Annotated in this window: 47 protein-coding genes (2 of these 47 running past the window's edge); 31 read left to right on the top strand and 16 right to left on the bottom strand. The window is 39.9% G+C overall.

Annotated elements, in window-relative coordinates; translation table 11 throughout:
• A protein-coding gene (locus BM291_RS12515) for a deoxynucleoside kinase (RefSeq protein ID WP_092897893.1) crosses the window boundary here: on the top strand, positions 1 to 10 show its final stretch. It extends 608 nt beyond the left edge of the window; the window shows 10 of its 618 coding nt (coding positions 609–618); the start codon falls outside the window, past its left edge; its stop codon occupies positions 8 to 10.
• Between the two features lie 428 nt (positions 11 to 438).
• On the opposite strand, the gene BM291_RS12510 is transcribed toward BM291_RS12515, so the two are convergent.
• Positions 439 to 1,086, bottom strand: a complete 648-nt coding sequence (locus BM291_RS12510; RefSeq protein ID WP_092897891.1) for a DUF7255 family protein — start codon at positions 1,084 to 1,086, stop codon at positions 439 to 441.
• A gap of 410 nt (positions 1,087 to 1,496) precedes the next feature.
• Between BM291_RS12510 and BM291_RS12505 the strand changes: the two genes are divergently transcribed.
• Complete coding sequence (locus BM291_RS12505; RefSeq protein WP_092897889.1) at positions 1,497 to 1,832, top strand: Hpt domain-containing protein; 336 nt, start codon at positions 1,497 to 1,499, stop codon at positions 1,830 to 1,832.
• Between the two features lie 27 nt (positions 1,833 to 1,859).
• Positions 1,860 to 4,226 (top strand): S9 family peptidase, encoded by a 2,367-nt coding sequence (locus BM291_RS12500; protein WP_092897887.1) that lies wholly within the window; start codon positions 1,860 to 1,862, stop codon positions 4,224 to 4,226.
• Between the two features lie 147 nt (positions 4,227 to 4,373).
• On the opposite strand, the gene BM291_RS12495 is transcribed toward BM291_RS12500, so the two are convergent.
• The 7 genes from BM291_RS12495 to BM291_RS12465 form a co-directional block, all read right to left on the bottom strand.
• Positions 4,374 to 5,057 carry an SCO family protein gene (locus BM291_RS12495; RefSeq protein WP_092897885.1) on the bottom strand — a complete coding sequence of 228 codons (684 nt, stop codon included), beginning with the start codon at positions 5,055 to 5,057 and terminating at the stop codon, positions 4,374 to 4,376.
• Entirely contained in the window at positions 5,050 to 5,598 is a 549-nt protein-coding gene (locus BM291_RS12490; RefSeq protein ID WP_217647315.1) for a toxin-antitoxin system YwqK family antitoxin, read from the bottom strand. Before BM291_RS12490 ends, BM291_RS12495 begins: the two co-directional genes overlap by 8 nt.
• A gap of 40 nt (positions 5,599 to 5,638) precedes the next feature.
• Entirely contained in the window at positions 5,639 to 6,451 is an 813-nt protein-coding gene (locus tag BM291_RS12485) for a YHYH protein (protein WP_092897883.1), read from the bottom strand.
• Positions 6,452 to 6,490: 39 nt separating this feature from the next.
• On the bottom strand, positions 6,491 to 6,961 hold the full coding sequence (locus tag BM291_RS12480; RefSeq protein WP_139229091.1) for a hypothetical protein: 471 nt from the start codon (positions 6,959 to 6,961) through the stop codon (positions 6,491 to 6,493).
• Positions 6,954 to 7,232: a hypothetical protein gene (locus BM291_RS12475; protein ID WP_092897879.1), complete on the bottom strand. Its 279-nt coding sequence runs from the start codon at positions 7,230 to 7,232 to the stop codon at positions 6,954 to 6,956. The genes BM291_RS12480 and BM291_RS12475 overlap by 8 nt, the downstream gene beginning before the upstream one ends.
• A 2-nt stretch (positions 7,233 to 7,234) precedes the next feature.
• Positions 7,235 to 7,840 carry an RNA polymerase sigma factor gene (locus BM291_RS12470; RefSeq protein ID WP_092897877.1) on the bottom strand — a complete coding sequence of 202 codons (606 nt, stop codon included), beginning with the start codon at positions 7,838 to 7,840 and terminating at the stop codon, positions 7,235 to 7,237.
• Between the two features lie 206 nt (positions 7,841 to 8,046).
• Positions 8,047 to 10,596 (bottom strand): DUF3857 domain-containing protein, encoded by a 2,550-nt coding sequence (locus BM291_RS12465; protein WP_092897875.1) that lies wholly within the window; start codon positions 10,594 to 10,596, stop codon positions 8,047 to 8,049.
• A gap of 382 nt (positions 10,597 to 10,978) precedes the next feature.
• Between BM291_RS12465 and pnuC the strand changes: the two genes are divergently transcribed.
• The 13 genes from pnuC to BM291_RS12400 all read left to right on the top strand — a co-directional run bounded on the left by pnuC (position 10,979) and on the right by BM291_RS12400 (position 26,522).
• Positions 10,979 to 11,605, top strand: a complete 627-nt coding sequence (gene pnuC, locus BM291_RS12460) for a nicotinamide riboside transporter PnuC (protein WP_092897873.1) — start codon at positions 10,979 to 10,981, stop codon at positions 11,603 to 11,605.
• A complete protein-coding gene (locus tag BM291_RS12455) occupies positions 11,583 to 12,656 on the top strand; it encodes an acyl-CoA dehydrogenase family protein (protein ID WP_092897871.1) in 1,074 nt (357 codons plus the stop codon). The genes pnuC and BM291_RS12455 overlap by 23 nt, the downstream gene beginning before the upstream one ends.
• A gap of 142 nt (positions 12,657 to 12,798) precedes the next feature.
• The gene (locus tag BM291_RS12450) at positions 12,799 to 14,301 is read left to right on the top strand and encodes a rhamnogalacturonan acetylesterase (protein ID WP_092897869.1); all 1,503 of its coding nucleotides are present in this window, start codon (positions 12,799 to 12,801) and stop codon (positions 14,299 to 14,301) included.
• A gap of 60 nt (positions 14,302 to 14,361) precedes the next feature.
• Complete coding sequence (gene rhaM / locus BM291_RS12445; protein ID WP_092897867.1) at positions 14,362 to 14,679, top strand: L-rhamnose mutarotase; 318 nt, start codon at positions 14,362 to 14,364, stop codon at positions 14,677 to 14,679.
• A gap of 11 nt (positions 14,680 to 14,690) precedes the next feature.
• On the top strand, positions 14,691 to 17,471 hold the full coding sequence (locus tag BM291_RS12440; protein WP_092897865.1) for a glycosyl hydrolase: 2,781 nt from the start codon (positions 14,691 to 14,693) through the stop codon (positions 17,469 to 17,471).
• A 404-nt stretch (positions 17,472 to 17,875) separates the two neighbouring features.
• Positions 17,876 to 19,300: a purine-cytosine permease family protein gene (locus BM291_RS12435; protein WP_092897863.1), complete on the top strand. Its 1,425-nt coding sequence runs from the start codon at positions 17,876 to 17,878 to the stop codon at positions 19,298 to 19,300.
• Positions 19,301 to 19,302: 2 nt separating this feature from the next.
• The gene (locus BM291_RS12430; protein WP_092897861.1) at positions 19,303 to 19,494 is read left to right on the top strand and encodes a hypothetical protein; all 192 of its coding nucleotides are present in this window, start codon (positions 19,303 to 19,305) and stop codon (positions 19,492 to 19,494) included.
• Between the two features lie 242 nt (positions 19,495 to 19,736).
• A complete protein-coding gene (locus BM291_RS12425) occupies positions 19,737 to 21,014 on the top strand; it encodes a sugar isomerase (RefSeq protein WP_092897859.1) in 1,278 nt (425 codons plus the stop codon).
• 283 nt (positions 21,015 to 21,297) lie between these two features.
• The gene (locus tag BM291_RS12420) at positions 21,298 to 21,528 is read left to right on the top strand and encodes an acyl carrier protein (RefSeq protein WP_092897857.1); all 231 of its coding nucleotides are present in this window, start codon (positions 21,298 to 21,300) and stop codon (positions 21,526 to 21,528) included.
• Positions 21,529 to 21,627: 99 nt separating this feature from the next.
• Positions 21,628 to 22,839, top strand: coding sequence for a hypothetical protein (locus BM291_RS12415; protein WP_092897855.1), 1,212 nt, complete (start codon positions 21,628 to 21,630; stop codon positions 22,837 to 22,839).
• Between the two features lie 106 nt (positions 22,840 to 22,945).
• Complete coding sequence (locus BM291_RS12410; RefSeq protein ID WP_092897853.1) at positions 22,946 to 23,665, top strand: RNA polymerase sigma-70 factor; 720 nt, start codon at positions 22,946 to 22,948, stop codon at positions 23,663 to 23,665.
• A gap of 3 nt (positions 23,666 to 23,668) precedes the next feature.
• Positions 23,669 to 24,652 carry a FecR family protein gene (locus tag BM291_RS12405; RefSeq protein WP_092897851.1) on the top strand — a complete coding sequence of 328 codons (984 nt, stop codon included), beginning with the start codon at positions 23,669 to 23,671 and terminating at the stop codon, positions 24,650 to 24,652.
• A 100-nt stretch (positions 24,653 to 24,752) separates the two neighbouring features.
• Positions 24,753 to 26,522 (top strand): peptidase associated/transthyretin-like domain-containing protein, encoded by a 1,770-nt coding sequence (locus tag BM291_RS12400; protein WP_092897849.1) that lies wholly within the window; start codon positions 24,753 to 24,755, stop codon positions 26,520 to 26,522.
• 388 nt (positions 26,523 to 26,910) lie between these two features.
• Here the strand turns inward: BM291_RS12400 and BM291_RS12395 are convergent, their stop codons facing one another.
• Positions 26,911 to 27,855: a DUF4097 family beta strand repeat-containing protein gene (locus tag BM291_RS12395; protein ID WP_092897847.1), complete on the bottom strand. Its 945-nt coding sequence runs from the start codon at positions 27,853 to 27,855 to the stop codon at positions 26,911 to 26,913.
• Between the two features lie 311 nt (positions 27,856 to 28,166).
• Here BM291_RS12395 and BM291_RS12390 point away from each other — a divergent pair, with 311 nt between their 5' ends.
• The 11 genes from BM291_RS12390 (at position 28,167) to BM291_RS12340 (ending at position 43,689) form a co-directional block, all read left to right on the top strand.
• Complete coding sequence (locus BM291_RS12390) at positions 28,167 to 28,484, top strand: antibiotic biosynthesis monooxygenase family protein (RefSeq protein ID WP_092897845.1); 318 nt, start codon at positions 28,167 to 28,169, stop codon at positions 28,482 to 28,484.
• A 155-nt stretch (positions 28,485 to 28,639) separates the two neighbouring features.
• A complete protein-coding gene (locus tag BM291_RS12385; protein WP_092897843.1) occupies positions 28,640 to 29,203 on the top strand; it encodes a helix-turn-helix domain-containing protein in 564 nt (187 codons plus the stop codon).
• 162 nt (positions 29,204 to 29,365) lie between these two features.
• The gene (locus BM291_RS12380; RefSeq protein ID WP_175499698.1) at positions 29,366 to 29,959 is read left to right on the top strand and encodes an RNA polymerase sigma factor; all 594 of its coding nucleotides are present in this window, start codon (positions 29,366 to 29,368) and stop codon (positions 29,957 to 29,959) included.
• 150 nt (positions 29,960 to 30,109) lie between these two features.
• Positions 30,110 to 31,192 (top strand): FecR family protein, encoded by a 1,083-nt coding sequence (locus BM291_RS12375; RefSeq protein ID WP_092897839.1) that lies wholly within the window; start codon positions 30,110 to 30,112, stop codon positions 31,190 to 31,192.
• A gap of 157 nt (positions 31,193 to 31,349) precedes the next feature.
• A complete protein-coding gene (locus tag BM291_RS12370) occupies positions 31,350 to 34,634 on the top strand; it encodes a SusC/RagA family TonB-linked outer membrane protein (protein ID WP_245786856.1) in 3,285 nt (1,094 codons plus the stop codon).
• 13 nt (positions 34,635 to 34,647) lie between these two features.
• Positions 34,648 to 36,267 carry a RagB/SusD family nutrient uptake outer membrane protein gene (locus BM291_RS12365; RefSeq protein ID WP_092897835.1) on the top strand — a complete coding sequence of 540 codons (1,620 nt, stop codon included), beginning with the start codon at positions 34,648 to 34,650 and terminating at the stop codon, positions 36,265 to 36,267.
• Between the two features lie 123 nt (positions 36,268 to 36,390).
• Entirely contained in the window at positions 36,391 to 38,178 is a 1,788-nt protein-coding gene (locus BM291_RS12360) for a 3-keto-disaccharide hydrolase (RefSeq protein ID WP_092897833.1), read from the top strand.
• An 18-nt stretch (positions 38,179 to 38,196) separates the two neighbouring features.
• Complete coding sequence (locus BM291_RS12355) at positions 38,197 to 40,122, top strand: c-type cytochrome (RefSeq protein WP_092897831.1); 1,926 nt, start codon at positions 38,197 to 38,199, stop codon at positions 40,120 to 40,122.
• A gap of 348 nt (positions 40,123 to 40,470) precedes the next feature.
• A complete protein-coding gene (locus BM291_RS12350; protein ID WP_175499697.1) occupies positions 40,471 to 41,604 on the top strand; it encodes an MBL fold metallo-hydrolase in 1,134 nt (377 codons plus the stop codon).
• A 148-nt stretch (positions 41,605 to 41,752) separates the two neighbouring features.
• Entirely contained in the window at positions 41,753 to 42,901 is a 1,149-nt protein-coding gene (locus tag BM291_RS12345) for a Gfo/Idh/MocA family protein (protein ID WP_092897829.1), read from the top strand.
• Positions 42,902 to 43,182: 281 nt separating this feature from the next.
• On the top strand, positions 43,183 to 43,689 hold the full coding sequence (locus BM291_RS12340) for a DUF2911 domain-containing protein (protein WP_092897827.1): 507 nt from the start codon (positions 43,183 to 43,185) through the stop codon (positions 43,687 to 43,689).
• A 197-nt stretch (positions 43,690 to 43,886) separates the two neighbouring features.
• On the opposite strand, the gene BM291_RS12335 is transcribed toward BM291_RS12340, so the two are convergent.
• Positions 43,887 to 46,394, bottom strand: coding sequence for a cation-translocating P-type ATPase (locus BM291_RS12335; protein WP_092897825.1), 2,508 nt, complete (start codon positions 46,392 to 46,394; stop codon positions 43,887 to 43,889).
• 233 nt (positions 46,395 to 46,627) lie between these two features.
• Positions 46,628 to 48,244 carry a M28 family metallopeptidase gene (locus BM291_RS12330; RefSeq protein ID WP_092897823.1) on the bottom strand — a complete coding sequence of 539 codons (1,617 nt, stop codon included), beginning with the start codon at positions 48,242 to 48,244 and terminating at the stop codon, positions 46,628 to 46,630.
• Between the two features lie 451 nt (positions 48,245 to 48,695).
• On the opposite strand from BM291_RS12330, the gene BM291_RS12325 reads away from it, so the two are divergent.
• From BM291_RS12325 to BM291_RS12315, 3 genes are read left to right on the top strand one after another with little or no spacing between them, the layout of a single operon-like run.
• Positions 48,696 to 49,529: a beta-keto acid cleavage family enzyme gene (locus BM291_RS12325; RefSeq protein WP_092897821.1), complete on the top strand. Its 834-nt coding sequence runs from the start codon at positions 48,696 to 48,698 to the stop codon at positions 49,527 to 49,529.
• The gene (locus tag BM291_RS12320; protein ID WP_092897819.1) at positions 49,526 to 50,173 is read left to right on the top strand and encodes an acetyltransferase; all 648 of its coding nucleotides are present in this window, start codon (positions 49,526 to 49,528) and stop codon (positions 50,171 to 50,173) included. Before BM291_RS12325 ends, BM291_RS12320 begins: the two co-directional genes overlap by 4 nt.
• The gene (locus BM291_RS12315) at positions 50,170 to 51,015 is read left to right on the top strand and encodes a glycosyltransferase family 2 protein (protein ID WP_092897817.1); all 846 of its coding nucleotides are present in this window, start codon (positions 50,170 to 50,172) and stop codon (positions 51,013 to 51,015) included. The genes BM291_RS12320 and BM291_RS12315 overlap by 4 nt, the downstream gene beginning before the upstream one ends.
• A gap of 11 nt (positions 51,016 to 51,026) precedes the next feature.
• Here BM291_RS12315 and BM291_RS12310 read toward each other — a convergent pair whose 3' ends face one another.
• The 3 genes from BM291_RS12310 to BM291_RS12300 all read right to left on the bottom strand — a co-directional run bounded on the left by BM291_RS12310 (position 51,027) and on the right by BM291_RS12300 (position 54,157).
• Positions 51,027 to 51,989, bottom strand: a complete 963-nt coding sequence (locus BM291_RS12310; protein ID WP_175499696.1) for a glycosyltransferase family 2 protein — start codon at positions 51,987 to 51,989, stop codon at positions 51,027 to 51,029.
• A 6-nt stretch (positions 51,990 to 51,995) separates the two neighbouring features.
• Complete coding sequence (locus tag BM291_RS12305; protein WP_175499695.1) at positions 51,996 to 53,225, bottom strand: FAD-dependent oxidoreductase; 1,230 nt, start codon at positions 53,223 to 53,225, stop codon at positions 51,996 to 51,998.
• Positions 53,226 to 53,530: 305 nt separating this feature from the next.
• A complete protein-coding gene (locus BM291_RS12300; RefSeq protein WP_092897811.1) occupies positions 53,531 to 54,157 on the bottom strand; it encodes an ion transporter in 627 nt (208 codons plus the stop codon).
• A gap of 323 nt (positions 54,158 to 54,480) precedes the next feature.
• Here BM291_RS12300 and hrpB point away from each other — a divergent pair, with 323 nt between their 5' ends.
• Positions 54,481 to 56,967 carry an ATP-dependent helicase HrpB gene (hrpB, locus tag BM291_RS12295; protein WP_092897808.1) on the top strand — a complete coding sequence of 829 codons (2,487 nt, stop codon included), beginning with the start codon at positions 54,481 to 54,483 and terminating at the stop codon, positions 56,965 to 56,967.
• On the opposite strand, the gene BM291_RS12290 is transcribed toward hrpB, so the two are convergent.
• Together BM291_RS12290 and BM291_RS12285 are read right to left on the bottom strand one after the other, a co-directional pair.
• Positions 56,964 to 57,596, bottom strand: a complete 633-nt coding sequence (locus BM291_RS12290; RefSeq protein WP_092897806.1) for a hypothetical protein — start codon at positions 57,594 to 57,596, stop codon at positions 56,964 to 56,966. The two genes, hrpB and BM291_RS12290, sit on opposite strands and share 4 nt — an antisense overlap.
• A 52-nt stretch (positions 57,597 to 57,648) precedes the next feature.
• Positions 57,649 to 57,671, bottom strand: partial view of a HEAT repeat domain-containing protein gene (locus tag BM291_RS12285; protein WP_092897804.1) — the end only. Its footprint extends 505 nt past the window's final position; 23 of the gene's 528 nt are visible here — the last part of the coding sequence; the start codon falls outside the window, past its right edge; the stop codon is at positions 57,649 to 57,651.

Raw genomic sequence — 57,671 nt, 5'->3', positions numbered from 1 at the left:
GTTTTCTTAAGCTAGGTTAAGGGTTTTTAACCTCAAAGAACAAAAGGCATAAATCTTTTGAAGCTAGACCATTGACCTATGACGTAAGATTATTGGGTATGTTTTCTATGTGACTATGTGGTAAAATAAAATGGACCACATAGCATCATAGATATTCATAGCTTAGAAAATGGCAAAGTATCACCTAGAGCAGATCCCGTAACTTTGTTTTCTTTGTGACTTTTGTTGTAGAATTTTTTGAACCACAAAAGTCACAAAGGCCATAAAGTTTTCATAGTCTTAATAATGGCATATGATCTACATGTAAGTTGCCTACCTATTTTGTTCTCTTTATGTCTTTTATGGCAGAGGTTTTTTTCACCGCAAAAGTTACGAAGGGCATAAAGCTTTCAGGTTTTACAGCGCATTAACTGTTCTACGTCGTCAACTGCAAAAGTTTTACCCTTGGTATTTTCGATTAAACCAATTTAACAGCATAGCTCGCTGTTCCTCTTTTGGATTGATAAGCAATTGATCTAGTCGCTTCAAGGAACCACCAGTCATAAGCGTTTCGAATGGTGTGATTCGGAAAAGTTTATATCCATGAATCCTGGTCTGGAGATCAAATTGAGCATCATTGTATGCAGTAAGTTTCCATCCACTTGCACCATTTCCTGAGAAATCTCCTGGCTCGCTTGCCTCTCCAAAACAATGCTTCGCGATAGGTACTCCATTCCAAATTCTTTGTTGCAAACCAACCTTCAGACATTCCTTCTCATAACTTCTAGACAAACGCTTTTGAGTTTCTGAAAATGGAAAATTTAATTCAGAGTAAAGACTTGATCTAAAAGTAATTAAACGGTACCTATTAAAGTGTAATTCTTCGTCATAGACGAATAAATTTCGGCCGATTTTGAAGTCAAATTTAAGCTTTTCCAACAATGGGAATTCACCAATTCCACCTAAATTATCGTAGATTTCAGAAAGCCAATTCTGACCTTTTTTATCCAAATACTTAGGTTCTAATTCTAATTCAAAATCTCGCTCAAAATCCACTTCTCCCTCACGTAAAATAAGGTCAAGTTGGCGAGTCATTAAGTTATCCATTGAGTTGGTTTTAGCTCAGTAAGGCTACCGAGAAAGTGTAATCCATTAGGTGTACAAGAGTTGGCGAAGGCTACTTTTCACCTTTCTCCAATTCATCTCCTATTCGCTGTTCCAGATTTCCCTTGGAACCCGGGAAGGTAGTTCTCCGTGAAATGTCATATCCGATCCAGCACATGATCAGCATAAATATCACGAACAGAATCAAAAATATCTTTTTATTCCTTGGCATTTTGTAATTGACTTTAGACTAGATACAGTGCAAAATTAGCCAATCATGGGTTATTTAGGATAAATGTTGAGGAATTATTGAAAGACATTAGTTTTAAATTATACTTTTTCAAAAATGTGTCTAATTTTATGAAGAAGGATTAAATCATTTTTTTACAGCTTAGACCCTTTATCCCCCAGTTATGTATCAACTTATAAGTGAACAATCGATTTATCATTATTTTGGCGAAGACGAGCCAGAGATGATTAGAGAGATGGTTCAGATTATTCTAGAAACGAACATCCAAGATTTAAAGGAACTGAATGATTTTTATGAACAAAAGGATTTTAATACTATCAAAAAACGCTGCCATAAAGCGAAGCCTACTATGATCTATATAGGAGCTCAAAAAACCCGTAAAATTTTGGAAGAAATTGAGAAAAGCCTAGATGATTATCAGGAACTAAACGAAAATCTTCAAGCGCAACTTATCCAAATTGAAACTGAGCTACATCAGTTCCTTGAAGCAATTAATTGATTACAGAATAAACAAACCCATACGAATATGCAGCGAAAACTACTGTTTCTGCCTTTGCTATGCATTGCCTTTTTGCAAGCTCAGGCACAGTCAACTTTAAGTGTTGATTACATCATGCGAGATCCAGTCTGGATGGGAACTTTCCCTTCCAATGCATCCTGGAGCGATGATTCCCAAACCATTTACTTCAGATATAACCAAGATAAAGACCCTGCTGATTCCTTATACAAATTGGGTTTGTCAAGCAAAGGAGAATTCTCTAAAGTGAGCTGGAAAGAAATGAAAGCCAATGAGCGTGATGGGCAGGAATTCAATACTGATAGATCTTTACGAGTGTATCAGATGGATAAAAAACTGATGCTTGAGAATATGTCTTCACGCACTTCAGAAATGCTGATTGAATGGCCAGAGAACTTTAATAACCCTAAGTTCATGGCAAATGAGCAAGAAATTGCATTCACTTCTAAAGGCAATATTTATATCTGGAATAGAGCAAATAAGTCTGTAAGAAAGGCAACCAATATCTCCACTGAGTCAAAACCTAAAGATAAATCTAAAGGTGATGATAAAGTAGAATGGTTAGAATCAGAGAATCTAGAGCTTCTTGCTGTGGTTCGTGAGCGTAAGGAAAACGCTAAGATGCGTAAAGATTACAGAGAGGCTTTCAATCAGTCTGAAAAAGAAGAATTCGTCTATTATACAGAGGGAAAATCGCCAGGTAGTCTACAACTGTCTCCAGATGGTAAATTTGCCTCCTTTTCTATCTTCACCTCAGCTTCCAATAAAAACACCAAAGTACCAGACTATGTAGATGCTTCTGGTTACACAGTAGATCTCAATACACGCTCGAAAGTAGGAAACGCTCCTACCAAGGTAGAAATTGGAATTTATGACTTGCAACGGGACACCGTCTATTTCCTAAATGCAGCAGACCTACCTGGTATCAAGGATTTGCCTGATTACGTCACCGATTATCCTGATAAAACCTGGGAAGAGAAAGACCGAGACGTAATGTTTTCAGGTCTTTACTTTTCTCCTGATGGAAAAAGTGCGATTGTCAATATTGGCTCAGCAGATAACAAAGACCGTTGGATAGCATCCGTAGATTTGCAGACAGGTAAATTGACGACTCTTGATCGTCAAAGAGACGAAGCATGGATCTCAGGCCCAGGAATTGGCAGATCTTTCTATGCTGGAACTTTAGGCTGGCTTCCTGATAACAAACACATTTACTTCCAATCTGAAGAATCAGGTTATTCGCATCTCTATTTGCTAGATGTGACTACTGGTAAAAAGAAAGCACTTACTTCAGGTGAGTATGAGGTATTTGATCCATTCCTTTCTAAGGATAAAAAATCATGGTACTTAACTACTTCTGAAGTAGATCCAGGGGAGCGCCACTTCTATAAGATGCCTGTACTAGGTGGAAAAATGGATAAGCTTACTACCATGACAGGAAACAATGAAGTTTCCCTTTCTCCTGATGAGAAAAAGCTGGCAATCATTTACTCTTATAGTAATGTCCCTGCCGAACTTTACATACAAGACAATAAGGTTGGTGCAAAAGCTGAAAAACTGACTTCTGGTCAGAGCGACGAGTTTAAAGCTTACAACTGGAGAGATCCTCAACTCGTACGTTTTACTGCAGAAGATGGAGCTCAAGTTCCTGCTAGATTATATAAACCAGATCCAGCGAAAAGCAATGGTGCAGCAGTAGTTTTCGTACATGGAGCAGGTTACCTACAAAACGTCCACAAATGGTGGAGTAGCTACTTTAGGGAATACATGTTCCACAATCTATTGACGGATTTGGGATACACCGTATTAGATATTGACTACCGTGGTTCTGCTGGATACGGTCGTGACTGGAGAACAGGAATTTATCGTCATATGGGCGGAAAAGATCTTTCTGATCAAGTAGATGGAGTAAATTTCCTAGTTGCTAATCATGGAGTAGATCCTAAGCGAGTTGGTTTGTATGGTGGTAGTTACGGTGGATTCATCACGCTGATGGCGCTATTCAATGCTCCTGATACGTTCAAATCCGGTGCTGCTCTTCGCTCAGTTACGGATTGGGCACATTATAATCACGGATACACTGCCAACATTTTGAACACTCCTGAAGAAGATCCGATTGCATACCGTCGTTCCTCTCCTATTTACTTTGCCGAAGGTCTGAAAGGAAACTTGCTCATGGCACATGGTATGGTCGATGTGAATGTACACTTCCAGGATGTAGTAAGACTTTCACAGCGTTTTATCGAACTAGGAAAAGACAATTGGGAAATGGCGATCTATCCTGTAGAAGATCACGGATTCGTAGAGCCTAGTTCTTGGACAGATGAGTACAAGAGAATTCTCAAACTCTTCAACGAAACACTAATTGAGGATTAGATATCAATTTCAATAATACAAAATGGCTGGTCATACGATCAGCCATTTTTTTTTGGTAGCAAGAATTTTAATAATTCTATTTATGTCAGGTTTAAAATTGGTCAAGGTAAACCACAGCCAATGGTGTGGGCTTTGAAGATCTCCATTTCAAATCGAACTCTCCAGGGTCTTAATATCTGCAATCAACTGACTTACAGAAGTCTTATTTAGTCCATTGTAGATTCCTCGGATATGGCGATTCGTATCGATCAGGATGAAATTCTCTGTATGCAGAAATTCGTCAGGTTTCTTTAGCAAGCCTAGATCCTCCTCTACGAAATATTGATTTCTGGCCATTTCATAGATCTGATCTCTATCGCCTGTGAGCAGATGCCATTTTCCAGCTTCCACTCCATGTTCCTTAGCATATTCATTTAGTACCGAAACATCATCAAAATCCGGAGTCACCGAATGCGAGAGCAACTGAACTTGATTGTCGTCTTTAAATGCCTCCTGAACAAGAGACATATTTCCCGTCATTTTTGGACAGATCCCTGGACAAGTCGTAAAGAAGAAATCGACTACATAAATCTTCCCTTCCATGTCCTTATCGGAGATCGTTTCTCCCTGTTGGTTTTGAAAGCTAAACTCAGGAATCCGATGATAATTTTCTGGCAAATCTGCCGCACTTGAATACCATTCAGGGGTGAACGTAGCTTCTTGATAATACGGGAGTTGATCTTTATCAATGCTGGTTTCAGCTGTTGATTCGGAAACAGAACTGGTGTTAACAGATTTTTCCGAACAAGTGATTGTAAGTAGCACTAAGAATATATAAGTAAGTCTAGTCATTTCTAATCACTGTTTCATCATCTAATTCGAAGCATAAGTTTGATCGTTTCAGACCATAAATTCGTCCATTTTTGGCTTCGTAATTCACATATATTTTACCGTTTTCTCTCCAGGCACGCTGCATTCCCTCCTCTTTTCCATCGGATATATTCATTTCTTTAAACTTCGCGCCAGAACTGTACCACTGCTGCTGAAGCCCATCAGATCTTCCATTTAGAAAATTACCTGAGGAGCGAATGTTGCCATTGCTCCACCAGGATTTAACCGGACCATTTAATTTGTTGCTGCTATAATTTGCTTCGAAAGCAATACTTCCATCTTCAAACCATTTCTGAAATTTTCCATTCTTTTTTCCAGCCTGATACTCTGTTCTTTCTGCAAGTTGACCAGTAGCATAATAGCTCAGACTAGCTCCAGTAAATGGAGACACTCCTCGGTACATCATCCCCACGTCGGGATGAAGAGTAAGACTTTTCTCGTTGATCTCCACTGGTGACAGCGCACCGACTCCGTGATCCAAAGAATTGCCATTACTCTCCATTTCCCTGGGAGGGATAAGCAACAATAAGAATAGATATAGATTAATGAATGGCATTTGGAGAACCTTGATAATTGCCTGGGAACAAGATGTAATACTTGCTTAAGTACAGTTCATTTTGGATATGGTAGTGATACTCTTCTTTTTCCGTATTGTATTTTGTAGTAGAAGTATGGCCACCAGAAACATCCAAATCCACAGGATATGCGCCTAAGGAGGTACATTTTCTACCATACAGAAAGAATCCATCAGAAATAATCCCGATCAAATTATCATCGTCATCTGAAAAGGTAACTGGCTCCAAATGATAGTGATAACTCTGTGGTCCTGTGTGTGCGCCGTTGTAATCGAGTGATCCAACTGCTCCAGCTAAGGGGATATTTGGTCCTTCTTCATCATTGTAGATCACAGATCCGCTGACGGCTATACCAATAGCTCCCAAACCCGTAGCTGAACTGGAGGATGCCTTCGTAGGTATTGCTGCAACACGTAGTGTGTATGAACCATTGAAATTATCAATATTTCCAGGCGCCATTTGCTCGTAAGTAGTAACAGTAGGTTCTACGAACAGTGGGTGGTTGGTCGAAGCTGCTGGAGTAGAAATACCATCCATTGACCTTGCAGTTGTGTTTGACCAATAAGGCGAAGTGTGATTCGGAAGACCGTTGGTTTCGATTACCACTTCATTTCCATCTAATATAATGGTGGTATTGGTAGCATCGAAAATGGCAAAAGCTGCCGGCAATTCTGTCAATGTCTCACCTGGCTCTAAATCCTCGTCATCATCGTTAGAACAGGAAATCCAAGTGACTGCAAGAAGCAGTAGGGGTAAAAAACTGAATTTGATTAATCGCATTGCTATAGTTGTTTTGTTTTAACTATAGACGCGGATTGGTTATCTATCCCTCGGAGGAAGGCTATTTATTTTTTGATCGTTTACTATCACTCGCAAGACATCCTCAATAATCTCTTCAAAATGAGCCAATTGATCTTTGGAGCAAATTGATTTTACGTCTTCAAAATGCTGGTAGGTCACAGAAATCTTCTCGCCTTCGAGTTCTTCTATTTGTTCCAATATCTCAGCTTGACCCGTTGCATCTGCCTTATCTAAAAATTCAAAGTAGTTTTTCATCAACCTCTTTTGCTTTGCCTCTACATCAGCAACAGACCTACTATGATCCTTGGCAAGTTCGAAATACTCTGCCTTTTGATTAGAATCCAAATCCAACTTTTTACTGATTACTTCCATCAGACCATTTTGGCGTGGAGGTGGCATCTTGGGACCGCGAAGCATCATGAAAATCAACACTCCATTGATCAAGATCATGACGATTAAGCCTATTTTATAAATATTCTTATTATTCATTTCCATAAATATTAAAGTCCGTAACTAAGGCTGGATAAGCATCATCTGAAGCAACTGAAGTAGATTCTTGCTCATAATTCATGATAAAGAATAAGTTACCTATCACTACTGCAGAAATGGATGCAGCCACAGCTAACCATCTCATTGGACTGAGTTGCTTCTGTTTTTGCGCTTTGATTTGCTGCTCGATTTTATGAAAGGCACCAGCAGGAACATCGGCACGATCCGCTCCCTTCATACTCGACAAGATATCGTCTTTCCAGTTTTCCATAATTATTGAGACGTATTTTTAGATGAATTCCCTCGCTCGGGAAAATGTTTTTCTAAACTTATTTTCAGATTAGCCTTTGCTCGCTGCAAAAGCGACTCTACTGCCTTGCGTGTAGTTTGCAAAATATCTGCAACCTCTTGCTGCGAAAGGTCTTCGATTTGGGTGAGAATAAAGACCGTTTTCTGCTTTTCTGAAAGTTCGTCAATCACACTAAAAAGTACCTTGGCATCTTCTTTATTTTCCATTTTCACACCAGGGTGAACGAAGTCCACTGACTCGTATTTGATCTCAGCAGAGTCACGCTTATACAGCGAGGCAAATATCCCAAATCGCTTGCTGCTGTTTTTTTTCCTCAAAAAATCTAAAGATTTGTTCACCGAAATACGGTAAATCCAAGTGCTCACCGTGGAATCTGAACGAAAGGACTGAGCTGTATTGAACACGGTCACAAAGACATCCTGAAGCAATTCCTCTGCATCTTCAGCATTCTTGGTATAACTGATCAGTGTATTGTAAACTTTGGGAGAATAATGGTCATACAGCATTTTGAAGGCCAATTCATTGCCCTCCGCTATTTGCCGTATCAACAGATTATCTTCTCTCGTCATTCTTTTTGGTCAATCTTAAAAAGCTCAAAGCTATTGAAAGCTTTCATGAATAGTCAACTAATATGTAACCAAAATACCATTAATCAATGGAAGTCCTAGTTCCGCATTCATGACAAGACAGAGTTGTTGGAAAATGTGCCGCCCTTCACTTGGATCTTAGAATTTAAAGAAATCCCATAGCAAACCTTGAATGATTCTCTAAGCTTTTACTCAGAATAGTTCTTTTGAGAAGCATCCTCCTCTGTGATGCGATCAGCTATTACCAAATCAACTTTATTTGAAATATAGGTTCTGGTGAATGTAGACTTGACTCTTTCAGACTTAATGAAGTAAGGAATCCAAATGAAAAGCCCCAAAACACTGCGGATAATATCTTTTGCGGAAGAGTCCAATTCCAACTCTGGGAAATATTGATCTCCTACATATGCTTCTAAGATCAAGGATACAAAATTGATGCTAATCAATAGGATAAATAATTGCGGTGCACCGGTACGTAACTTGAAAAAGAAAATCGCTGTTAGGATGGCGAAGCAAAACAAAAATATCAGAAATACGAAAGTCACTCCATAATACACTTTGAATCCAGCCCCATAAACACCAATATTAGTCCATACAGCACTATTGAAATACTCACCATCAATGAGACTAAAAATAATGGTGACAGGTACAGCTATTAAGGATATAGCGGGTAATACCAGCCAGCCTCCAATCCCTTTATAAAAACTGATATCCTGCGGAGCAGGGTTAAAACCTTCATAAAGCTTCTTCCCAAAATAGAATGAAATAGCCAGAACCAAAACACATATGAAGACTGACAGAAAACTCAACGATCTCCCAGCACCAGCTGGATTATAGGTCAAATAGAAATTAAGATTATCTAGCGCTAGATTTTTCTTATCCAGTAAGTTAGAGACTTCAGACCCAGGAATACTAGCTTTTATCAGTTCGTATTTATGGCTTATATCGATTACATTTCCTTCTCCCTTTATTTCATTTTCATAAGTAAAAGCCCCTCCATCTATTTTATTATGATAGGACTGTACAGGCCAGTACTCTGGCATTACGATTTTGGTGGTGAGCAAAAACACTTCTGGATTACCAAGGAAATAATCCATTTCTCGGCTGGCTGTTTGAGGAAAATTAAGTTTAGTCTGCAAATCCAGCGGATATACCTCGCCTATTAACTGGCTATCATCATCTGCCTTTTGCCAAAAATTTTTAATATCATAGTTTTCTACAGTAGTTACTATATTAGAAATATTTCGATCAGAATCTGAATATTCTATTGCAGCACTTGCCTCAATGTCAGGATATACACCCGAGTAAAAATTCAAATAATTTTTAGAGATTTCATCGATAGTACTATTCGCAAAACTAGATCGAATTTCATCTGCCTTTTTCCCACGATATTCTGTCTTGATTTTCATGGAAGCACTGCCTTCCAAATCTTTTACAATAATCAATTCTTCAACTTTCTGACTAGACTTAATAGGTTCCGAAAAAGAAATCAATTCTGAATTCCCTGCTTTCAAAACTAATCCTCTACTATAATCAGGGAAATATATACCCGTCAAATTACCTCCTTGATCAGAGATGGTTGGATCAACATAATAATCTTTATCCTTCCATTTATAGGTTACCACACAATGGTCAAATGCATTCGCGTTGGCCGTAAAAGCATCAATATTATTTTTCCATTCAGTATTTACCAAGACTGGATAAGCCTCAAGTCCTTCGCTTCGAAGTAGTGCAACAAGTAGCAATGACTTATCCTTACAGTCACCGTATTTTTGTTTAAATACTTTTTGGGGAGAATTTGGCAGATAAGCACTCATACCCGACTCTAATCCTAAATACCGAATATCATCCTGAACGTATCGAATTATGTCCGTGATTCTGGCATTATTTTGATTTTTTTCAGGTAGTTGCTTTTTTATTACGTCTAGTCCCTCTTCCGAATATTTATATAATGGCAGAGCCCAATCAACTACTGATTTCCAATCTGAAAAGGTTGAAATCGAAGTCATAGGATACATTGCAGACCAATAAGGCACATTGTTATCAAAGCTCATAGCTTGTAATCCATCATGATCCCACTGGTAAATATCCAAACCACTTTGAGTCAATTTAGACGGTTTGAAAAGATTTCCATTCGTATGAATACCTAAAGGCTGACCTTGTGATAAAAGTACTCGGTAATGGAATTTCTCGACTTTTGCATAGAATTGATGGTATAAAAATCCCGAGTACTGCTTGCCATAAACCGGATTGAAACCTTTCAATGAATAACTATAATCAATAATATCATTTTTCTGAACATCACTCAGATGTAGTAATGCATTGAGTGCCCCATCATAAATGTATCTGTCCGCACTTGACTCCTTTTGGATGAGTTTAAAATCATCAGAATTCAACTTGTTTATTTTCTTTCCATCCCGATAAATACTCACCTCATGTACTTCCAATTTTTGGAAAGAAGGATCGTATTCAATCTGCACATCAGAATATTCTTGAATACCATCAACAGACAAAACCTGCACACTATACCTGTGAAATGACTCCCGTTCTTGTATGTTTATCTGTTTTTCAAAAAGTAGGTATCGAAATCCTTCGCCAATCTGAGTTTCCCTTTTCTTATTCAAATCAAGATTTGGAGTTTCTACCCACTGAGGAATTGGCGAAATCTTAATCTTCTGTGCATGTACTGAGCTAGTTACTACACATAGTAACATTCCCACTAATAGAATTCTGAGCATATATCGAACTGAAACTAATATTTACTTGGAAATATATTAATTTATTCGACTCCACTACCATATCCTTAACTGATCTTTTAAAACCTAGTGTATAGACTCAGTTAAGAATATGATTCTTAGAGAATTAATTTGCATGGAAAATATTTAGAGAATCAAATAAATACAGACATTTTTTCCAGTCCAATTGTATTCCCACTTACTAAATCCACTAAAGAAATATTAATTTCTATATTAGCGCCATCAAATGAGGGGTGCCCTAAAAGTTACGGGCTGAGATCATACCCATCGGTGAGCGATCACTGAGCACCTGATCCGGGTAATGCCGGCGTAGGGACTAGATTACTGTTCTCCCTTTTTTGAATAATCATAAAACGTTATTCAAATGTTATTTTCTATTGACCTGAGTCTGCTCGCTGAGCAGATCAAAGCCACCAGTTTGCTGGAATGGATCGCTGTGAGTTTTGGAGTCACCGAAGTGCTACTCGCTCGCAAAAACAACGTCCTGCTTTATCCTGCAGGCATCATCGGGATTATGTGCTCCGGCTTCCTTCTGGTGGATGCCAAGCTCTACGCCGAAACCTTACTTCACGCCTACTACTTAGTGATGAGTATTTACGGTTGGGCTATGTGGCGAAATAGATCTGCATCTGGAGCGTCCCAAATCTCACGAAGTACGATTTCTGAGCAGAAAATCACCTGGGCAATTGCGCTTGGCGGCTGGGCATTCCTGTATTTTATGTTGACCACTTTCACTGATTCAGATGTGCCGATCATAGATGCTTTCGTATCATCTACAGCCTGGGCTGGCATGTGGCTTTTGGCCAAAAGAAAGCTTGAAAACTGGATTTGGTTGAACGTTTCGAATCTTATCGCCATCCCTTTGCTTTTTCATAAGCAACTGATTCTAATCTCATTTCTCACCATTTTTCTCTTCATAGTAGCCATTTTCGCTTATTTCGATTGGAAAAAAGAACTTGACCAACCTAATGCAAAACTCAAAACTGTTTAACCACGAGCTTGCCGCTAAGGCAGAGAAACTTGGATGCCTTCCCGACGAATGGCTTACACAGATTTATGCGGAAAAGTGGTTCAAGCTTTTTGTACCAAAAGACCTCGGTGGACGGGGATGCACCTTGCCAGAAGCTCTGAAAATCGAGGAAAAATTAGCTAGACTTGACGGGAGTTTAGGATGGACCGTGACGTTATGTGCAGGTGCCGCATGGTTTGTTGGCTACATGGATGAGTCGCTACGTAAAGATATTTTTCCTGACGAAAAACTCTGTCTAGCTGGAAGTGGATTCGTAGGTGGAAAGGCCAATAAAGTAGGTGAAAACTACCTGATCTCTGGATCTTGGACCTATGCTTCAGGAGCTCTACATGCCACACATCTTACAGCGAACTGTGAGATCTCGGAAGATGGAAAAGCACTTTTGGATGAAAAAGGAAAGCCTGTGATAAAGGCATTTCTATTGGATAGAAAAGATGTAGAAATCCTCGATGGCTGGAATTACATGGGTATGATAGCCACAGGAAGCCATGCTTTTCGCTGCGAAAGCTTATCCGTACCACTTAATCGCTGCTTTGAAATCTTACCTGAAAAAGCTCAGCTCACAGCTCCGGTTTATCAATATCCTTTTCATCAATTTGCTGAAGCAACGCTCGCAGCGAATATTCTAGGTATTACCAAACACCTAAAGGACTTGATTGAGCAGTCGTTTTGGAAAAGGAATGAATACAGAAAATACGATGAGAAGCATCTCAACTACTTCACCGAACTTCTGAATAAGCAGAATAAAAAGCTTCAAAAGGTTCAGGATGATTTCTATCGTCAAGTCAATACCTCTTGGGATGAGTTGGAGAAGAATGGGAAAATCTCGGATTCACGATTGAAGAAAATCTCTAAAGTATCTCGAAAGCTTACCCAAAAGTGTAGAAGCATAAATGGGAAACTGTATCCTTTCTCAGGACTGGAAGCTGCTAAAACCCATACTGAACTCAATCGTGTTTGGAGAGATTTTAATACAGTTGGTCAACATGCGCTTCTGATATTTCCTTTTTAGGATTCACCTGTTTGCAGTCTATTTTATAGCCTATTCAATCAAAAACACCATTTTAAGGTCAGCACAGGCAAGTTCGAGAAATATTCTTCATTACATTAGGTCAGTTTAAAACAGCATTTGTTTTTGCAAATCCTAGTAAAGAATGAAATTCAACAAACCCATCAAACCCTTATTAATTCTTGTTTTAGCGTTCCTATTCTCCGCTTTTCAACAACAAACTAACGAGAAGAAAACTCTCTATCTCATAGGAGATTCTACAGTAAGGAATGGCGGTGATGGAAATTTACAGCGTGGTTGGGGCAATTTCCTTCAGGAGTTTTTTGATAGTACTCGGCTAGAAGTAAGTAACCAAGCCATGGCTGGCAGAAGCACTCGAACCTTTATCAAAGAAGGCAGATGGGATAAAGTTCTGGAAACGATCAAGCCTGGCGATTATGTAATCATGCAGTTTGGCCACAATGAAGGATCTGTTCCTGACACCACCAAAGCTGGTTATCGAGGCGTCTTACCAGGAATGGGTGACGAAGTGAAGCAACTCACTTGGCCAGACGGCACACAAGAAACTGTACACACCTATGGCTGGTATCTGGAAAAATTCATCACAGACACCAAGGCAAAAGGCGCCACTCCTATCATGGCCTCTATGATTCCACGCAATAAATTCCAGGATGCTGAAGTAGAAAGAGCCAATCAAGACTTTGGGAAATGGGCAAGAGATGCCGCTAGACGACATGGCGTCCCATTCCTTGACCTCAATTCAATAGTGGCCGATCAATATGATAAATGGGGCCCAGAGGTCGTGAAAGGACTTTTTGAACGAGATCATACGCACACCAACGAAGCTGGTGCTAGAATCAATGCTTGGTCAGTTACGGAAGGGTTAAGAGGAATGAAGGATTGCGATCTTAAAGATTATTTGAACAAGGACAAGCCTACTCTATTTCTAATCGGCGACTCTACTGTGAAGAATGGACAAGGTGATGGAGCTGGAGGACTTTGGGGTTGGGGAGATTTTATGACTCCATATTTTGACGGAGAAAAGATCAAGGTGCAAAATCACGCACTAGGTGGTACCAGTAGTCGTACATTCCAAACTTACGGGATGTGGCAGAAAGTTCTGGACAAATTAGAACCTGGTGACTACCTCATCATGCAATTTGGTCACAACGATTCAAGTCCATTGGATGATGAAGCCCGAGCTCGCGGTACGATCAAAAGTGCTGGTTTAGAAGCTGAAAACATTTACAACCCCATCACAAAAAGTCAGGAAACTGTCTATACCTATGGCCAGTATTTACGGCAGATGATATTGGCAGCAAAAGCCAAAGGCGTCACTCCTATCGTTTGCTCTCTTATTCCTCGAAATAGATGGAAAGATGGAAAAATCGTAACCGCAGAAAACGACTATGGACTTTGGGCAAAACAGGTTGCTGAAGATACCGAAACTGCCTTTATAGATTTGAACCAGTTAGTAGCCGATCAATATGATGAGTTGGGCGAAAAATATGTGAAAACGCACTACTTCAATGATACAGATCACACGCATACTATAGAAGAAGGTGCTGAGATGAATGCAAAAATTGTTGTAAATGCCATTAAAAATCTGGATCAACTAGCGCTCAAATCATTCCTGATAAAAATATAAGCTGAGCACTGAATTTCAAAGATTCACTGCCATTTTTCAAAACTAATAAAACACCCCAAAATGCCTCAAAAACTAGCCTTTCGAATGAAACTGATTCCAGGTTTTGAAGAAGAATACGAAAGAAGACATCGTGAGATTTGGCCTGAACTGGTCACTTTACTCAAAGACACAGGAATCATTGATTATCAAATATTTTTGGATAGAGAGACTTCCAACCTTTTTGCCTTTCAGGTAATCGAAGGAGAAGCAAATTCTCAGGATCTTGGAAGCACCGAGATCGTCCAATGCTGGTGGAAACATATGGCAGATATCATGGAAACTAATCCAGACAACTCTCCTATTTCCGTCGAACTTCCAAACGTTTTCGACCTTCAATAACCCTATTGTCAATGCGCTCCAAATCCAAATACCTCCTTTTCCTTTTCCCTATTTTACTATTCTTTGGTTTTCAACTTATAGAGCAAAAAGCCCCCGTTTCTAGCGATTGGCCTGAGATCACACAAACTGCCAAACCTTGGACACGTTGGTGGTGGATGGGAAATGCTGTAGATGAAAAGAATCTCTCCAAACTGCTGGAAACGTACAACGCCGCTGGACTTGGAGGAGTGGAAATCGCTCCTATCTATGGAGCAAAAGGATATGAAGATCGCTACATAGACTTTCTATCTGAAGACTGGCTGAGCATGTTAGACTTTACGGTCACTAAGGCTAATTCACTTGGAATGGGAGTCGATATAACCCAAGGCACGGGCTGGCCATATGGAGGACCTCAGGTTAGTTTAGTGAATGCTGCAACACGTATGGTGATTCAGGATTATGAGAAAGCGGATGGAAAGGCATTGGCCACTCCTATTCTTTTCCAGAAGAAAAAGGAATCTCAGCCAGATGCTCAATTGATCGCTGTGATGGCGTATGACGAAAATAATAAGGCCATAGAAATCACCAAGTTTGTCGATCAAGATGGAAAACTCAATTGGAATGAACCTGGAAGCTATCAGATCAAAGCTATTTTCTTGGACAAAACAGGCCAGATGGTAAAGCGGGCGGCCCCAGGTGGAGTTGGGTTTACCTTAGATCACTTCAGCAAATCTGCAGTTGATGCATACAATTCATATTTTGAAAAGGCATTTGCAGGAAAGGATTACGGCTTTCGGGCATTTTATAATGATAGCTTTGAAGTCTATGGAGCAGATTTTACGAGTAGTTTATTTGAAGAATTCAAGAAGCGAAGAGGATATGATTTGAAAGAATTTCTTCCGTATCTAGAAAGTGAGGAAAACACGGAGATAGTGCGTAGAGTAAAGTCCGATTATCGGGAAACTATCAATGATCTCCTATTGAATAATTTTACTAAGAACTGGACTGATTGGGCACATAGTCAATCCAAACTAACCAAGAACCAAGCACACGGTTCACCTGGAAACCTTCTCGATCTCTATGCGGCAGTTGATATTCCAGAATGTGAGACTTTCGGATCCAGCTACTTCCCTATTCCTGGACTGAGGAGAGACAGTGCAGATATCAGAAATGTAGATCCAGACCCTATCATGTTGAAGTTTGCCTCTTCTGCAGCTCATTTGACAGGCAAAAACCTAGTTTCCTCAGAGACTTTCACATGGTTGGGAGAGCATTTCAAATCCTCATTTTCACAGATGAAACCTGAAGTGGAGCAGGCATTTTTGGCAGGGGTAAATCACATTTTCTATCATGGAGTTACCTACAGTCCTGAAGATGTCTCCTATCCGGGTTGGTTGTTTTATGCTTCGCTGAATCTTACCCAGCAGAATAGCCTTTGGCCACATTTCAAAGGCTTCAATGACTTTATCGCCAGATCACAGGCAATTTTGCAAACGGGCCAAGCAGATAATGAATTGCTGGTTTACTGGCCAGTTTACGATGTTTGGGCGGAGCCAAAAGGCAAAATGGAAATGATCACCGTGCATGCCGTGGATGAATGGCTACACCCAACTGAGTTCTATAAGCAGTCTAAGAAATTAATGGAATTAGGATATTCTCTGGATTTTATCTCAGACGATATGATTGCCAAGTCCAAGGTTAATAAAGGTCTAATTCAAACCTCAGACAAAAACTCCGCTAAGGTTCTGATCATTCCGGAAACAGAGTTTATGCCAATCGAAACGTTACAGATCATTCTCAAACTGGCTGAAAATGGAGCCAAAATTATTTTCCAGTCTAAGCCAAAATCAATCCCAGGTTATCATTCTGACCAAAAGTCAAAAGAAAGCACTTTCAACCAATTATGGTCCTCAATCGTATTTAAAGAAGGGAAATCAAAGGTTGGTAAAGGCGAGATTTACCTTTCAGATAATCTGAGCAAGACTTTAGAAGAGTTAGAGATCTACAGGGAAAAGTTGGTGGATTCTGGACTTGATTTTATCCGAAGAAAAGTAGCTGACGGGACTTACTATTTTGTAGTAAACCATAGCGCAGATCCTATTTCTCAAACCATTTCCTTAAACACCAAAGCCGGTACAATCATGGCGATGGATCCTCTTACCGGTAAAAGAGGAACGATTTCTTTAGAAAGTACGGCTGATGGAACGAACGTAAACCTTTACCTCAAATCAGGAGAATCTATTTTCCTCAAGACTTTTGATGAGAAAGTAGATTTAGGTATTCACGCTTGGCCAGATTACCGCAAATCAGTAGCTACCACAGATATTTCTAAAAACTGGAAACTCGCTTTTACCCAAGGTCAACCAAAACTTCCTGTTCCTCAATCCATGGACACCATCAAATCTTGGACAAACATTGGAGATCCAGAAGCCGATGATTTCTCTGGTCAGGCTAGTTATTCTAGCGAATTTGATTTCAAAAAATCTGAAGGAAAGCACTACTTATTGACAATAGATAAAGTGTATGAAAGTGCAAAAATCTGGATCAATGGAGAATATGCAGGCAATAGCTGGAGTATTCCCTATCAACTGGATATCTCCGAGCATTTAGTAAATGGTAAAAACACGATCAAAATAGAAGTTGCCAATCTGATGGCAAATAGCATTCGGTATCTGGATAGAAATGGAATTGAATGGAGAAATTACCATGAAATCAACTTCGTCAATATCGATTACAAACCCTTTGATGCCAGTAACTGGAAAACTATGCCGTCTGGATTGGATGGAAAAATTCAGATTTCAGAGTACTATTAAGTTTATAGATCACAATTGAATTTCTTTTTATTTTATATCTATTTTCTATGTTGCACTTGCTCCTTAAGGAACAATGGTTGAGGTTCAAATTCGGCCACTCCCCCTTTTCTAAAGGAGGTTAGGGGGATTTTAGCATGATAAAACCATGCTTATTACTTTATGGATACTCATATAGTTAAAACTGAATTTTAGTAATAAAAGGATAAACCAACACATAATTTGCTCAACTCTTTCAAAAAAACTTCTTCGGTCTTCGGTCATCGGTCTTCCAGCCAGAACAGCAACGAAAATAAGTAACTGGCATCATTTCGAAGTATTATCTTAATAATTAACACCCATATAGCACAGGATACATGAGACTGTCTGCTAGCCTAATTTGAATCCCAAAGCCCAAAAGAAAACCCATGTCATCAACACAAAATCTGAAACAGCGGCTCGAAGCTGTCAACGAATACGAGCGAACTCCCATTCCCAAAAACAAACTGAAAGGCTGGAAAAGCTTCATTGGAACCTACGCAGGTGAACATACCGCAGGAACTGAATTTGTCATAGGTCCACTTTTCGTCGCTCATGGAGCTACAGCTGGCGACCTTGTTAGTGGATTAATTGTCGGAAACATTCTCGCAGTACTTAGCTGGGCTTTTTTCACGGGAAAAGTGGCTGTTAAGACAAGAACAACACTTTATTATCAGTTGGAGAAAATCGCCGGTAATCGCTTTACCTTATTTTATAATGTTGTAAATGCAGCACTATTTTGCTTTTTGGCTGGCTCAATGATCGCCGTTTCTGCTACTGCTGTCGGCATTCCTTTCAATCTTCCGATGCCGTCGCTTACAGATATCTATCCAAATAGTGTAGGCTGGATTATCACTGTATTTGGCATAGGTGCGGTCACCACTTTTGTGGCAATGTTCGGCTTCAATGTCATCTCAAAATTTGCCAACATCGCTGCGCCGTGGATGATTATGATCTTTATCGCTGCTGCAGTGGGCGTTTTGCCTAGACTGGGAATCAACTCATTCTCTGATTTTTGGCCAGTGGCTGAAACTACGATATGGAATGGAGTTCCGCTGGAAGGACAGAGCAAATTCACTTTCTGGCACATCATGTTCTTTGCTTGGTTTTGCAATATGGGCATGCACATCGGAATGGCAGATATGTCACTCCTTCGTTATGCCAAGAAATGGACATATGGATTTTCATCTGCTACAGGCGTATTCCTAGGGCACTTTATCGCTTGGATGGCTTCAGGGATTTTGTATTCTCTTTTCCTATTGGAGTCAAAAGGCAGTTTAGTATTTGCTCCAGGGCCAATCGCTTATGAAGCTGCAGGAATAGCAGGTGCTGTCTGTGTAGTGATTGCAGGTTGGACTACGGCAAACCCAACACTCTATCGCGCTGGACTTGCGATCCAATCCATCAATCCAAAATGGAAAACCTGGAAAGTAACGCTCTTCGTAGGTTTGGTGACAACCATCGCCGCTTGCTTCCCTGCTTTGGTGATGCAGTTATTAGAATTCGTTGCGCTTTACGGATTGATCTTAATGCCACTTGGAGCGGTGATTTTCTTGGATGTATTTGTACTTCCAAAAATGGGTCTTGCAAGCAACTATGCTGAATTGACCAAATCCCATTTCAATCCAGCTGTCGGAATTACTTGGGCAGTTTCACTGGTTTTCTGTTTGGGATTGAATATTTGGGGTGGAATTGAAATCTTCTTCCTTGGTCTTCCAGGTTGGTTTGTAGCAGTCATCGTTTACCTGCTTGCTTCAAAAGTGATTCAGAAAAAAACGACAAACGTCTCTCCTACTATTCCTTTAACTTACTAATTGTGAAAAATATACTAAAATTAATATCATTCGTTGCTTTAGCATTGACACTTATCCCTTCCTTTCTTGTTTTGAAGGGAAGCATCACTCCCGAACTTTCCAAAACCTTGATGCTAATTGGTACCATAATCTGGTTTGGCACTGCATCTTTTTGGATGAACAAATCTGAAGAGGAAGAGGAAGAAGTCATCTAACCAGCGTTCGTTAAGTCCAGCTTCTGGATAAGCAGGACAACATAAAAGATCAACTCTCATATAATTAAGGGTTGATTTTTGCAGCAGAGCTACTCCCCCTTTTCAAAGGGGGCAAGGGGGATTTACTTAATAAAACACATAGTTGTCCAGCTTCTGGAGAAGCAGGACAACAACAACTTTGAACAATACAACCGCGCCCTTTGCGTGACCTTTGTGTCCTCCGCGGTTAAAAACACACAGCCATGAAACTTACTCTCGACCAAATACAATCACAAAATACTTCTCAAAGCGCTGAGCACAGCAGAAGCTTCGACTTCCTAGCCGAAAGCCTGGACAAAAAGGGAAATAACGTAGAAGAACTGATTTCAAAGCTTCAAGCCTTGCAAATCGCAATTCCAAGTTGGGCACTGGGAACAGGTGGAACACGATTCGGGAGATTTTCTGGTGGCGGAGAACCTGCAACTTTGATTCAGAAAATCCAAGACGTAGGAATTCTTCATGCGCTCAATCAATCCAGCAACGCCGTTTCTCTACATATTCCTTGGGATATTCCGAGTGATTACCAATCCATCAAAGACTCTGCTTCAGAAGTTGGAATTGGCTTCGACGCTGTGAATTCTAATACTTTTCAGGACCAAGCAAACCAAGAGCATAGCTATAAATTCGGTTCTTTGGCCAACTCAGAAGCTGCCGTCCGTGAATTAGCTGTTGAGCATAACAAGCAGGTCATAGAGATTGGAGAGAAATTGGGATCGAAAGCACTAACCGTTTGGCTGGCTGATGGAAGCAGTTTCCCCGGTCAGCATAGTTTGAGAAAAGCGCTTGAAAACACACACTTATCCCTACAAGAAATCTATAAGGATGTACCGGAAGACTGGAAACTTCTGATTGAATACAAGCCTTACGAACCGCACTTCTACAGCACAGTGATTCAGGATTGGGGAACATCATTCCTTTTGGCAAATAAACTAGGTAAAAAGGCTTATACGCTGGTAGATCTCGGTCACCATTTGCCAAATACAAACATAGAGCAGATCGTAGCTACGCTGATGACGGAAGGAAAACTGGGTGGATTCCACTTCAATGACTCTAAATATGGTGATGATGATTTGACTGTTGGAAGTGTAAAACCATATCAATTATTCCTGATTTTTCAGGAACTGGTGAAAGGTTTTAGCGAAACAAATAATCCCCCACTTTCCTGGATGATCGACGCAAGTCACAATCTAAAAGATCCCATGGAAGATCTGATACAATCTGTACAAGCCATCAAACTCGCCTTTGCTCAGGCATTATTGGTAAATAGCAAATCCTTGGAAGCAGCTCAGGAGAACCATGATGTGGCTGGTGCTCAGGAGATTTTGCAGGATGCATACAGAACTGATCTTCGTCCTTTACTTTCCGAAGCAATGCGCAGATCCGGTGGAGCAATTGATCCAATCAAAGCATTCCGATCACTTAAAGTAAGAGAGACATTGATTGAAGAAAGAGGCTTAAAATCAATAGCTTCTGGGCTATAATAAATATCATTATCCGTAATCTTGCCAGTAGACATAATTTCTTTGCTCACTTGGTCAGAAGACCGGTGACCGAAGCTGCCTCAATCCTACTGTTAACCAAATCTTAATTTGCTTTAGTCTTAATACAAGACGAAAAACGGATATAAATAAAAAAACATCCATATTTAAATTTTACCAAGAGCTGTACTCTAAGTGCGGCTCTTATTTTTTTGATTTTTTGAATCCTAACTAAGGGTAATCTCCACCCGAGCTGTCATAAACGTAACATCACAAAAATGACAACATGGGAAAATATAGCCAACTCCGAAAAATTACTCAGGTGTTCAGCGAATACGGTATCGTATTGACTGGAGCCAGAAAACACGATCATTTTATCTTCGATCTTAGAATGGATAAAATCTTCCTCAACGGACTGATTTACGAATTGGAATATGCTCTGAACATAGAGCTCGAAGATCACAAAGTCATCAATGTGAACGCCCCTTCCCAATTGATCGCTCTGCTACTTGATTGATTTATCAAGCAAAATCCCACACATCATTATCATTCTGCATTCCTCAGACTAGCACATCGTGCTGTGGTCTATGGACTATGGACTAATTATAAAAACTCTATGAAAGCTCTCCAATTGAAAATCTCTCTCTTCACCTTTCTCTTCTTCACTTTCATCTCTATTTCCTACGCACAAGAGAAAAGCCCCGCGCATTTAGGCCTGTTCTACCCAATTTCTACCCATGGAACTGAGGCTGTTCATTTCACCAACAACTTCAGTCTTCATTTACTCACGGGATTGTCTGGAGGAGAAAATGGCGCTGCCATCTATGGTTTGGCAGGAATGGTCAAAGGCGATGTGCGCGGCGCACAGATCTCTGGGCTTTGGAACAATGTCTCTGGAAATGTAACAGGAATTCAAGTTGCAGGTATTCTCAATCAAAGTTCAGATGCTAACAAATCGGCTCAGATTGGAGGAATCAGCAATATCAATTTGGGAAATTCCGCTTTACAGGTGGCTGGCATTTTCAATACGGCAAAGGCTGTAGAAGGAGCTCAAATAGCTGGAATTGCAGATATCGCTGATACAATTGACGGAATTCAGGTCTCTGGAATTGCGAGTATGTCTAAGTCAGTCAAAGGCGCTCAGATTGCTGGAATCGCCAATATCTCTCCCGAAATAGACGGCGCTCAGATTGCCGGCATATCCAATTTGGCTAGGGAAGTCAAAGGAGTTCAAATTGCAGGAATCTCAAACATAGCCGAAAATGTAGAAGGTACACAGATCGCAGGCTTGGTCAATAGAGCGAAAACCGTCAAGGGCATGCAAATCGGCCTGATCAACATCGCTGATAGTAGTGATGTCACCATCGGTCTGATCAATATTGTGAAAATCGGAGATCAGCGATTAGGTGTTTCTATTGATGAAAACCTCAATTCCTTTCTAACTTTTCGCTCAGGCGGTAAGTACGTTTATGGGATTTTCGGTGTGGGAACCAACCTAGAAGTCAAAGAGCTTAAATATGGATTTCAGGCTGGTTTAGGTTTGAACTTGGCAGAAAGCAACCACTTTCGACTGGATGTGGAAGCAGTCAGCAAATACCTGACGGACTTTGACGGCAACAATTTCTCCAAATTCAGCTTCCAATTACTTCCTACCTTGAAAATCACGCAAAGCATTCATCTATTCGCAGGACCAAGTATTTCTTACATGTATTCAAGGGATCTCAATATTCTCGATCACACAGGCTTGACGATCTGGGATGAAACGCATCGTGAAAATTACCAAGCGGTTCTGTTGGGATTTACTGGAGGCGTGAATGTGAGGTTATGAAAAAGACGGGAGACTGAAGACCGAAGACTGAAGAGTTGAAGCATCATATCCTATTCTTATTCAATAGTGGTTAATTGGGAAATCCTTTATTTGTTTCGGTTAAACAATGAGATTGAGGCCACTTCTGTCTCCCGTCTGCGGTCTTCCAGCCTACTCTAATTCAAAACTTACTATTTTTACCAACCCCACTAAGGGTAATGTCTGTTCAGCTTGTCATATCTATGAAAGCATCCAAAATTCGCAGGTGACTGAGAAACTACCACATCCGTCAAATACGCACACGCTCGTCGATGAACAATCATTCGAGGCCGTTTTCAAGACTTATTTCAAGGCTTTGCATGCGTATGCTCAAGCCATTTTGAAGGAGTCGGAAACCGCTGAGGAAATCGTTCAGAGTGTATTTCTCAAACTGTGGGAAAAGCGAGAAACGCTAGATATCAACAGTTCGCTAAAGGCTTACCTCTACCGAGCTGTGTACCACGACAGTTTGAATTACATCAAGCATCAACAAGTGAAACGAAAGCATTGGGAACATGCTCACTATGAAATGACTCAGGGTAAACCAGAGGAAGTTGGCGAGCAGATAAAAGGCCAAGAAAATGAATTGTACGAGCACTTTCAACTGGCGCTGGAAAAGTTACCCGAGAAATGCCGCTTGGTGTTTAATCTCAGCAGGTTTGAGGAACTGAAATATCAGGAAATAGCCGACAGGTTAGAAATCTCCATCAAAACGGTGGAAGCGCATATGGGTAAAGCACTGAAGACGCTGCGGGTCGAACTTGCCGAGTTTCTTCCTTTGCTTTTGATGTTTTTGATAAATCTATAAGCTATGGAAACCATGAACGAAGAAAAATTGATCAAATATTTGCTTCAGGAAAGTGATTCGGAGGAGACCAAAGCTATACAAGAATGGATTGCTGAGGATGACGCGAACAAAAAGCAGTTTGAAGAAGTGCAGTGGATATGGAATTCCAGTAAGGTTTTACTGGAAAAAAGCGAAGTAGATGAAAATCAAGCTTGGCAGCGATTCACACAACTTAGAGACAAAAAGGTAGCTGCTCCAGAAAAGCAAAATCAGCGCTTTTTGCAAAGCAACTGGTTCAGAGTAGCAGCGGCAATTACCTTGATATTTGTGTCTGCTTGGGTTTACTCAGCCTTTCTTCCTCAATCAGGAAGAGCTTATTACAGCTCCGTTGAACTTCAGTCAGCTGACTCACCTATTGAAGTTCCACTACTCGATGGGACAGCAATTACTTTGAATAAAAACACAAGCCTAAGCTACTCTCAAAAGTTTCTTGGAAAACAGAGAAATGTGAGTTTAGAGAACGGAGAAGCCTTCTTTGATGTAAAAAGAAATGAGAATAAGCCATTTGTAATCCAAACTGAGAAGGTTCAAATCACAGTTTTGGGAACAAGTTTTCATGTCAAAACAGCTGGAAATATGACAGAAGTAATCGTGGTCACAGGTTCTGTGCAAATAGAAATTGAAGGAAAGAAAGAAGTGCTCAAGCCTGATGAGAAACTAAGTGTAAATCAGGAAACAGGCGAAATGGAAAAGACTTTGCCTTCGAATAAGCTGTACAATTACTACGTAAGTAAGAAGTTTCAAGCTGATCGAATTCCATTGGAAGAATTAGTCAAAGCCCTTAACGAAGCTTACGATGCTAACATTGAAATCGCCAGAGCCGAATTGAGAACCTTGCCAATTACTACGACTTTGGAATACGGATCGCTCAGTAATAATCTAGATGTGATCAGAGAAACACTGAATTTGAAAATATCTCAAGTTGATGGAAAAATCAGTATTGAGTAAAAAGTCAAACTCATGAGTATAAAGGACTATGGTTGAAAAAATCATAGTCCTTACTTTGTTAAATTGAAATCCAATTACTGTTTTTAATACTTAGACTTAAATGCTCCGCACAAAAGCACTTTTTCAGGGCTCTCTCCTACTTCTCTTAATTCTGATCAATTCGGTCAGTGGATTCTCTCAGATGATGTTGGAGAAAAAAATCCAGTTCAAAAGTCCAGTTGAACTCAGCCTACGACAAATGCTCGACACGCTTTCAGCGCAAAATGATTTCTACTTTTCTTATGAAAGCACTTTACTGCAACTCAATAAAGCTTTAGAAACTGAACAATACTCTGGAACCATAGGAAATTTTCTCCTGAAAGAACTGGGAAATGAGTACGAATACAAGGAATTGCCAGGCTACATTATCATTCGCTATGCGCCCGAAAAACTGGACTTGGATGCGGAAATGGAGACCAGATTTAAAACGGTAACTGTGAAAGGCTATATCAAAAACATCCGTACCAATGAAGGTGTGAGCCAAGCCAGTATTTATGACAAGAACAGCCTCGCTTCTACTTTAACTGACGAAAAGGGCTATTTCAAACTGAAATACAAGAAAAACGACACATCTATATGGCTCACATTGAGCAAGGAAAATTACAGAGACACCACATTTTTGCTTATGCCCACAGTGAATATAGTCGCTGAAAAAGAGAGCCGAAAGTTTCGCTATATCCCAGGGGACAGTGCTACAAAAGCACTGGAGGAAAGCTTTCTTGGTAAAGCATTTATTGGCTTCAAGCAGCGATTTCAAGGAATCAATATGGGAAGTTTCTTTGCTGAAAGCCCTGTCCAAATGTCTCTAATCCCTGGATTAAGCACTAAAGGAACCTTCAGTAGTCAAACAATAAGTAAATTTTCTCTGAATTTGATAGGAGGTTATACCGCAGGGATTGAAGGATTGGAAGTTGCCGGGATTTTCAACATCAATAAAAGAGATGTTAAATCAGTACAAGTGGCCGGAATATTTAATATGGTCGGAGGAAGTTCCAAAGGACTTCAGGTTGGCGGAATTTACAATTCAGTGTATAGAGATGTAGATGGACTCCAAGTTGGTGGCATTTACAATCATGTCCGAGGCAATGTAAATGGCCTGCAGATTGGTGGAATAATTAATCAAGCGAATAATGATGCGAGTGCACAGATTGCCGGAATTGTGAATCATGCGAAAAACTCAGAACACTTGCAGCTAGCAGGAATAACCAATAATGCCTCACAATCCGCTGGTTTTCAATTAGCAGGTATTTCTAACATCGCGGGGGATTCTGTTACTAATCAACTTTCCGCCATTGTCAACCGAGCCAAGAAAGTCAATGGTTTTCAATTTGGGCTAATCAACATTGCGGAAGAAAGTGACTACTCCCTTGGTTTGCTGAATTTCATTAAAAACGGAGAAATGAGCTTGTCTGCCAGCATAGATGAATCAAGTTTCACTCATTTGAATTTCAGATCTGGAGGCAGAAAAATGTACGGGATTCTTGGGGTAGCTTATAACCTGAGGAACATCGATACGCCTATAGGATTGGAAGCGGGATTGGGAATTCACCTAATTCCGTATTCTAAATTCTCGCTTGACACAGAATTTGTAAGCCTTAGCGCCAGTGATTTTCAGGAAATATCAAATCATCTGCAATCATTCCGCCTACTTCCAGGATATAGATTTGGCAATCATCTTCGAATTTTCGGAGGACCAAGCCTCAACTTTGCATTCTTAGATCCAGGTCAGGAAGACTTTACCAATGGCTGGAATATTTTGAATAGAACCACTTCAAATGGCATCTACCGTAGTTTTGGAGGAGTTATTGGTGGGATTCAAGTGATTTTTTAAACCCTAGAGCTAAAATAGTATGATTACGCTTTAGTGGGAATCCACTTTGTTGTCTTTTGTACCTTTTGTGGTTGACTTTTTCACCATAAAGAAACAAAGAAATCAAAGTCTTAATAATAAGAATAGACATCACTGAAGTGTGATCATTTCTATAATTTTCTATGTGGCTATGCGGTATAAAGAGATTAACCACATAGGGTCATAGATTTTCATTACTCTCAAATAGTATCGTTATGCTCCAATCTGGTTCTCACGACTTGAACTATACATCGTGAATTTGGGCGAAAATTGTTTCGCCCCTACAGTTCGATATGTCTCCACAATTTAAAAATAATCATAAAAAAACCCGGCAGAAGCCGGGTTTTCAGGTGACGTGAACAACTTTTCACTAATTCCTTATTTGAATGTTGCCACTAGAGACAACACCCGATACGGTATAAGGAGAACCGTTATCGATCTTCAAAGAGCCGGAAGATGTACTTTCTCCCACTCTCAAATTTCCACTAGAAGTTTTTAAATCAAAGTTGAAATCATCCAAATTTGAGTTTGTTCTAATCGATATATTTCCTGAGGAACTTTCCAAAATAGTCTTAGCTCCTAAATAAGAACTCTCTACTGTACAATTGCCAGAGGAAACCTTCAATTTTCCTAATTCCCGAATTCCATTTAAGGAAATATTCCCTGAGTTTAAAGAGCTATTTACCTTACCGTCAATGTTGGAGAAAGTAAACTTTCCGCTTGAGCCTACAGCATCTATATTTCCTTTTAAATTCGATACAGAAGCATTTCCAGAAGAAATCTTAAGCGCAAGATCTCCAGTCAGATTAGAGGCCTTAATATTCCCAGAACCTAATTCCAAGTCAATAATTTCAGCGCTAATATTAGTCAATTCCAGATTTCCAGAACCTCCATCAAAGTCAAATTTATTTAAGATCAGGTTATGAATTTGGCTATTTCCTGAACCGGATTTAAAATCAATCTCCATTCTCGCTGGGCCTTTCAAACTGATTTCACCTCGGCTGTTTGTAGATCCACCGCCACTACTTTTCAATTCAATAATCAGCTTCCCTTGCTCTTCCCTATACTCTATTTGGAATCTTCCAGGTCTGTTTGATTCTAGAGACCCTACTAATTCTACCAAGTCGAGATTTTCATCCCCTTGATAACTTACATCTAGGAATCCAGCGTCAATTTCTATTACAGAAATATCGGTAAATTCAGTATCGACTGACTGAACCAATTCAAGGTTAGTATCACATGATGTCAATGATGCAAAAATCAATGGAAACATGATTAATGCTGATAATTGAAATTTAATTTGTTCTAATTTCATAAACAGGTAGTGTTTCAAAATAAACTGTTGATTTATAATATTAACTAGTCTGCTTGCATACTAATGTACGCCAATTTAAAACCCTATGTTCCCCTATTGATTATTCCTTGATCTAGATCAATTAGTCAAATCAGCCATTAGTTCTCAACGAAGTAGAAAAACGGATACCTACTGACTTAATTTTGGAAGATTATCTTATAACCCTCCGATTTATAGGAATAAGACCAAATGGAACAAATTTTTAAATCATCTTTAGCAGATAAAGCTGTGACAACTTACCTTAGGTTTACCCTTAGTTTAATTTGCAAAAAATGATCGCAAAAACTCCAAAAGCTCCTTACTATGCGGTGATTTTCACCAATATAAGAACTGAAATAGAAGAAGGATACGCTGAAACTGCACAGGAAATGGTTCGCTTGGCGGAAGCCCAAGAAGGATATCTAGGTCATGAAAGTGTAAGAGAAGGCTTGGGCATCACAGTTAGTTACTGGTCAAATCGTGAGGCAATTCTAGCTTGGAAACAACAAACGGATCATCTCCTAGCTCAAAAGATGGGCAGGGAGAAATGGTATGAATCTTATAAAACTAGAATTTGCTTAGTTGAGCGAGATTATGAGTTTTGCGTTTAGCCTAGTGTTTTAATTTACAAGACTTAGCAACAGTCATAGATTCCAACTGAAGACATGCTTCTTCAGACTGAATAGACCAATTCAACAGTTTAAAATCACTAAAAAGAACTTTAGTCTGATTGAATACATTTGTGTAATAAATCTACTACTCAAATATGCCTCTGATTTATATCAAAAACATGGTTTGCCCACGCTGCATCGTAGCGGTGAAAGATGCACTTGATCAGAAAGAAATTGGCTTCACTTCTGTGGAATTGGGAAAAGTAAACCTAAAGGAATATCTGAGCGTCAACCAGAAGAAAAACCTTGTTAATATACTCGCAACAAAGGGTTTTGAACTACTAGAAAACCATAGTGCATCATTAATCTCCCAGATAAAAGCACTTATAGTATCTCAAATACACCATTCAGACAAACTTATCCATGTCAATTTCTCTACCTTTTTGTCACAAGAGATCGGACAGGAATACACATCGATGAGTCGCCTCTTCTCTCAAGTAGAAGGAATTACAATCGAAAAGTACATCACTCAGCAGAAAACTGAAAAAGTGAAAGAGCTTTTAATTTACGACGAATTGAGTCTTTCTGAAATTGCAGATAAACTCAATTATTCCAGTATGGCCTATCTCTCTTCACAGTTCAAAAAGGAAACTGGCATGACTCCCACTGAGTTTAAAAAGCAAGCAAAACCACATCGTAAAGGCCTTGATGAGATTTGATAGTTACGCATGTTTCCTAGCGCAAATGAGGTAGAAGCACCTTCTTTTTAATGAAATATCTACCTCATATAATTTTTTCAAACACCATTTATTAAGAATGCTTTTTAAAGCCTTTATAAAATTCGTTACTTGGGATATCAATTTAAATAACCCAAGATTCAATTGCCTTTTGCCAATACCGTTACGTTCAAAGATCTCACAACAGACCATCTGTGGGAGTCCCTTCGATCTGGAGAAAAGCCGGCTCTTGAAGCTATTTATACACTGTACATCAAGGATTTATATAGTTTTGGAATGAGCCTTCACGCTGATGAAGCGCTAGTAAAGGATTCAATTCAAGATGTTTTTATTGATCTCTGGAACTATAGAGCTAAGCTCTGCAGTGACGTAGTCGTCAAGCAATATTTATTCAAATCACTTTCTAATCGGATTCAAAAGGAATTAGGTAAAAATGCCCGAAGATCCAGTGTTCATTGGTTAACTGATCAAGAATCTTCCGTGAGTTCAATAGAAGATGAGTTGGTGAAGAATCAAGCAGAAACAGAAATCACTAGTAAGATGTACGGAGCACTTGATAAACTGCCAATTCGCCAGAAAGAAGTGCTTCAATACCTATTTTTTGAGAAGCTGAGTTATGAGGAAACTGCGAATCTTCTGGATATTAATATTCGCTCTACTTATACCCTAGCCTGGAAAGCTATCAATGCTTTAAAGAAGGCAATCACTGTGGTAGGGCTAGTTATATTTCTCTTTTAGCTTTACAGATCATCAATTCTTGCAATTTTTATTGCGAATTCCGCAATCGATTACGTTTTTTAATAACAGAACTGTAATTGTTAAAAAAAATTAAAATTTAGAAGGATAACTTTCCACTCCTCGCTCCTTAATGTACTGAATAGGCTCATTATGGATAAATCAAATTTCTCGGCAGAAGATTTCGTTTTAGACTCTGACTTCAGAGAATGGATACTGTATCCCAACAACCAAAGAAATGTTAGGTGGGAGCTTTACTTAGAAAAATACCCTGATCGCATCAAAGAGATTCAGATAGCTCGTGAGCTTGTACTGAATCTTCCAAAGATTGACCACCAAATCAAAGAAGATGAAATAGCTTCTCTATGGACTAAAATAGATGCTAAGTTAGTGGATCAAGTATCAGAAGACTCTGAAAAATCAGCGATTCCGATTAACTCACAGGCTACAATCAAGCGCTACACTAAGGAGTCCGCTCAAAGAAAATTCAATTACCATCTGCTAAAAATCGCTGCTATAATTCTATTGGCGGCATTGCTTGGCTTTCTTTACTACTCACTGCCTGAAAGAGAGATACCTCAAGAAATCAATTGGCTTACCTACAGCACCAAACCAGGCGTAAAATCTTCAGTTACTCTGAGTGATGGATCAGTAGTGAAGTTAAATGCAGGAAGTAGCATTAGATATGTACAAAATTTCGTGGGGGGAACTCGTGAGATATTTTTGGACGGAGAGGCATTTTTTGAAGTAGCCCACGATACGCTTAAGCCATTCATAGTACACACCCAAGATATCACTACCAAGGCGCTCGGAACCTCTTTTAATATAAAGGCAAATGATTCAGAGAAAATCGAAATTTCTCTGATCACCGGTAAGGTAGAGGTCAAATCACAGGAAGTTCAGGAATTCATTGACTTCCTCATTCCAGGTGAGCAAGTTATCACTTTTGCAAAGGGAAATTCTTGGGAAAAGGACGTTTTCGATGAAGAGAACGTGATCGCGTGGATGAATCAAACCATCATTTTTGACGACACTCCTCTACCGGAAGCTATTAAGATCCTAGAAAACTGGTTCGGTGTAACTATCACAGTAAACCAATTTAAAGATCAAAATCTGACCCTTTCAGGGAAATTTAAAGGTGAGACACTAAAGAATATTTTAGAAGGATTGAGCTATACAGCTCGATTCAAGTATGAGATAGAAGGCAAAGAAATTCAAATAAATTTTAAACAATAACCCCCTCTTATGTATGAACCAAAAACCTATTAATGAAAAAGTGAAAACGACTGAAGATGCGTAAACATCTCCAGTCTGAGGTTTCTGAATGCTTCGTCAAAAGCACTCGGGATTTTAAGAATAAACCATACCAAGTAGTTTAAACCAATTGAAAGTTATGAAAAATGACGTACGGTTACACGTATTAACTGTTTCTAAGAGATTTTTCCACATAATCTTAGTGCAGTGCCTTACCATGACTGTCCTCTTTGCCGCGACCGGCAGGATCCAGGACAAAAGAATGGACGAGGTTCAAGTAAACATGCATTTAAAAAATGTATCTGTAGAAGACGCTTTTCAGAAAATAGAAGCGGCTACAGGATTTAATTTTGTCTTTACCAATAAGGAGATCAAAGGAATTCCTCATGTCCAAATGGACATCAACACAAACGTCTTTGATGCATTGGTAGAAATGTCCAGACAGACCAAACTGGAGTTTAAGCAGATCAATCAGAACATCATGGTGAGAAAAAGAGCCGTGTATGTACCTGAAACAGCTGTAACTATCGAGGAAGCAGCGGCAATCACTGTATCAGGTGTAGTAATCGATGAAACGAACATCCCACTTCCAGGTGTGACGGTGATCGAAAAAGGTACTACTAATGGAACTGTCACTGATATTGATGGCAAGTTTAACCTTGAAGTAACTTCAGGATCTTCCATTCTTACTTTTTCATTCATAGGAATGGAAAGTGTAGAAATGGTAGTGGGTGAAAGAAGAACCTTCAATATCACCATGATGGACGATGTACAGTCTCTAAATGAAGTGGTCGTGATCGGTTACGGTACTCAGAAGAAAAAAGAAATCACTTCTGCAGTAGTTAATGTATCCAGCGAAGACTTTATCCAAGGCGGTATGCGTTCGCCAATGGAATTGATCCAAGGTAAAGTAGCAGGTCTGAACATAGTAAGGACTCAAGGCAATAATCCTAACGGCCCAACAAATATCCAATTGAGAGGTATTAGTTCTGTGAAAGGTACTACAGAGCCATTGATCGTAATCGATGGTATTCCTGGTGGTAGCCTAGATCTATTGCAGCAGGATGATATTGCTACTTTTGATGTGTTGAAAGACGGTTCAGCAGCTGCTATCTACGGTACTCGAGGTAATGCAGGTGTGATTTTGATCACTACCAAAAAAGGTAAATCTGGTCAGTCTAGATTTGACTACTCTACTTACGTGCAAAGAGAGTATGTAGATAAAAGACCTAACAATCTTACTGCTACTCAATACAGAGACTTGATCGACCAAGGACTTATTGGCGAAGGAAATGATTTAGGTTCGGATACAGATCTATATCAGGAATTGATCAATAAGGATAACCTAAGTCAGTACCACAACTTCGCAGCCTCAGGTGGTGGAGAAAACACTACTTATAGAACTTCTTTCTTTTTCAATGATGCTCAAGGAATTGCTGTAGAAAATAGCAGAAAGCAGTATGGTGGTAGAATGAGTTTCACTCAGACTGGTCTAAACGATAGACTTACCATGGCTTCTAATTTGGCAACTACTTTCAGCAAAGCGAATCTGCTAGGTGGTAATACAGGTGATTTCGAGCAAGCTATCCAGAGAAACCCTACAGCTCCTATCTTCAATCCTGATGGAACATTTGTAGAAACTGAAGCTTACAACAACTACAATCCGCTTTCTAGATATGCCAACAGAATCTCTGAAAGAGATCAAATGAACCTTTCTGGCGACGTGAGATTGACTTTGGAAATTATGGAAGGCTTGACTGCATCTGCATTTGGAGCTCATCAGCGAGTATCCAATAACCAAAGATATTACCAGTCAAAAGAAGACTTTGCTAACAGAGAGTCTTCTGAATTTAGAGGAACAGGTTATGCTTCAAAAAGCAATTATGTAAGCTGGAATAACACCTTCGAAGCTACTGTGAACTATAAGAAAATGTTCAACATGGATCACTCTCTTGATGTGATCGCAGGATATAGCTACCAGTATTTCACTACAGAGAGTTTTAATGTAAATAACTCTGGTTTCACGACTGATGGATTCCTTGATTGGAACTTAGGTGCAGGATCTGCTATCAATAATACACTATTGCCTAGACCAGGAATGGGAAGCTTCAAGGACGACAATACCTTGATCGCATTTTTCGGTAGAGCAAGTTATTCTTACAAAGACAAGTATTTCGGTCAAGCAACGCTTAGAAGAGAAGGATCTTCCAAATTCGGAGCTAACAACAAATGGGGTAATTTCCCAGCTGTTTCCGTAGGATGGGCTCTTTCAGAAGAAGGATTCTTAAGCTCAAGTGAGGTTGTAAACAACTTGAAAATGCGTTTGGGTTATGGTGTAACGGGTAACCAAGGAATTGGCAACTACCTTTCATTGGTGACATTAGGTACTGGGGGAGTTTATCCTCAGGAGGGCATTTACTACCAAACTTACGGCGCATCTAGAAATCCAAATCCTGACTTGAAATGGGAAAAGAAAAAAGAATGGAACCTAGGTTTTGACTTCACTCTTTTCAATAACAAGCTAACTGGTTCATTGGATCTTTACGATAGAAAAACTGTCGATTTGCTATATGATTACACGGCTCAACAGCCTCCTTTCGTAAAAAGCAGCTTGTTAACCAACGTAGGAAGTATCAGCAACAAGGGTATTGAATTATACTTGTCATCTAGAATCATTGACAAAAATGATTTCTCTTGGACAGTAGATTTGACTGCAAATACCCAGAGAAACAAACTTAGCTCACTTTCTAATGAAACCTTCACGATCTCTTGGATCGAAGATGGAGGACTTCCTAGCCCAGGTAATTTGGGTAATGCGATCCGAGTAGAAGAAGGCGGAGTAATCGGTAACTTCTACGGTAAGCGTTTTGCAGGTTTTACTGAAGATGGCAAATGGCAGTTTTACAAAGCTGACGGAACTATCGGAGGAGCAGGTGATATGACTTCAGAAGATTTGACCGTCATTGGTAATGGTGTACCAAAGTACATGGCTTCCTTGAACAACACCTTTAGATACAAAGGTTTTGATTTGACCGTCTTCTTCAGAGGTAAATTTGGCTTTGATATCCTCAACACAAAGGACTTATACTTCGGTAATAAAAGATGGTTGCCAAACAACCTACTTGAAAGCGCAATCACTGAGCACGCTCAGTTAGACGATGATCCTCAATTTTCTGACTACTACATCGAAAAGGGCTCCTTTGTAAAGCTTGACAACTTGACGTTGGGTTACAACTTCAAAGTTGGTGGTAAGTATGTAAGAAACCTCAGAGTGTATGGCTCAGGACGTAACCTAATGACTATCACTGGTTATTCAGGAATCGATCCAGAACTTCAGGATGTAGGCTTTAACACCGGCATCGATGGTAGAGGCTTCTATCCAAGAACAAAAAGCTTCACACTAGGTCTACAAGTTGGATTTTAACTAAGAAAAAATCATGAGAAAATATTTCAATAAAATTACTGCCGTTTTAACTCCAGTTGCGCTCTTGGCTACAGTCTCTTGCGTGGATTTGGATGAGACGATCTACAGTGAATTATCAAAGGATAATTTCTACAACAACAAAGTAGAAATCATGCAGGGTGTGTTGAGACCATTCACTCACATGCAAGCTTGGCTCGCTCCTACCGGTCAAAATGGCTTTTATTTCCATAGTGAATCATCTGCTGATCAGATCGCATGGCCACAGAAAGGTCGTCATGGTTATGATGGTGGAGATCACGTAAGATTGCATCGTCATGAATGGACCGATCAGGAACCACGCTTAAGAAATGCTTGGGCATTGATGTGGGAAGGTCTTGGCTATGTGAATGCTGTACTTGAAGATTTGGAAAGCGTAGATTATATAGCTGCAGGCCTTACGGATGCAGAGATGGAATCCATCCTCTCAGAAGTTCGTGTGATGCGTTCTTACCACTACATGCGAATCATGGATATGTGGGGAAATGTACCTATAGTAACAACTGTTGGTACTCCGCTCAATCCTGAAAACAGTACAAGAGCTGAAGTTTTTGCTTTTGTAAAAGAAGAGCTAGAGGCAAACGTGGAAAAACTTCAACCTCTTTCTCAGGAATTGGTAGGTCGTGTTTCCAAAGCTGCAGGTTATGCGATGCTTTCAGAACTATACCTAAATGCTGAAGTATGGGCAGGAACGCCTATGTATGATGAATCGATTAAATATTCGGATAAAGTGATCAATGGTGAAGGTGGAAGTCTTACTGGAAACATGAGCCTTGACCCAAGTATTCTAGGTCCATTCAGCAATCAGAATCAATTATCTTCTGAAAACATCTTCCAGTTTGCATTTAGCCGTAAGGGAGGATTTTCTTTCGGATGGGGTGGTTTCTTCTCAGGCTATGGCAATATGTCTAGAGCACTGGACGTAACTTACAGTGGATGGAATGCTTTCGTGGTAACACCAAATGCTTTTGACGCATACTCAGAAAATGATCTTAGAAAGAAAGAATGGTTCCTGTTCGGTCCTCAGACTGATTACAACACAGGAGAGCCTATCTTGGGTACTGAAGAGTACGACGGTCAGCCTTTGATTTATGTCAACAACATCCGTAGAAACTCAGAAGGTGCTACTGGTGTAGGTTCAATGACAGAAGGTGAAGAAAACTCTGGAGCTAGATTCCATAAATATCGTTCTGGAATCTCAGATGATCCTAACTATCAGGAAAATGACTATGTTATCTATAGACTGACAGAGATTTACTTCAACAAAGCAGAAGCAATCATGAGAAAAAATAGTGGAGCTGCCAATGCTGAAGCTGTTGAACTAATCAATGCATCAAGAAAAAGATCATTCAACGATGCAGATTGGACTACAGCTGCCTATACTACTGGCACACTTACTATGGACGAATTGCTTGCCGAAAGAGGAAGAGAGTTTATATTTGAAGGTAAAAGAAGAACTGACTTGATCAGATTTGGCAAATTTAACACTGGTACTTGGTGGGATCATAGCCCATCTGACCCTACCAGAGCTTTATTCCCTATTCCTCACGTTCAGATTTCTTTGAATCCTAACTTGACTCAGAATCCAGGATATTAAGTTGAAACGTATCCTATAGAATCAAGAAGTTTTGTGGGGAAGCGGTTTAAGCTTTCCTGCAAAACTTCTTCTTTTGTAAACACTATTGTAACCTATTTGTAATTATTAATCCCCCAATTTCACATGATTTTGAAAAAACATGTTTGCTTGCTGACCGCTGCTCTGGCTATACAGATCGGTACGATACAAGCGCAGCAAAATCCTGTTAAGCTCAACCTAGGTTCCTTCGAAGGAAACAAAGGTAGCTGGACAGAAGTGGGAAAGGTCTGGGCAAACCCAGTCATTCCTAATGAGCTTCAATCTGCCAGTGGCGCTGGCATCATGGCTAATCTTCCAACCAAGAAAACCCATGGAGCAGATATTATTTCTACAGATAAATTCGGAGATGTAGATCTTTCTTTGGAGTACATGGTTGCTCCAGGATCTAATTCCGGAGTTTACCTTCAAGGAAACTATGAAATTCAAATCCTAGATAGCTGGACTACTACCAACACCAAACCTGGTGATAATGGCGGAATCTATCAGCGCTGGGATGAGAGCAAGCCTGATGGCCAAAAAGGCTACCAAGGTTATGCTCCACGTCAAAATGCAAGCAAAGCACCTGGTGTTTGGCAAAAGCTGGAGGTATCTTTCCAAGCAGCAAAATTTGACGCTTCAGGGAACAAAATCGAAAATGCTCGATTCCTTTTCATAAAACTTAATGGAGTAACAATTCACGAAAATGTGGAAGTTTTCGGCCCTACCCGTGGCGCAATGTCAGGTAAAGATGTAGCCGAAGGCCCACTAAGAATTCAAGGGGATCATGGTGCTGTGGCTTTCAGAAATATCGAAATCACTCCATTCAATGCCAAGACTCCTACTGTTTCTAAAGTAAGCTATGAAACATTCCAAGGTTCATTCAATAACCTTGAAGAGCTAGCAGGCAAGTCGTCTGTAGCTAAAGGAAGCGTTGCTTCCTTATCAGAAGTTCCTGCTTCCGTATCTGATGTCAATTTGACTAAATACACAGCGAACTTAAATGTTGCTGAAGCTGGTGAATATCAAATCACACTTCAAGTACCAGGTGGATTAGCTGGTTTCGCTACTGGTAGTGAAAGCATTTCCAATCTTACTGATAGAGGTGTTAGAGTCAATAAGCAATTGAAAGCTGGGGACAATCCAATCCAGATCATTGCTTCCAAAAACAGAAATTGGTCTGTCGATGGATTCAATTTGGCCATTTCAGGCCCAGGACTTAGAAGCACAAACCTTCTTGTTTCTGAAGCTGGTGCTTCCCAAGATACCGATCCGATTCTAGTAGATGCTGACGAAACTCCAGTTTTGCGCAGCTTCCGAGACTATCCTGGATCAAAAAGATTGAGTCACGTAGTATCCGTTGCCAGCAAAGAGCAGGTGAACTACGCATACGATATGGAAACTGGTACTCTGATCCAAGTATGGAGAGGCTTGTTTTTGGACGCTACTCCTATGTGGAATAGCCGTGGAAATGGAGTCTCCATCCCGCGAGGTGCAGTCATTAACTTAAGTAATCCGGCAGTGAATGCGGTAAGCAGCGATTACAGTGCTTCAAAAGAATTCAGAACAAAAGGTTACCAGTTAAAGAACGGTTCTGAAGATATTATCTTCTCCTACCTACTCAATGGTGAATCAGTTAAGGATGAAATCAAAGTATTGGAAACAGGCAAAGGAATCAATAGATCTGTTTCTGGTATAGGCAATGGCTTTTACAAAGTAGCTGCTGGCACTGAGATTCAAAAGATCAACAAAGGCTATTATTTACTGCCAGAAACTGGTTTGTACCTGGAATACGATGAGTCTACATACGGTGCTCCAGTAGCACATACTACAGATGGCAATGCCGGTATTTTCTTGCCTGCAAAGGGAAACATCGTTTACAATCTTCTCTTTTAATCCAAGGACAGCGCAAAGATGAAAACACTATTTAAGAACAAATTCACAAAAATTGCCTTTGGACTAGCAGCTGTAATTCAGCTCATGCCTGGGCAAGTTGATGCACAGGAATCTCCGAAAGAAGAGGATTTCTTTAAAATAATGCGAGTTACAGCTCCAGAAGGCACCCTTCTGGAAGTTGGTGGAATGACCATGTTGCCAAATGGCGATCTAGGTGTAGCCACTCGTAGAGGTGATGTATTTATCGTAGAAAACCCAACTAGCTCTAAGCCTTTCTTCAGAAAGTTTGCTTCAGGACTTCACGAGATTCTTGGTCTTCACTACGAAGATGGAGCATTCTATATGGCTCAAAGAGGTGAGCTCACCAAGTTGGTTGATACAGATCAAGATGGTACTGCTGATTTATATGAGACAGTATACGCTTGGCCGATTTCTGCACATTACCACGAGTATAGCTTTGGCCCTAAAGTAGGTCCTGATGGCTCTTTCTTCGTATCTGCCAACGTAGCTTTTGGTGATCAGGAATGGTGGAGAGGCGAAAGCCGTGTACCAATGAGAGGTTGGATCATGAAGATCAGCCGTGATGGAAATATGGAGCCTTATGCCACTGGAATGAGATCTCCAGCTGGTTTGGGTATGCTTGGAGACAAGTTAGTATATACGGAAAACCAAGGTGATTACATGGGTTCAGGTGGACTTTGGTTCATCGACAAAGGTGATTTCACAGGTCACCCAGCAGGTTTGGCTTGGACTGGACTTCCTAACTCTCCTTTGAAATTGACTGCTGAGGAATTCAACAAAGTCGTTGATCCACAAAAGACACCTAATGGAACCGGCGGCTTTCAAAAGCCAGAGAACGTAATGGATGCTCCATACATCACCATGGCGCAAGCGAAAGAAAAACTTCCAGATTTGAAACTTCCGGCAGTTTGGTTACCTCATGGTATTCAAGGTATTTCCAACTCTGAGCCTATCGTGATTCCAGAAGGAAACTTTGGTCCTTTTGGAGGTCAAGTCCTAGTTGGCGACCAAGGTCAAAGTAAGATCATGCGTGTCATCCTTGAAGAAGTAAATGGTGTAATGCAAGGTGCTTCTATCGATTTCAGATCTGGTTTCCAATCTGGTATTTTGAGAATGGTATGGGCTCCAGACAAGTCTTTGTTTATTGGTGAGACTAACCGTGGTTGGGGTTCTGCAGGTGAAGCAAATGAAGGTTTGCAACGTCTAGTTTGGAATCATAATATACCATTCGAAATGAGAACTGTAAAAGCTCAGCCTGATGGATTCTTAATCGAATTCACTAAGCCTGTTGACAAGGCTTCTGCGGAAGATTTAACTTCTTATGCTGTAGAAAGCTTCACTTACAAGTACTTCCCAGTTTACGGAAGTCCTCCTGTTGACATCAAAACCTTGAAAGTGCTAGGTGTGGAAGTTGCAGAAGATGGTATGTCTGCGAGAATTGCAGTGGAAGGTCTGAGAGAAGACTTTGTTCACAAGCTTAGCCTCAATGGTATTCGTGCTGTAGATGGAAGCTTTTCTATTGTACACCCGGATGCTTATTATACGTTGCATAACATTCCTTCAGGTGCCAAAATGGTGATCAAAACTCCTCCAGCTCCAGAGCCCGCTAAGCAAATAGCAGCAACCAAAATTGTTCCTGCAAAGACTGCTAAAGTTGCTTCTGCAGTTCCTACAGAAGTAGAGATCAAAGCTATCTTGGCAAAAAACACCTGTTCTGCTTGCCACATGAAAGACAAAAAGGTTATTGGCCCAGCCTATCAAGATGTAGCTAAAAGAAGATATTCTGACGAAAAAATCGTTGAATTGATCTATAATCCTCAGCCTCAAAACTGGCCTGATTATCCTACTGAAATGCCTCCAATGGCTCAGGTATCGAAAGAAGATGCAATGAAAATCGCTAAGTGGATTAATTCTTTGAGATAAAAATAGTTCATGGCTTATTGACCATAGATTTTTAGAAAGGCTTAGCGATTTGATTCGCTAAGCCTTTTTTTATGAATTAGCCACAATGGGCACGAAGGTTCACAAGGGCGTGAATTAGAAATTAATCCCTTGATTCAAGCCCACTTGGTGTCGGATAGACCTCCTGACTTGGCCCACATTAGAATGCAGGTTTCAGAACGCTACTAGTTTAATTATTCGTACTGGATCACAAAAAACCCTTCAATTGTGCACCTTTTAAGAGCTTTTGCAGTTAAAGCCAATAAGTTCATCCCCTAGTTTTTACGGCTCACTATGCTAAAGTTTTTATTTAAAACATTGAAAATCATTATGCTTACCCTCCTATCCATTGTACTGATTCTCATAGTCCTAGTCGTGCTTTTTGTGAATTTCAGTCCAGAATTTGGTGGCAATCAATCCAAACAGAAATTAGCTGAATTTGAAAAACTGGATTATTTCGAGGACGGTAAATTCAGTAACCTCATGCCAACCAATATGGACATGGATTTCTCTGAGGCTATCAAGATGCTTCCTGAGTTTTTCAAAAACGACCCAAGCAGAAGGCCTGATTTTGATTTGCCTATTACGCACAGAGATTCACTTGAATTGGTTACAAAAGATCAGCCTACCCGCTTGGTTTGGTTTGGACACTCTACTTTTCTGCTTCAAATCGATGGAAAGACAATTCTTATCGATCCTATGTTTGGTGAAGTGCCAGCTCCAAATCCACTTTTAGGCAAAAAGCGCTATAGCAAGGAACTTCCTATTGAGGTAGAAAAACTTCCACAAATCGACATGATCATCATGTCTCACGATCACTACGATCACTTGGATTATGGATCCATTCAGAAGTTGAAGGATAAAACGAAGGCTTTTTACATGCCTCTGGGTATGGGAGCACATTTCGAAGAATGGGGAGTAGACTCTTCCAAAATAAATGAATTGGGTTGGTGGGATGAAATCCAAGCAGATGGATTACTCCTAGCGCTTACGCCCGCGCGTCATTTCTCAGGGCGAGGTCTTAACGATCGCTTTGCTACACTTTGGGGTTCCTGGGTAATACGTGGTGAAAGTGACAACATCTACTTCAGTGGAGACAGTGGCTATGGACCACACTTCAAGCAAATCGGCGAAAAGTACGGACCGTTCAATTTTGCAATGATGGAATGTGGACAGTACAATGAGCGCTGGACGGATATACACATGATACCTGAGGAAACTGCGCAGGCAGCAAAAGATATTAAAGCAAAAGTATTTATGCCGATACATTGGGCAGCATTTACACTAGCCATGCATTCTTGGAGAGATCCAGTGGAAAGAGTACTAGCTAAGGCAAATGAAATCAATCAGCCTATCTATGTCCCGGAAATCGGGGAATTCATAGAATTGGATAAAAATTTGATAACCACACACAAATGGTGGTTGGAACCTTCAACCTCTTCTAAGCAAATGGTTTCCAAGTAATAGATAGCAAGATTTCATTCATTGACCACAACTTTTCCTGTTCAATGTTGAAATTGTAGTGAAATCAACTTTTAGGAATGGGAAAGTTTTGAGGCATTTTTCCTAATTTGACATTCCAAAATAAAACGTAAAACAACCTAAAAAACCTATGCCCCAGACTATCACAGCAGCAATCGTGGGAACCGGATTTATCGGACCGGCTCATTTAGAAGCACTAAGAAGAATTCCTAATATCCTGGTGACAGGCCTTGTAGAAGTAAATCAGGAGGTGGCAGATGCCAAAGCAGCAGAGCTTGGAATCCCAAATGCCTACACTTTTGATAACATGTTGAAAGATGAAAGCATCAACGTAGTCCATATATGCACGCCTAATTTCCTTCATTTTCCGCAGGCAAAAGCCTGTATGCTAGCTGGAAAGCACGTGGTTTGTGAGAAGCCCTTGTCAGTCACTGTTGAGGAAGCAGAAGAACTTGTAGCCCTAGCAAAAGAAACTGGTTTGATCAATGCAGTTCACTTCAATCTTCGATACTATCCAATGGTTCGCCAGATGAAAGTAATGCGTGAAAAAGGTGAATTGGGAGAAGTTTACTCGGTGATGGGTTCTTACCTTCAGGATTGGCTATTCTTCAAAACTGACTACAGCTGGAGATTGGATCCAAAGCAATCTGGAGGCTCAAGAGCGGTTGCAGATATAGGCTCACACCTGTTGGACATGACAGAATATGTTACTGGTTTGAAAATCACTGCGGTGATGGCTGATTTCTCAACAGTATATCCTAAGCGTTTGAAGCCGTTGAAAGCCGTTGAATCTTTCTCTGGAAAAGCACTCGACCCTTCAGATTACCAAGAATATGATGTGACTTCTGAGGATTATGCCACTATCCTTCTTCGATTTGACAATGGACGTACTGGTTCTATTACTGTTAGTCAAATCAACGCAGGACGTAAAAATCGTCTGAACATTGAGGTGTCTGGTTCTAAGTCCAGCTTTGAATTCAATGCTGAGAAGCCTAACGAACTTTGGATTGGTAAGAGAGAAACTGCCAATTCTATCTTGATGAAAGACCCTGCTCTAGTGGATGAAGGAGCTCGCTCTTTGGTAAGCTTCCCAGGAGGTCACCAAGAAGGCTTCCCTGACACATCTAAGCAGCTTTTCAAAGAAGTATATGCAGCAGTGAGAGAAGGCAAGCAGCCTGAGTCTCCTACATTCCCGACATTCGCTGACGGCTTGAGAGAGTTGATTATCGGTGATGCAATCGTGGAAAGTAATGCCAACGAAGCTTGGGTGAAGATATAGGAAAAGACATGAGACAGAAGACGGGAGACAGCAGTAGCGAAGTTCTTGGCACCTTAACCTATTGAAAAACATCCGTCATTCTAATCGTACAAGTTGTGTGTCAGCTCGAACGGAGTCGAGATCCTTCGATTTCGTTCAGTCTGACAGGCAATAGAATTTACCTTGGATCTCTAAACTAGATATTCAATTCTAGTAACCTTTTGATAGAAATGTCAGTTTGGAGACTAAAGGAATTAATTAATTTCTTTATTTTTCCTATCTAACAATAAAAACTAACGACAATGAATTTCAAAAAGAGTTTACTAGCAACTGCCCTACTTGCCTTTATTGGACTTGCGGCGTTTGCTCAAGAGAAAGCTAGCCCGGCCAAAACTGCAGAAGGAATGGTAGGCGATGCGAAAGTTACTATCAATTATTCCTCTCCTGCGGTAAAAGGCCGTATGATCTGGGGTGATTTGGTTCCTCTAGGAGAAGTATGGAGAGCTGGCGCAAATGAAGCGACTACTTTCACTACTACTAAGGACATCATGGTAGAAGGTAAAAAACTAGCAGCTGGCACTTACAGTTTCTTTGTGATCCCAGGTGAGGCTTCTTCTACTTTTATTTTCAACAAAGTTGCCAAGCAATGGGGAGCATTTGACTACAGCTCAGCAGAAGATGCGTTGAGAGTTACAGTTCCTTCTGGACAGACTTCTTCTATGGAAGAGCGTCTAGTGTATGAGGTAAAACCTTCCAGCTTCGAGATAAGATGGGAATATGGAAAAGCTTCAGCTAAGTTAGGTTCATAAGAATCCAATTTATTAGAATTTGAAACCACGGGAAACTTCTCGTGGTTTTTTTGTGTCCAGAATTTATCCTTAAAGCATCTTTTCTATATCCAACTTGCCAAAAATTGAGGAGAACTTCCGAATTGGATATTTATTGTTACCTCTCTATCAACGATAGATACATGTGTAATTCATTAATGGCTTTCTTTTAAAGCGTATTACTTCATATTTTGCTTTATTCTTTTAGTAAGCTTTAAGAGTTCAAACCAACTGGTAGAAATAAATCCAATGCCAATGCAGATTACTAGTTGCGTAAGAGTCAGCGTTTCAAACTTGAAAAAAGTGGTCAAAGGAGTAACATAAAGAATCAAACCTACAATGGCGATGGTTATAAAGACTATATACAAGACCAAATTATTCTTGTACCGCAAGGTGGTAAGTATGGAATAATAGAACGAGCGATTTATAAGTGTAAGAAAAATATTCGCCACTATTAAAACAGTAAATGTCATGGTTCTGGTCAAGGCCTCATCGTAACCGGAATTGACAGCATATTGATACACAAATAAAGTCCCGGCAGTGATCACCAATCCTTGTAGAATACTAATTGACAGCTCTTTCCAATTAAAGAAAGTAGTTGTCAAAGCCTTAGGCTTCTGCGACATCGTGTTCTTTTCCATTGGTTCATTTTCATAAATTATGGAACAGGTAGGTCCCATTATTATCTCTAAAAAGATAATATGTATAGGTGAAAAAATATTTGGATAAATCCATCCTAAAGCCAACGGAATGAACACGGTGAGTATTATAGGAATATGTATGGATATAATGTATTGAATCGCTTTTTTGAGATTGGTATATATTTTTCTTCCCATTGCTATAGCATCTACCATTTTGGATAAATCATCTTCCAAAAGGATCAAAGACGCAGCTTGTTTAGCTATTTCAGTTCCTTTTTTACCCATTGCAATACCAATATGAGCGGCTTTTAAGGCTGGTCCATCATTGACCCCATCTCCTGTCATAGCCACTATTTGCTGATTTGCTTTTAAGGCATTAATAATTTTCAATTTTGCGTCGGGAAACATCCGCGTGAAAATACTTGTCTCCATCACGCAGGATTGCAATTCATCCTCAGTCAACTGCATTAATTCATCACCAGAGATGTTTTTTTCGTAACCTAAAAACCCAATTTTCTTAGCTATTGCTGTGGTAGTAGCAGCATTATCTCCTGTTATGATTTTAACTTCAATTCCTGCTTTATAAAAATCTTCCAGTACGTTTCCAATATTCTTTTTTGGAGGATCGTAAAAAGCAACAATGCCTTTAAATTCAAAGCTAAATTCTTGCTGAGCAGAAGGGTAATTATCCGTACCAAACTGAGTCACCCCTACTCCTAGCACTCTAAATCCATCTGTAGCCAAGGCTTGAATAGCATCTTCTATTTGTCGCTTTTCATTCACCGATAGATTCGACACGTTCATCAATGCTTCAGGTGCCCCTTTAGCAGCTATAATCCGCTTGCCTTCCGAGTTTTCAAAGACATGAGTCATCATAGGCGGTTTTCCGCCAAGCGGGTATTCATGTACAAGACTAAAATCAGGACGTAGGTCTTGCATGGCACTATCGCTATACGCCTGATGTAGAGCGATCTCCATCGGATCAAAGGGAATAGGCTCACTTGCCCACATAGCCAATTCTATTAAAAGTTTTTCATTCTCGCTTAACTGGTCGTTTGGTTCATAGATTTTATTGGAAGAAAGCAAAAAGAGCTTTGCTAGACTCATCCTATTTTCGGTGATCGTACCTGTTTTATCTGTACAAATGACTGTAGCGCTGCCTAAGGTTTCTACGGTCTTCATTTGTTTTACCACTATGCCCATTTTCAACAGTCTCCATGCGCCAAGCGCCATGAAAGTGGTAAAAGCAACTGGTATTTCTTCAGGCAAAATACTCATGGCTAGTGTGAGCGACTGGAGCAAACTATTCAATAAGTCTCGAGATTGCCAGTAATTAATAGCCCAAACAATTACAAAAACTACAGCTCCAGCTATTGCCATCTTCTTTACAAAATTCGCAATCTGACTTTCCAGTGGTGTTTTTTCCTCAGTGATACTTTCTAGACTTGTTCCTATTTTCCCGAGTTTAGTATCCTTACCGATACCTGTAATCATCGCTATAGCCAAACCACTAGCCACCGTGGTGCCACTATAGATCACATTATCTTCTAGAGACTTATCCTTAAAAACCGCAAAAGATTCTCCTGTGAGTATAGCCTCATTTACTGAGAAATCATTGGAATGAACGATGACGCCATCGGCTGTAATTGAAGTGCCTTCTTCTACTAATAGGCTATCGCCAACCACCAACTCTTCGCTTTTTATTTCTTGTACAACCCCATTCCTTATTACTTTACATGTGGGTTGAGAAAAGTCCTTCAACTTTTCTAATGCATTCTTACTTCGTGAATCCTGGTATAGTGAGATCGAGGTAATGAAGATGATAGCAACGACAAGAAAAATACCATCTCCAATGTTACCAGTGATGAAGTAGATGGAAGCGGCTACCAATAAAATAATCGACATTGGCTCCTTAAGAATGCCCTTTAATGTGTCCAAGAAGCCATTTTCCTTTTTGTAGTCTAGTTTGTTTTGCCCGTATTTCTCACGGGAAGAAGCTACTTGATCACTACTTAAACCTTGTATATCAAACTTATTCGGTGGCATTTTTATAAATAGTATTAGTCAAAAAACATAAGCAGATTTACGCTGTATGAAGTATATGAAACTCGTGCAAAGGTGATGGAAAAAACCTTTCAATATACTAACTACTATATCTCACTGAGATCGGCCTAAAATAGAAAAAGTATGAACTCAGATCCATACCTTTTCTATAATTGAGTTAGTCATTAAAGTAGCCAACCTACTAGTCAATCAAGTTGACTGAAAAGGATTAATCTCTACTCACGAGCAGCCTTAAACTCACTTCCATCGTACCATTTCGGGAAGTAATCTTCATTTGCCAATTTCATCCCTACACTGAAAAAAAGCTGTAAGTCTAATTGCACACCACTCAATTCCGTTGTTTCAGTATTGTATCCATCAGCAGGTTGGTGGTATTTATTGATGCGATAAAAATCGTTATACGCTTTTATCTCCTCCTTACTTTTATCGAACCCTTCATAAGTACCACTCGCATACAATGCAGGAATACCGATTTTGGCGAAATTGAAATGATCGGATCTGAAAAAATATCCTTTTTCAGCCTCTGGATCAGGGATAATGTATCTTCCTTGTTCCAGCGCTGCCTCCTTGGCATATATATCCATTTCAGAATGACCATATCCTGTAATCGTTAGATCTTTCATTTTCCCAGGACTGTCCAACGCATCCATATTGATATTAGCTACGGTCTTTTTAGGATCAAAAATTGGGTTTTCGGCATAAAAAGCGGATCCTAATAAACCTTGTTCTTCTCCAGTAAGAGCAATAAACACAATGGATCGCTTGGTGGCTTCTCCTTTCTTAAAAGCTTCTGCAAGAGCGAGTAATCCTGCAGTACCAGAAGCATTATCTACTGCTCCATTATAGATGGAGTCACCTTCTATTGCTTTCCCTACTCCCAAATGATCCCAATGAGCTGAGTAAATGATCACCTCATCCTTTCTGTCAGTTCCAGGAATCATTGCCACTACGTTTTTGGAAACGTCCTTTTTAATCTTGTTTTCAATAGAAACGGATACGTTCAGATCTAATGGAATTGGGTTAAAGTTTTTATCCCTAGCCAAAGCTTTGTAATCCTGACCTTTCATCGCAGATGCTGCAAACATCTTCTGAGCGCTCTCACCACTGATCCAAGATTCGACATTCAGTAGAGGCAAATCGCTAGCAATAACTAAGCGGGCACCAGTCCACCCGGATTCAATCACATTCCATCCGTACGAAGCTGGCTCAGTATCATGAATAATAATAAGTCCTGCGGCTCCTTGCCTAGCAGCTTCCTCATATTTATAAGTCCAGCGTCCGTAGTAGGTCATTTCATTTCCCTTAAACAAAGAAGAGTCCCCAGATTGAAATCCCGGATCATTTATTAAAACTACAGCTGTTTTCCCTTTCCAATCTATGCCCTCATAGTCATTCCAACCATATTCTGGAGCCACTACACCATAACCAGCAAAAACTAGCTCGGAATTCTCGAGACTAACTTCCGTCTCTACTTTATTTGTTGTTGCTACAAAGTCCTGTAAAACACCTAAATCAAAACTTCCATTTTTCCCGGAAATAACCATCGTTTCAGAAGGTGTTCCATCTATCTCTACCATGGGCACATCCTGAAAAAAGCTATCTCCATTTCCCGGCAAAAGTCCCAGTTTTTCAAATTCCTCCTTCAAATAATTCACCGTCAGGACTTCTCCTTCAGTAAACGGTTTTCTGCCAAGAAACTCATCAGAAGCGAGACGTTCAATATGCGTGGCAATGGTAGCTTGGTCCACCTGAGCCATTTCTATAGATTCGTTTGAATCATTTTCACAACTTATGCAGAGTAATAGGACTAAAAACTTTAAGTAATTCTTCATAGAAAATGGTTTAAGTAAGTTAGTATTTGGCGTCTAGGCTGAGGTCTCTTTTTCTTGTCTTTTACGGGATATTTCAAAATCAATGTTAGCATTTTTTGTTTGGTAAACAACTTAAAATCAGCAGCACAGTCTCAAAAGGATCAAAAAGAAAGTCTCTTCATCAGGAAAACAAACTAATCCCAAAATAGCTCTTTTAGGAAAAAGGGATTCATGATCTATGATTCACAAAAAGGTGTAAATATTGGCTTTGTCCGAACATCATACATAAGTATAATTATTCGCCAAATCACTTTCAAATAGCATTTTGTAGTACAAAAAAGCGCTTTTGTATATCATAATTTATAAATTGCTAGCCTTTTGAAGACCTAAATGAGATTTTTAGTGATAAAACTAGCTCTAGATCTTTTTAGTGAAAAAAAAATAATTTTTGATTTCTACAGCCTTATTTGATATGAATTCTAGTAAAACAATTATTAATTTTTGCCCCACGGGGATGGTTCCTACCAAATCAGAAACTCCACATGTTCCTATTAGTCCTTCGGAAATTATCGAACAAACTCATGAAGCCTACGAGATAGGAATCACGATTGCTCACCTCCATGCCCGTGATACAGAAGGAGTTCCAACTTATAGAAAGTCGGTTTATCAAGAAATTTTTGAGGGAGTAAGAAAGCATTGTCCTGACTTGATCATTTGCGGTAGCAGCTCAGGACGAAACGTACCTGAATTGGAAAAACGAGCTGAGGTGATTGAACTTCAACCTGATATGTGTTCTCTGACTCTTTCGTCTCTGAATTTTCAACGTCAAGCCTCTACCAATGCACCCGATACCATTCTAGGTTTGGCTAGTAAGATGAGAGACTTTGGAGTTGTTCCTGAATTAGAATGCTTCGACATGGGAATGATTAATTACGGCATGTACCTGATCAAAAAGAAATTGATTGAAGGACCATTTTATTGGAATCTTCTATTTGGAAATATTGCCGGAATGCAAGCTAATTTTTCACATATGGGAACAGCTATCCGGGAAATCCCAACTGATCATTTTATCAGCTTGGCTGGATTAGGATCTAACCAACTTACGATTAATGGTGCTTCTATTGCCATGGGATATGGAATAAGAGTAGGATTGGAAGACAATATCTGGTTTGATCATAAGGGAGGAAAATTGGCTACCAATAATGAATTATTGCTTCGTGTTCATGAATTAATGAACATACATTCCAAAGAACTCTTTTCACCAAAGGAGCTAGGAGAGCTAGGCTTTTACAACCGTAAAAAATGAAGAGAATAAGCTTTGTTGGGATCTCAAAAGACAGTGCAGCTATATTTTTGGACCTTATTTCCGAAATGTATTTGCAAAAGGAGTTTGCGTTTTATCCAAATAAGGACTTCGGTATAGAGCCATTTATGCCTATTAAAACTTACCCTATTGAGATTAAAGCAGCTGGAACTTGCCCTCCTGAGGAAGATGAGCTATTCTTCGGTGCCACAGGACCTGAGAACAAATTGGCGATTTTTGAAGATTTCTTAAATTCTCACGGAATTTCAGAATCAAGATACATTCAATTAATTCACCCGAGTGCATACGTAGCGCCCTCTGCTTCAATTTCAAATGCTGTATTAATTGAGCCTGGAGTAATCATCAGCGCCCAGAGTCAGATTGATTTTGGAGTTTCCCTAAAGCGTGGTTGTAGAATTGGTCATCACAATACAATTGGAAGATTTACCGATATTAATCCCGGAGTAATACTTTCTGGAATGATCAACATCGGAGAAGGTTGTTTAATTGGTTCTGGTGCAGTTTTAAAAGACAACATCAGCATAGGTGCAAATACTACTATTGGAGTTGGAAGTGTGGTGACCAAAGACATTCCAGCTAATTGTATCGCATTCGGAAATCCCTGCAAAGTTGTTCGTCAAAAATGATTACTAACGATTCAGCAAGGCAAAAATCTTCTACTCCCGTGGTATCAATCTGTGTGCAGACATATCAGCATGAAAAATTTATTGCTCAGTGTCTGGATAGTCTGTTGAGTCAAAAAACAGATTTCGATTTCGAAATTATAGTTGGTGAGGATGGCAGTTCGGATCGTACTGGAGAAATCTGTGATTTATATGCGAAGAACCACCCTGATAAAATCCGACTATTCAAAAGAGATCCAAAAAACAAGATTTCCATTCGTGGAAAGAAAACTGGTCGATTTAATTTCCTTGAAAACTTGAAAGCGGCAAGAGGAAAATACATTTGTCTATGTGATGGGGACGACTATTGGTCAAATGATCAGAAACTTCAAAAGCAGTATCAATTTCTGAACGAAAACCCTGAGATAAGTCTAGTTTACTCTAGCTATATACATCAAAAGAAAGACCTGAAAGCCGTTGTTGAGCCAGTACAAGACAAAATTTTCGAGCCTGAGCAACTAAAAACCATTCATTATCTAGGACATGTTTCTACTTGGATGTTTAGGAATGACCTTCAATCGTTATTTTCTAATCCCATTATTTACAAAGCCTTCGCTATGGATATGGTGCTATTTGCTTACTTTAAAATTAAAGGGAAAATAGCTGGGCAGTCTTTTACTTCTTCGTTTTACAGATACAATACTTCTGGGATGTTTAGATCAAAGAGAAAAACTGAAACAGCACGCGATTTTGCTATGATTCATTTTTACTTTTTTCGTTATATACATACTAGTTTATATACTTTCCTTACCAGTGGATCAGGCTATTTTATTAAAAAGTATTTGAAAACAATTATAAGAATTTAGAGAAATCTATATTAAGTCTTTTCGTTTACTTCTTTCTCTTTAGGCTGCTCAGCAATACCTTTTAAGTGTCCTATGTATTTCCCTCTTTTTTTCCATTTCAAATAAAGTCGAAAAGTAGTGGGGTGAATACCAAAGCTTTTCAAAATCCGATGAAAAGGCGAAGCTATCATTCTTCGGATGGGATTATTACGATTCTTGAAAACTTGATGATTGTAGTCACTTGAACTTTTCACCGCTGCTTTTTCTAATAAGCTTAGTTTAAATGCCAGATCATTTATTCTAGAGAAGAAATAGTCATGCTCAAAGCTGTTATTCTCCGTATAAAACCCTTTGCGTTCTGCACTATGAATAATGATAACTCCTGCTCGCTGCGGAAAATGGAAAGCAATATCTTTTGTATGTGCACGGAAAAGCCATTCTTGCGATGGAGTGACAAACAATTCCTTCTCCATTTTCCAATCTCCAATTTTTTCAGGAACAGAATGATGCACAAACCAAGTAGAGGCAATACTAAAAATGTGAGGTGAAAATTTCCCCCGAGGATGTACCGCATACATTTCGGCTGCAAAGGAATTGTTTTCTAGGTCTTGGGGAGTCGAAGGAGAAATCTTGATCCCAGGAACAATCATAAACTCTGCTTGGGATTGCATGATTTCCACCACACACTTACTTAGATGGTCTTTAAAGTAAAGGTCATCCTGATTCAGAAAAGCAATGTATTCCCCTTTTACTTTTCCGAGTGCTACATTGGTTGGCTTTGCTTGTTGACCACTATTTTGTTCCAAATTTGAAAAGGAAATCCGAGGATCATTAAAGCCCAGAACCATCTCCTCTGTATCGTCAGTACAGCAATCTCCAATCACAATCATTTCCCAATTTTGATAATCTGAATCAAGCACACTTTGCATCGCATAGCGAAGCACATGACTGGAATTATAGGTAGCAACTATGATGGAAATCAGCGGACTTTTCAAGAAGATTTAGTTTAGGGTTTTTCCAGTAATCTGGTTAGCAATTGTAACAGCAAGCAAAGGAATTATGGTGTACTTACCAGTATTGACTGTGTGGTATTTACCAAAGGACCGCATGCCTACTTCAGACCGGGTATGTAACTTACTTTCTGTTGAATCTACATCTTTATTGCCATGGGCGTAAATCACTCCACCCACAGGACTGATGTCTTTAGTTTCGAATTTAAGGTTATTCAACTTCGGAATCCTAAGTGCAATTTTTTCCAGGCTTTTTTCGAATACCTCCATTCGCTCCTCTTCAGAATACTGAGAATCCCACTCAGGAGCCCGGTAATCTTCAGACCAGCCTGTTCTCCCAACTGGATACCAAGACATAAAAAGACCTCTATCTTTGAAATTGACAGTGTCCCCAAAAGGACCTTGTACTATGGTAAGAGATGGTAAATCATCAGGTTTTAATGGGATGAAGATTTTATTACCAAACTTGTAACGATGTGACCATTTCTGAGGAGGTTCGATACCCATGGTTTTGTCTATAGCAAGCAAACCGTTCCAGGTAGCATTGATCACCTCCGAATAGCTCTCCGAATCCTCCTTGGAGTCACGAATAAAATGAACTTTTAGGCTATTTCCCTGGTCAGAAACTGCCGTGACTTTGGTATTGAGAAATAGATTAACATTTGGGTGCGAAACAATCGCTTCTGTGAGCTTTTTAGAAATAATTCTTGGCTCTACCGCGTATTCGGTAGTCTGAAAAACTGCAGACATATACTCTGGATTCGCAATTTCTCCAATTTGGGAGTTAGCCAACCTTGATACTTCTAAGGATTCAAATAAATCGAGGTAGTCTTTTTTGAAATGCTTTCTAGCCTCAGCAAAATAATCACTACAACGCTGATAATGTACTGATACTTCTTCAGGGCTCATCAGTGAACCGGTATGAACACCATAGTAAAAAGGCGTAGATATAATATCTTCAGGATTGATTTCAACCCATCGCTTCAGATAGGAAATGAAGTGTAATGCGCCATTAATCATCTCTTTAGCAGTATGAAAATCTCGATCCATCGCATAAATCAGACCTAGGTGAATCTTTCCCTCTTGGACATAACTTGCTTTTTTTACAGGAGCACTATTCTCTTCATAGACATCAACTGTATAGCCACGATTTGCTAGCTCCAAAGCCGTGCAAACACCTAATCCTCCAGCACCAAGGATTGCAATTCTCTTATTTTTCAATTGGTAAAATAATTTTATAGGTTAAAAATCATCAATCATTCAACTCAAAATTAGGCGAATTGAGCCCTAATCCCACTATAATCTATATAAACGTTCTATTTCGCTACATCCAAATTCAAGCACCAAGCTTTTCCGCCTATTCAAACCTTGTCCTATTTGCATGTTGGTTTCAAATACCTAGATCTAATAATAGCTGTGACAATGAAAAATTGTTTGTAGAAGCTTGAATGTTAGCATGATTCTCAGTTAACAAGACTTCAATCAGAGAAAAAACATTATCTCTTATTCACATATGTTGACATTTTTCATCCTTTGACAAACCAACTTGCTACAAAAGCTGTAAATGTTCCAAATAATCCTACACCTGTAGTCATAAGCACTGCAGCAATGAGCCTCCCTTCCAATGTTATGGGATAATGATCTCCGTATCCTACGGTGGTAATAGTCACAAATGCCCACCATAGTGCATCGCCGGCGGTGGTAATATTACTTTCTGGAAGCCGTTCAACCTGAAGAATAGTAATAGAGCAAAAAATGATCATCAAAACAGCTACTATAATTGCGGAATTCAATGTGCCCTGAGCCTTATTTTCAAAGTATGAGTCTAGAAAATCCTTGAGTGATTTAAATGCTTTTACTACTCGTAGAATCCTCACAAAACGTAAAAGTCTCCCTATTCGAAATATATCTATCATTGGAATTGAAGCAACTAAATCTACCCATCCCCAGCGCATGAATTTCAATTTACTTTCAGCATGATAAAATTGAACACAGAAGTCTAAGAAAAACACGATGCATATCGCAAAATCAAAGATTTGGAGCAATTTCTGTGTTTCTGGTGGTAGGTCTACGATAACACCTATCAATAATGCTCCTAGAATATAGACTGACAGAAAAAGTATCAGAACGTTAAAAAAATTGGGTTTTGTCATTTATCAATTCACTTAAAGAATATTTACCTCTAAAATACTGAAAAATATATTTTGACATTAGAGTTCTTTAAGCAAATCCGTTATTTCTACATGAACTCTTGAGGTAAATAATTCAATACTGAAAACGTGCTACTAATTATTAGAAAATCGTGGACAGTTGACCAAGATCTTAGGAAATTCTCACTTTCCAATTGACCTCGCAAATCATAGGTCGTAATTCGTAAATCATGTAAAGACTGCTTAAAATTCGTACTTCACCATTCATCGTCACGAAATCCCCTCACCTTTCCCTTTCTACCTAAGAAATCTTATTTTTGCCCCGCATGCTCCAAGATTTCGATCCATTATCCTTTGATCTTCCCGTAGCGGAGATTATTCCTCAAGTTAAATCACAGCTTTCCACCGCTAATTCATTGATAATCCAGGCGCCTCCAGGTGCGGGAAAAAGTACACTCCTGCCCTTGACTTTGCTGGATGAGCCTTGGCTGGCTGGGAAGAAGATCATTATGCTGGAGCCTCGCAGATTGGCTACCAAGACCATCGCTCAACGCATGGCGTCTATGACGGATACCAAGTTGGGAGATCTGATCGGCTATAGAATTCGCTTTGAATCTGCAATCTCTGCCAATACCAGACTGGAAGTAATCACTGAGGGGATTTTGACGCGCATGCTTCATACGGACAACGCGCTGGAAGATGTAGGCTTGGTGATTTTCGATGAATTTCACGAGCGAAATCTTCATTCTGAAGTTGCGCTGGCACTTATTCGCGAAGTGCAGCAAGTATTGAGACCTGATCTTCGTGTCTTGCTGATGTCTGCGACGATAGATGCGAAGCAGCTTTCTGGCATGCTGAAATCCACCGTGATCGAGAGCAAGGGTCGGCAGTATCCTGTGGAAGTGAATTACATGAATGCCGTGGATGAATATTCGATTGGGGAAGATGCAGCGAGGCAGATTATTCCATTGACCAAAGTTCATGAGGGGGATTTTTTGGTTTTCCTTCCTGGGCAAGGAGAGATCCGAAAGGCACAGGAAATTCTTAGAAAAGTACTCCCTGATGATCTCGTACTTCCATTGTATGGTCAGCTATCCCCAGCAGATCAGAACAGAGCCATTATGCCTCATCCTTCGGGAAAGCGGAAGATTGTGCTTTCCACAGACATTGCGGAGACTTCCTTGACAATAGAAGGAGTAAAAGTGGTGGTAGATTCGGGTTTCGCCAAATCATCCAGATTTGACCCAAGGTCCGGCTTATCACGCTTAGTATTACACAGAATCAGCATAGATTCCGCAGACCAAAGATCTGGTCGTGCAGGTAGATTGACTGCGGGTCATAGTTATAGACTTTGGACTAAAGCCATTCAAAATCAGTTGAATGAATACCGTACTCCAGAATTGATGGAAGCCGACTTGACCGGGTTAGTTCTGGATATGAAAGCTTGGGGCAAGCAGGACATTCGCTCTATGACTTGGCTTACTCCTCCTCCTGCAGGTACTTTGGCATTAGCAGAAAAGACACTGGAATCCATAGAAGCTATAGTAGATGGTAATCTTACTCCGCATGGTAAGGAAGTTCACAAGTTGCCTACGCATCCACGAATCGCTCACATGCTGATCAATGCGTCTGAAATAGATCAGCTGGGTTTGGCTACAGATATAGCCGCGATCTTGGACGAGCGTGATCCGCTAGGTCCTGATGCCGGAGTTGATTTGAATTTAAGAATAGAAGCCCTTCGCAGATATAGAAAGCATGATGTGAGCATAGCTGGCATCAAAAAGATAGAAAAGATGGCGGCTTCGTATCGTCGCATGTTTGCTATTCAGCCAGAAAGCGGGCCAGTTGATCCTTGGCAGACAGGCTTGCTCCTAGCCTATGCCTATCCAGAGCGGATCGCAGCGGCTCGACCTGGGAACAATGCCCAGTTTCAATTGGCAAACGGGAAAATTGCTCAGATTGGTCACAAGGATGATCTGGCGCACGAATCTTGGCTTGCAGTTGCACATGTAGATGCCCGAGAAGGAATGGGTAAAATCTGGATGGCGGCCCCCATCAATCCCAAAGATTTGGCTCCTATGCTGAAGACCAAGGAAGTATTAAAATGGGATAGAAAGAAAGGTGGACTTCAGGCGCATTCCGAGATTAGAATTGGATCGATTATTCTGGGAACTCGGCCTTTGACAAAGTATGCCTCAGGTGATGTAACTGAGGCGATTCTGCAAGCTATTCGTGAGGATGGTGAATATTTGTTGGATTTCACTGAACAAGTGGAGCAATTGATTTTGCGTGTCCAAAGCATGAAAAGTTGGTATCCAGATCAAAACTGGCCAGATTGGTCCGTAGCAAATCTTTGCGAAAAGCCAGAAACTTGGATTGAGCCGTATCTGCAAAACATTACCAAAAACGATGATTTCAAGAAACTCGATCTTGCTCAAATACTTTTTAACAGCCTAGACTTTGAACTTCAAAAGAAACTTGACCTATTGGCCCCTGCAACGGTAGAAGTACCTTCTGGAAGCAAAATCAAGCTGGAATATAGAAAAGAGGACATTCCACTTCTTTCAGTCAGACTTCAGGAATTGTTTGGATTGCTTGAAACACCCAAAGTCAATAATGGAAAAGTCAACGTACTGATTGAGATGCTGTCTCCGGGTTATAAACCAGTTCAACTTACGCAGGATCTGAAAAGCTTTTGGCAAAATGGATACTTCGAGGTGAAAAAGGAACTGAAACGACGCTATCCAAAACACGAATGGCCCGAGAATCCAGTGGAAGCTCAGGCCATACGGGGAGTGAAGAGAAAGTATTAAGCCTCCACTAAAACTGGTTTATCTAAGTAATTGAGAAATTGAAGAAATGAAGCTATGGTGAACGGAGTCATTTCATCGCAATTTATTCTCTCCAAAAATGACTGACGAAGGATTGGATAGTCTTTTGGATTATACAATCTACTGAGTGCAGTAGAGCGAAAAGCTGATTCCACCAAATTACAAGCTTCAAATGGGTTCTTTTTGTGATGCAGGAATTCCTGCTCGAGCACTATTGGATCGATCATTTGATCCAACCAGTTGAACCCTGTATCCAAAAAGAAGTTTTCGTAAGATATAATCACGTCAGACAATTCAACTTCATCCGTAAGAATCGTTTTTTTAGCGTAAGAATCCCCCAATTTGTCCGGAGTCTGGACTAGTGTAAGCGATTGGTCAGTGTAGTTATTAAGCGTAGGAATGTACTTATTGATTAAATCCTCAACGGCATTGATACGTATGCCCAAATGATATTCTAGATAGCTTTCTGTGGTGCCTTCTACAAAATGCACGAAGATAACCTGCTTCCCATGAGGGAAAACCTTTTCAAATAATAGCTGAGATTGATTTAAGACAAAACCATTGTCTTTAAAAAACTCAGCGTGTAAACACACAACATCCATTTTACGCATTATGAAATTCTTTTTATTGTATTAATAAACACAATAATGATGCGAATGTTGTCTAATCCTCAGAAAATAATTCTC

The organism is Algoriphagus aquimarinus (assembly GCF_900112005.1).
Taxonomy (GTDB): domain Bacteria; phylum Bacteroidota; class Bacteroidia; order Cytophagales; family Cyclobacteriaceae; genus Algoriphagus; species Algoriphagus aquimarinus.
Note: the sequence above shows the minus strand (reverse complement) of the source record. Positions and strands in the feature narration are given on the sequence as shown.

What these genes read in the sequence shown, in the direction of transcription:
- rhaM (WP_092897867.1), top strand. Translation starts at nt 14,362, where the DNA reads ATGCCTCAAAAACTAGCCTTTCGAATGAAACTGATTCCAGGTTTTGAA.
- BM291_RS12405 (WP_092897851.1), top strand. Translation starts at nt 23,669, where the DNA reads ATGGAAACCATGAACGAAGAAAAATTGATCAAATATTTGCTTCAGGAA.
- BM291_RS12420 (WP_092897857.1), top strand. Translation starts at nt 21,298, where the DNA reads ATGGGAAAATATAGCCAACTCCGAAAAATTACTCAGGTGTTCAGCGAA.
- BM291_RS12365 (WP_092897835.1), top strand. Translation starts at nt 34,648, where the DNA reads ATGAGAAAATATTTCAATAAAATTACTGCCGTTTTAACTCCAGTTGCG.
- BM291_RS12475 (WP_092897879.1), bottom strand. Translation starts at nt 7,232, where the DNA reads ATGGAAAACTGGAAAGACGATATCTTGTCGAGTATGAAGGGAGCGGAT.
- BM291_RS12345 (WP_092897829.1), top strand. Translation starts at nt 41,753, where the DNA reads ATGCCCCAGACTATCACAGCAGCAATCGTGGGAACCGGATTTATCGGA.
- BM291_RS12495 (WP_092897885.1), bottom strand. Translation starts at nt 5,057, where the DNA reads ATGACTAGACTTACTTATATATTCTTAGTGCTACTTACAATCACTTGT.
- BM291_RS12470 (WP_092897877.1), bottom strand. Translation starts at nt 7,840, where the DNA reads ATGACGAGAGAAGATAATCTGTTGATACGGCAAATAGCGGAGGGCAAT.
- BM291_RS12300 (WP_092897811.1), bottom strand. Translation starts at nt 54,157, where the DNA reads ATGACAAAACCCAATTTTTTTAACGTTCTGATACTTTTTCTGTCAGTC.
- BM291_RS12370 (WP_245786856.1), top strand. Translation starts at nt 31,350, where the DNA reads ATGAAAAATGACGTACGGTTACACGTATTAACTGTTTCTAAGAGATTT.
- BM291_RS12355 (WP_092897831.1), top strand. Translation starts at nt 38,197, where the DNA reads ATGAAAACACTATTTAAGAACAAATTCACAAAAATTGCCTTTGGACTA.
- BM291_RS12450 (WP_092897869.1), top strand. Translation starts at nt 12,799, where the DNA reads ATGAAATTCAACAAACCCATCAAACCCTTATTAATTCTTGTTTTAGCG.
- BM291_RS12505 (WP_092897889.1), top strand. Translation starts at nt 1,497, where the DNA reads ATGTATCAACTTATAAGTGAACAATCGATTTATCATTATTTTGGCGAA.
- BM291_RS12360 (WP_092897833.1), top strand. Translation starts at nt 36,391, where the DNA reads ATGATTTTGAAAAAACATGTTTGCTTGCTGACCGCTGCTCTGGCTATA.
- BM291_RS12485 (WP_092897883.1), bottom strand. Translation starts at nt 6,451, where the DNA reads ATGCGATTAATCAAATTCAGTTTTTTACCCCTACTGCTTCTTGCAGTC.
- hrpB (WP_092897808.1), top strand. Translation starts at nt 54,481, where the DNA reads ATGCTCCAAGATTTCGATCCATTATCCTTTGATCTTCCCGTAGCGGAG.
- BM291_RS12465 (WP_092897875.1), bottom strand. Translation starts at nt 10,596, where the DNA reads ATGCTCAGAATTCTATTAGTGGGAATGTTACTATGTGTAGTAACTAGC.
- BM291_RS12335 (WP_092897825.1), bottom strand. Translation starts at nt 46,394, where the DNA reads ATGCCACCGAATAAGTTTGATATACAAGGTTTAAGTAGTGATCAAGTA.
- BM291_RS12500 (WP_092897887.1), top strand. Translation starts at nt 1,860, where the DNA reads ATGCAGCGAAAACTACTGTTTCTGCCTTTGCTATGCATTGCCTTTTTG.
- BM291_RS12290 (WP_092897806.1), bottom strand. Translation starts at nt 57,596, where the DNA reads ATGCGTAAAATGGATGTTGTGTGTTTACACGCTGAGTTTTTTAAAGAC.
- pnuC (WP_092897873.1), top strand. Translation starts at nt 10,979, where the DNA reads ATGTTATTTTCTATTGACCTGAGTCTGCTCGCTGAGCAGATCAAAGCC.
- BM291_RS12325 (WP_092897821.1), top strand. Translation starts at nt 48,696, where the DNA reads ATGAATTCTAGTAAAACAATTATTAATTTTTGCCCCACGGGGATGGTT.
- BM291_RS12440 (WP_092897865.1), top strand. Translation starts at nt 14,691, where the DNA reads ATGCGCTCCAAATCCAAATACCTCCTTTTCCTTTTCCCTATTTTACTA.
- BM291_RS12320 (WP_092897819.1), top strand. Translation starts at nt 49,526, where the DNA reads ATGAAGAGAATAAGCTTTGTTGGGATCTCAAAAGACAGTGCAGCTATA.
- BM291_RS12510 (WP_092897891.1), bottom strand. Translation starts at nt 1,086, where the DNA reads ATGGATAACTTAATGACTCGCCAACTTGACCTTATTTTACGTGAGGGA.
- BM291_RS12415 (WP_092897855.1), top strand. Translation starts at nt 21,628, where the DNA reads ATGAAAGCTCTCCAATTGAAAATCTCTCTCTTCACCTTTCTCTTCTTC.
- BM291_RS12400 (WP_092897849.1), top strand. Translation starts at nt 24,753, where the DNA reads ATGCTCCGCACAAAAGCACTTTTTCAGGGCTCTCTCCTACTTCTCTTA.
- BM291_RS12340 (WP_092897827.1), top strand. Translation starts at nt 43,183, where the DNA reads ATGAATTTCAAAAAGAGTTTACTAGCAACTGCCCTACTTGCCTTTATT.
- BM291_RS12435 (WP_092897863.1), top strand. Translation starts at nt 17,876, where the DNA reads ATGTCATCAACACAAAATCTGAAACAGCGGCTCGAAGCTGTCAACGAA.
- BM291_RS12395 (WP_092897847.1), bottom strand. Translation starts at nt 27,855, where the DNA reads ATGAAATTAGAACAAATTAAATTTCAATTATCAGCATTAATCATGTTT.
- BM291_RS12455 (WP_092897871.1), top strand. Translation starts at nt 11,583, where the DNA reads ATGCAAAACTCAAAACTGTTTAACCACGAGCTTGCCGCTAAGGCAGAG.
- BM291_RS12480 (WP_139229091.1), bottom strand. Translation starts at nt 6,961, where the DNA reads ATGAATAATAAGAATATTTATAAAATAGGCTTAATCGTCATGATCTTG.
- BM291_RS12490 (WP_217647315.1), bottom strand. Translation starts at nt 5,598, where the DNA reads ATGGAGAGTAATGGCAATTCTTTGGATCACGGAGTCGGTGCGCTGTCA.
- BM291_RS12385 (WP_092897843.1), top strand. Translation starts at nt 28,640, where the DNA reads ATGCCTCTGATTTATATCAAAAACATGGTTTGCCCACGCTGCATCGTA.
- BM291_RS12410 (WP_092897853.1), top strand. Translation starts at nt 22,946, where the DNA reads ATGAGATTGAGGCCACTTCTGTCTCCCGTCTGCGGTCTTCCAGCCTAC.
- BM291_RS12330 (WP_092897823.1), bottom strand. Translation starts at nt 48,244, where the DNA reads ATGAAGAATTACTTAAAGTTTTTAGTCCTATTACTCTGCATAAGTTGT.
- BM291_RS12375 (WP_092897839.1), top strand. Translation starts at nt 30,110, where the DNA reads ATGGATAAATCAAATTTCTCGGCAGAAGATTTCGTTTTAGACTCTGAC.
- BM291_RS12315 (WP_092897817.1), top strand. Translation starts at nt 50,170, where the DNA reads ATGATTACTAACGATTCAGCAAGGCAAAAATCTTCTACTCCCGTGGTA.
- BM291_RS12425 (WP_092897859.1), top strand. Translation starts at nt 19,737, where the DNA reads ATGAAACTTACTCTCGACCAAATACAATCACAAAATACTTCTCAAAGC.
- BM291_RS12350 (WP_175499697.1), top strand. Translation starts at nt 40,471, where the DNA reads ATGCTTACCCTCCTATCCATTGTACTGATTCTCATAGTCCTAGTCGTG.
- BM291_RS12390 (WP_092897845.1), top strand. Translation starts at nt 28,167, where the DNA reads ATGATCGCAAAAACTCCAAAAGCTCCTTACTATGCGGTGATTTTCACC.